This window comes from Pseudomonas sp. ASL7 (assembly GCF_056680375.1).
Window position 1 is genome coordinate 4,072,333 of the sequence record NZ_CM155279.1, and the last position, 57,671, is coordinate 4,130,003.

A 57,671-nucleotide genomic window follows, 5' to 3' on the forward strand; every position below is an offset into this window, starting at 1 on the left:
TCCATCGAGCTGCTGATCTGGCCCAAGCCGCGCAGATGGTGCGAGAGGCGATCACGATCTACAACCAGGAGCGACCGCTCCTGGCTTTGAAATACAAGACGCCCGATGCAGTGCATCGGGAGTTGGGGTGAGCCGAACGCGGCAAGCTGCCGTTCAAGCAGCATTACTCAGCGAAGCGGATGAAGCACTCATCGCTGTAGTCACCGAAGACGGCGGAATTATTGCGCAGGGATATTCTGCAGGACAAAACCCTTTGCCAAGAATCGAGTTAACAGATCACTGAGCCGATACCCGGTTACTTGCGCTTTCTCGGTGCCAACAACTCGGAACGGCCAATCTGCACTCGACTGCTTTCTGCCGCTCGCGGCTCTGAGAAACCCGCTTCTGTGATGGCGGTATCCAATCCTCGAAAATGCGGGGCCGCTCTTGGACTACGTAATGTTTCCATACCTTGGTTCCAGGCATGCACCATCTGTTTGGCCACATCACGCCAGGCGGGCTCATTCTTCGCCGCTTCAATCACTTCCTTTCCCACGGCGATGGCCGACTCGCACAGTTGCTCGACCATTGAGGCGTACTGACGTGGGGGAATTCCCAAAACACCGTTAAAAAAGACTTCAAGCGTGCGCCCCGGCGTCCAGCTCTGCCGACCACCAACGGATAAACCGGGCGGGTTCGAAGCGAAACGGGGGTAAGCCTGAGTGGTCACCAAGTCATAGATCGGCGTAAACGCGACGTCAGCTCGTGAGGTGTAATAGAGCGCGATGTTTTTGGCGTGACAATCGGCGTTACGCACCACGTAGTTCGCCAATATGTGCCAACCGAAGTGCTCACGCTGCTCACGCAGCCGGTCGCCGGGAATGTAAGGACGCGTGGCGTTCCACACACGTTCGGTGGTGGTTGCATATTTCTCGTGGGGCGGTAGACCCAACAGCCCGCAGGCATCTTCCAGCCCGCAGCGCGGCTCGCCGTTTTCATCCACGTCAAAACGATCTACGACCAAGACGCGACCATCTTCAGACATCCGGCAGGTGGCTACCGGTACGACCTGTAGCCGCTCCAGCACCTGCATGGTGTAAAACTCGTTGAAGCCCAGGTAGGGTGTCGTCTCGTCCGAACCTTTGATGATGTGAAAACCGGTACGCAGCGTGGGTTTTCCCAAAGGTAAATCGTCATGTTCGACATCGTTTGCAATGAACTTAGGAACGACACCGGAGACTGCGGCACGTGCGTAACGACGTACCAGCGTCGCAAAATGTTCGGTGGTGTTTTCAGCGCTCAGCAGTTGGCCTATCTCAAGTGGTTCCAGTTCGCCCCCCGGCATAACGCCTTCAGGTGTCACCGTCACCCGGCCAATCCCCGCGCCACCGATCACAGCGAGCAGCGATAAATCGGTGCCGTCAAGCAATGAACCAAACTCTTCGCGAATGACCCCAAGCAAGTATCCCTCGGGCAGGTTCTGACGAAAAAACGGGAAAAGATCTCGAGGCCAGCGCCACGGTTCTTCACGGACAGGCAACGCCAAACTGACGAAGTCTGTTACCGCCGTGCCGGGGAGATATTTCAAAACGTACTCATCGCGCTCTCGGTAGAGCTTGGCGACCATTTTCCCGCTGACGTGAACATCCAGGATCATGAGCCCGAAACTCCGGAACGCTGTTCTGCGAGGATGTCCTCAACCGTGCGCTCATGGCCGGCTCTCACCAGTTTCAAGTCATACCCGGCGGCCTCCAGTAGGCGAACTAAGGCCGAGACACTCATATCACCTTTGGCCATGGTTTCCATACGTGCCACCGTCGAACGTGAGACACCCGCGCGGCTGGCCAAGGCATCTTGGCTCAAGTGAGCCTCGCGTCGGGCTTGCTTCAGCATGTCAGCCACATCAAACAGGGTGGTCATTTGTAGCCCTCAAGCATCAAAAATCGTCAGCAAGACGATTAATGTAGCCTCAGAGACACAAGGTTAGCAATCGCTTCGGCGAAACCCATTTTGTAGCGTAAGAGCCACATATAAAGCTTAATTCATAAAAATTGTAGCCCCAAAGCATCAATGTGCAGGCATCCCGCTAATGACTCCGGTTAATCAAATGGGCAGCAGCCTGCTGCCCGATTGGCTCTCACGGATAACTAAACCCCTTAACCAACGTCAACTCCCCCACCGCCCTCATCGGCACCAGGAGCGTCTCGATCTTTTCGTTCGGCGTCCCTTCCTCCGTAATCACCGTCACCTGCGCTGTCGTCAACGGCTGAACGGCATCCTCCTGCCCCTCTTCATCACTGCGATACCCGCCGCCGAAGTAATTCACATACACCAGATACTGCCCCTTGATCGGCGCCGGCATGGAGAAGATCTCCGGGCCGTAACCCGTCGTCACATCAACATCCAGCGCCGCACCGTTGGGGGCAACTCGATCGCCGTACCAGATGTGCGCGCCATCGGGGGTGATCAGGTGCAGGTCCAGGTCTGTGTTGTCGCTGTCCCATGACAACAACACCCGCAATTTGGCTGGGGTGGCCCCGCCGCTGACGTTGAGGAACTGGGTGCGATGCCTTTGCTGGCCATCAGGGCGGCGAATTTCAACGCTGTTGCTGCCATTGGGAAACGAGTACGGCCGATCAAAGCGGCCAGCCGGGTCAATTTTCAGCGGCATGCTGACGCCGTTGACGATTAACCGGCCAGGGTCAGTGGACTTGGGCGTTGCTTTGATCTGGCCAGTGATGCGCGCGGTGTTGGCTTGCCCCATCGGGGTGTTCACTGAGGAGGCCGGGTAGTTGACGGTCTGACGGAAATTCTCGCCTTCACCCTCAATCGCACCCGTGCGCCAGCCCCCGACGGGGGTGTCGAGTTTGACGGCGCTATCCGCCGCAAAAAGCGGCGGCAACACGCCAAGGGAGCAAAGGAACAGGAAGACCTGTGGATAACTGACGTTCATGGCCTATTCCAGCAAGAGGTGGCGGGCGAGCCCTTCGATGTAGGTTTCATCCTGGCCGTTGGGGTGTGCGTCGAAGGCCAGGTGCAGGTATTCGTGGGTCAGGTCGAGACGGTCTTGCAGCGACAGCACGCCGCGCACGTAGATGCGCTGGCGTTCGCGGTCGACGTAGGGGGGGCCGAAAGAGAGCCGACAGACGGCGAAGGTGCTGACTTCGTTGTAACCGACTTCGCTTTCGAGGCGTTGGCGCCAGCCGCGACGTTGGTTTTGCAGCCAGTCTTGCGCGGCGGGCAGTGCTTCGCAGGCGGCGACGGGATTGTCCCAGCGGCTGAGGCTGGCGCGGGGGTAGGCGTGTAGCAGGATGGCGTCGTAGCGTTGGCCAGCGTTGGCTTGTTCGACGGCTTGCTGCCAGGAGAGCTTGTCCGGGCCGGGCTGGTCGGAGTGGTAGGTGACAGTGCTGCCGGCCAACACGAGGTCGCTGGTCCAGGCCGCAATGTGGCGGGACTCAAACGCGGCGGGACGTGGGGCGACGCGTTGCCGGCTGCTGCTGTCGTCGATGCTCAGACAATCGCCGTGGCGGGTGGCGTTTTGCAGCAGGTAGGTGCGGATGGCAATGGCCAGCGCTTTGGCGGCTTCGACGGGCTGGGGTTTGGCTTCTCGCTGCAGGACGCGGGCGACGTATTCTTCGCGGTCCAGGCGGGCGACGAGCTTGTCCTTGAGCAAAAACAGCTCGCCATCGCTGTGGATATCGAGTTGGTTACCGCTGATGAATTCGACGCGGTAGTCGCCTTGCAAGGGACCGGACTCTACAGCGCGATCACCGGACAGCACACGCCCAATCGGATAGTGCGAAAACAGGCCGACTTCGACGCAACGCCCCGCATCCGACGGCCAATCAACCGGCAACACAGAAGACAACGCCTCACCGTAATTGCGCAGAACCCTTTGACTGGTCCCGCGCCCACCGGCCCAGATCGGCATGCCATCCGCCGTCCAACCGGCGAAGCCGCCCTGGCGCGAAGACGGATCCTGATCCCCCAACCAGCTCCAGGTTTTCACCCGCAACCGACCACCGAGTTCGCCCACAACATTACCGTCAGCGGCGTTCAACACCACATCCAGCAACACCCGTCGCGCCTGATCCTGCGCTGGCATTACCGTCAAGACCTTAAGCAGTTCAGCGACGGGAACTCGCGTGGAAGGCTGCAACGACGGCAAGTTCAGCAACCACTCCGGCGCCTGCCGTGCCTGCCAATATTGACGCCAATCAGCCTCAGCAATGCCCAACCGCTGAGGCTCGAAATACAACCCGCACGATTTCACCAGCGCTTGATCGCGCTCAATCTTGCCACCCGCCGTGCAGCAATAAACTTCTTCTTTTGACTGCCCATGACACTCGTAAGCAGGCTCGCGCGCGCCGGTATCCACCAGCCAGCCGTAGACAAACAACTTCCACACACTGCCCAACGGCGTCTGCAAATCAGCAGGCAACGGCTCGCGCGCGATCACCTGAGTCCGGCTCAAGGAAATCAGTTCACCTTTGAAGCCCAGCCGCAGGGGCTCGTCCTGCGCTGTCGCGAGCGCAGGGATCAAACACATCAGCCACCAGACCAGAGGCCGCAGCATGTCAGTGGACCGTGACCTGACCAAGCGCCGGTTTCTGTTCCTGAGCCTGATGCTGTGGCGCATAGACCTGGGTGAAACGCACCGGCGGCAGGTTGAACTGGCCTTTCTGCGAGAAGCGCACCAGATGGCGCACACGCAACTCGCCACTCAAGGCGTCCACTGGAATGGCATAGGCCATCTGGCCCGGCTCGAAGCGCGCCTTCTCCAGTGCGGTCGGCTCGGCGCCGGACTTGCCCATGAGTTTGATGCCCCACGTCGTACGCTCGACATCGGCACCCGGTGGCAACGGCACTTCGACCATCGCGTAACGCAGCGGTCTGGCGGCTTTGCTGGTGATGATCACTTCGTCCAGGTACAGGCTGTCGCTGGATAACGGCTGAGTGCCGACCGCTTCCAGTTTGAAGGTGAACGCTGCGGCACCCGGCACCAGGCGCGACAGGCGACGGGTGATGGTCACGGCCATCGGATCAACCGGCGGTTGCTGGGTCTGGTAGCTCAGCGCGGCGCGAAGCGGACGTTCTTGCACCCCAGTCAGCGACAACACGGCGGGCACGGGCGGAGCACCCTGCCATGTCCAATACACCTCACCGGTATCACCGTGTCCTTTCTTCCAGCCGTCGCCCGGTGCCAGCGCGACGGTGGGTGAGGCCTGCTCGATGCTGCGCTGCAACCAGGTCAGCGCCAACGCACGTTCCAGGGTTGATTGTTGTGGCAACAGACGCTGCAAGAGCGCTTGCGCGTGTGCCTGATCGAAGGTTTGCAGCGACAGGTTCAACGCTTCGGCAAACGGCTGCGAACTGACGGCCAGGCGCTGTTGTGCGTCGGCCAGTTGTCGGTTGAAAGCATCCGGCAACGCCACCTTGGACTGACGCGCCAACGAAGCCGTCAGCGCACGCGCCGCAGCCAAACCCAGCGCCGAATCCGGATCGCTCATGACGATGCTGTCTTCACCGTCCTCCATCAAATTTGCCGCATTGCCCTCTCCCGCTTTCGACAAGTCGTCCATCAAACCACTGAGCAAGGTGTTCACCGGCAATTGCATTTGTTTGGCGAACGACAGAATCAGCGCGCGCTGCAACAGCGGTGTGTTTTTCGCCTGTTTGGCGTAGACCTCCAGCACCCGCTGCCAATGCTCCGGCGGCAGGCTCAGTTCCAGCGCTTTGCTGGCGTACCAGTCGGCGTAATAGGCGTACGCAGTGAGGAATGCGTCCGGCTCACCGTCCATGCCCCACCAGGTGAAACTCGCGGAAGGCCCGGCCATTTGCACCAGGCGCAGGCGGCTGTTTTGCATGATCAAACGCAAGCGATCGCGGATCTGCGGATTCGACGACAAGGTCGGATATGCGATGCTCAACGGCAGCAAACGACTGGCCGTTTGCTCGACGCCGCCGTACGGATAGCTCAGCAAATCATCGAGTGCCGAACGGAACAGCGCTTGCGGGCTGTCATCCAGACGCAGACGAATGTCCGTCGCGTCCGCAGGCAAGGTCAGCGGCGTATCACCGCTGGCCACGTCCAGACTCTGGCTTTGCGTGACCTGCCAACCTTCGCCGGTCGCGATCAGGCGCACGGCCAGTGCATCGGCGGTTTTGCCGTCCTGCACCAATTCAGCGGTCCACTCGCCACTGGCCAACGCGAACGCTGGCAACGCGATGTAGTTAATGCCGTTGTTCAGGGTCACCGGCACGCGTTGTTCAGTACCGGCGTAATGCGTCACCAACTCGGCCTTGACCGGTTGCTCGGCCTGGCTGAAGGCGAACACCCCGAGATCCGGTTTGTCGCCGGCGCGGAATTGGGTCGGGCCGCTCCATTTCAGGTACAGCGGTTTTTCCGAGCGCACGAACTGCTTCTTCTGCCCGACCTGACCGTCATCGGCGATGGCCCGGGCGGTGATGCGCCAGCGGGTCAGCGAGTCCGGCATCTGGAAGGTGAAACGGGTTTTACCGTTGGCATCGGTGATCAATTCCGGCTGCCACGCGGCGGTGTCGACGTCTTCACGACGCGGTCGTTCCAGCACCTTCACACCCCGTTCACTGCGGTTGGCTTTACCCGGCGCGCTTGGGCTGCCCGGCAACGCGACGTCGTAGCTGATGAACGACAGACTGGCGCTGGTGCGCACATTATTGCGGCGCGGGTGGTAGAAGAACTGGTCGATGGTCGGCGCCACTTCCGGTTGCAGCGCGTAGACCATTTCGTCGACCACGCTGACCGTCAGGTGCGCCGGAATCGGCTTGCCGGCGAACTGAGTGGTGAGGTCGACTGACACGGTATCACCCGGCTGATACGCCTCTTTGTCGGTGGCGATTGCCACGTCGATCTGCGGCGCTACCACCTTGATGCCGGCGTTCTGGAAGCTGTATTGACCGCCCTTGGTATAGAGAACGGAGAATGTCAGGTTCGGGGCGAAATGGTCCTTCACCGGGATGCGCGCGCGGTATTGGGTGTCGCTGAGTTTTTCCAACTTCAGCCAGTCGCCGCCCTTGGACAGCAACGCGGTGGCCTCGACCTTGTCACGCTCCAGCGATAACAGCGCATCGCTGACCGGTTCCGGAAAAGTGATCAACGCCAAGGCTTCATCACCGGCCTTGTATTCCGGTTTGTCGAGGATGATTTCTACGGTGCCCGGTACGGCTTTGACCCCATCGCCCGTGACCGAATGGCCGGTGGCGCCGACGACACGACCGTGATCATCCTTCAAGGTCAGGTTGTAAGTGCCCGGGCGGTCGAAGGCCAGGGTGAAGCCTTGATCGGTTGCAGCGAGTTTGCCTTCACCGGTGCTTTGGTCTTCCAGACGCACCCAGCTGTAGCTGCTGGGCGTAACGGCTTGGCTTTGCTCACTGCCCCCTTCGTTGGCGTAAGTGAACGCCACCTTGTCACCCACTGCACTGAACCGCTGTGGCGCGCGCAGGCTGAAACTCGCGGCACCCCGGTCGATGAGGATTTCCTTGGTGGTCTTGACCCGATACGCCGCGCCATCGCTGGCAAACACCGTGAGCATGTAACGGCTCGGCTTGTCGGCAGCCGGCAGGTCGAGGGTCGCGTTGCCTTTGGCGTCGGTGGTCAGTTCGGTGCTGGTCAACTCCACCGGGAATTGCCCGAGGTATTGCAGTTCGTTGTCGACCATTGACAGTTGCTGGGCACGCAAGCTCAGGCTCAGCTTGGCGTTGGCCACGGGTTTACCGTCGGGGTACAACAGCACCAGACTGCCCTTAACCGGTTCGCCAGTGCGGTAATCCTGCTTGGCCAGGTTCAGCGAAATTTCAAAGTGCGGCTTGATGTATTCCGCTACGCGGAAGGCGCTGCTGTAGGCCTGATCCTTGTAGCTGAAACGCAATTCATAACCGCCCGCCACCGCGTTGTCCGGCAACTGGAAACGGCCTTGAGTGCCGGCCTTGGAATCAAGCTTCAGCGCCAGCGATTGCAGCGCGGTGCCCGTGGCATCGAGTACGGTCACGTTGACATCGGCAGCGGTCGGCAATACCGAATCGCGGGCGTTCTTGAACTCGCGACCGACGATTTTCAGCGACACCCAATCCCCCGGCCGGTACAGCGGCCGGTCGGTAAACGCAAAGAGTTTGGTGTCGTAGATTTCGCTGTCGTAATAGAAGTTTTCGGAAACAAACACCCCGCCCTCTTCGTCCTCGCCGATCACGAATGAACGCTCGGGGCTGACGTGTTTCAGACGCAGCAAACCCTCGGCGTCAGTGGCACCGCTGCTCATCACGCCGAGGCCGTCGGTCCACAGCACATTCACCTTCGGCACCGAACTGCCTTCGTGTTTGCGCGCGGCCCACACCAGCAACTCATCACCGGCAATCTTGCTCACCGCCACGGTGTTGGAAACGAACACCATGGTGGTCGCGCGGTACTTGCCGATCAACGCCTCCACCAGGTACAGACCCGGCTTCAGATGGCCCAACGGAATGTAGACGTTGCCCGGTGCGACGCTGACAAACTCGCTGGAAGAACCGGCCAGGTTCACGCCTGCAGGCGGCTGGATCGGTTTGGCTTCCCACAGTGGATAACGAAACTGACTGATCAGCGGCAAGCCTGGAATCAATGCGAATTGCGGCCGAGCGTCGTAAGGCGTTGGCGCAGCGATCGCGGTGCCCATCTTCAGTTCCGGAACTTGCTCGGTGACCTGCTTACGCGACTCGTAGGAAAACGCCCGCTGCATCACGCGACGGGATTTGCGGTACCAGCTGTCCCACAAGTACGCGAGGGTGTTCGACAGGCCTTCGCCTTTGAACTGGCCGTCGCTGACCACGCGGTGCAGGTTCTTCTGTCGCTTGAGGAAATCCAGCGGTTTATCGATGCGATACACGCGAATGTCGGCGCCGCCGTAAGGCTCCATGCGAAATCGGCGGTAGTCGCGGCCCGGCGCTTCAAGGCGCACCATCGCCTGTTCGTCACTGGCGAAACTGCTGTCGGCCAGCAGGAAAAAGCTTTCTCCGGCCACCGGCATGTAGCCGCTCGGCTGGACGGTGTCTTCGGCGTTGACCGTGGCCAGAGGCGCCAGCAAGGCCAACAGCAACGGCAGTTTCGAGCACAGGCGCAGCATGCGGACACCGATCATTGAGAGAGAAAATTCAGTCGATAGACGCCGATGAAGTTGGGGTTGGCTGCATCGGGTATCCATCGGGTGTCCTTCCATGTCATGAGTTGCTGCAGGCTCGCGGACCGCATGCCGTTGTCAGTGGGGGTGTTGGTGCCGGTGTGATAGGCGATGTAGCGACCCATCCAGATCATCAGGTGCTGGTCGTCGCCCTGATCGAAAAACATCAGGTCGCCGGGCCGGGCTTGCGCCAGATCGCGGCCGACCAGATGACTGTTGAACTGGATCAGTTTGATGGCGTTGACGTAGGGTCCGACCTTGCCGCCGCCCTGTTGCCATTGCTGGGCGAGACCGCGTTGCGCCTCGCTCAATTGCAGCTCGGGTGGCAGATAGCGGTTGGACAGGCCGTTGCTGCGCAGCCATTTATCGTCATGGACCTTCAGCGCTTCGTTGGCGGCGAACCGCACCAGCCCGGCGCAGTCCTGCTGATACCAGCGCGGGCTCGGGCCTTGGATCAATTGCTCCTGGGCGATGCGTACGAACCAGGCGCGGAAGACCTGGGATTGCTGCGGATCCAGCGGCGCGGCGTCACTGGCAAATACGCGACTACCCAGCAACATCGCCAGCAGGCCAAGGCTTCGAATGAGTGCGGTCACAGGGCTTTCCATTCCAGCGGCAGCCATTGCCAGTGGCCGTCGGGCTCGCTGCCTTTTGGCAAGGTCAGCGCGTATTTGCCATAACCGCCGAGCGAGCGCAGTTTCGGGATCAGGTAGGTTTGCGCGGCGTTGTAGAACACCGGTTCCATGTCCTGCGGCAGGCTATCGAGGGTTTCCTGTTGCATCAGTTGCGCCATGGCATCCGGACCGAAGTAGACCGGCATCAGCAGGTCTTTCGGCACCACGTCGGCCATCGGCGGGAAGCGTTTGTCGAGGGTGCCGATGGCTTTGTCTACGAGCTTGTCGTCAAGGGAGAACAGCAGCGTTGAGCCGTGGCGCGCCAAGCTCACTTTCATGAACGCCTTGCCGGTGATCGCGTCCGCGTCTTCGGCCTCCTTGGCCGCATAAGGGCCGAAGTTGGAACTGACCTGACGCTGCCACTGGTGGGTTTCACCCTCCTGCTTCTCGACCACCGGGAACGCGTGTTCATCGACCTTGCTTTCGTAGGCGCCGACCATCGAGCCGAACAGTTTGCCCACATCGCCGTCGAGCCTGGCGCTGTCCTTGTCTTTCAGGCTCGCTACCAGTAGCGGCGTATACAGCCGCGAGTCGGCGTACCAACACAGCCCTGCTGCACCGGCCATGTGTTCGGTCAACGCCTGGGCCACATTGTCTTCGGCGCCGAGTTTCACCAGCAGCGGTTTTTGTTGTTCAGCGGCGAGCGGTAAAGCAACGCAAGCACTGGCGCCCATCGGCATGGCTTGCCAGATCGGTTTGAAATCGAAGTCCGGCTGATTCTCCAGCTCGTCCATGGCAAGGAAGCTGTGCCAGCCCTTGTCGTCCATATCAAAGCGCAGGCCGGCGAAGTTCGGGATAAAACGCTGATACCCCATGGCCAGAACGCTGGCGTTGACCGAGAGGCGTTGTTTCACTTCGGGCGCACGGGGCTGCAAGCCAAAAGCTTCGGGGAAGAGCTTGTCGCCGTTGAGCAACGCGGCGATGGCGCTGGTGGAAACGCGGCCCGGTTCTTCCGATGAGCCGCTGTGCGGATCGTAGAGTTTGGTCGGGTTGGACAGCACCACCAGTTTGTCGCCATGGGAGGCGAACAGCAGCGCCTTATTGGCGTTGTAGGTGAGTTGATAAAGCGCAACATCGTCGGCGCCGACTTTCACTTCGCCGATCTTGCTCAGCTGCGAATCATCCAGCGCCACTTTCGCCAGCGGCTCCAGCACCTTGGCCAGACCGCCGCGATCCATCACCAACAGGAAATCCTTGAGCCGACCATCCGCCCCGCGCCACAGCGCCACATCTGCCGGTTGATCGAACAGTTGCTCGATCAGGCTGTCCTGCAACTTCAGGTCATGTTCGTAAATGATCCGCCGCAGGCTGCCGATCAAGCCGAGGCGATCGACATGCGCTTCGTAATAGAAAACGAAATCTTCGGTCAGGGTTTCCTTGAGGAACGGCACCGCCAGCAAATCCTTGGGCAATTGGCTCAATGAGTGGGTTTCGAGCAGACCGTCCGGTCGGCTCATGCCCAGTTTGTCGCTGGCCAACTGCGCGGGTGGCGCTTTGGTTTTGTGCATGAACCACCCCAGCCCACCCGCCACGACCGCCACCAGGCACAGCCCGCCCAGCAGCGCCGGCCAGCGACGGGAGGGTTTGGCTGCAGAAGCGTCGGCGGCCGGGGGAACAATAGTGCTATCACTCATTTCACAAAACCCAATTCATCCGTGGTGCGGGATGTTCAATAGTTGAAAGTCTTGACCAGCAACAGGTCACCGATCGCGCGCAGCGGTACGATGAAGGTCTCGCGCTTTTCGTCAATGGTGTTTTCGTTGAGGACCAGGTTGATCTGCGAGGTGATCACCTCGTTCTGGTTACTGGCCTCATCGAAGTTATAGCCTTCGCTGCCGAAGTTGCCCCAATAGTTCACGTAAACCAGATAGGTGCCATGCAGCGGCGCGGTCATGGTGAACATTTCCGGGCCGGGGCCATCGACGCCGTCCGGGTCCAGACCGCCGCCATTGGTCAACGCCGTGTGGGCGAAAAACGCATGCTGGCCATCGGGCGTAATGATGTGCAGGTCGAGTTCGGCCTTCGGATCGTCCCAACCCAACACCACGCGAATCCGCACGGGCGTGCGCAGGTTGTTGGCTTCATAGAATTGAACGCGCTTGAGCGACTTGCCCTCGACACTGCGCACTTCGACACTGTTGGAGCCGGCACCGAAGGCATACGGCCGGGCGAACCGCCCTGCATCGTCGGTGTACAAATTCAGGGGATTGCCGTTGACCGCCAAGGTGTGCGGCCCGCGCTGAGTGCCGATGGCCTTGAGCTGGCCTTCGATCATCGTGCGATTGCGTTGTACGCCGCGGTCAATGGGCGGTGTGGGGTAGGCGACCTGAGGGTTTTCGCTGCGGTCCAGCAGGCCGTTATAGCGCCAGCCGCCGACCGGCTCCGACAGCTCAGCCGTCGGTTCGGCCCAGGCAGCGGTCGCGCAGGCGAGTCCCATCAGCACTAGAAAAAATGAACGCATGTGATGCCTCCTGCCATGCCTGACGAAACCCTGCACCTGATCCTAGGTGCGTTACAGATCGAAAAACTGCGTTTCGTCAGAAAGACCCGTGACTGTTGGGTCGTAGAAGGCACGAAGGGTAGCTATTCGATGGTTTATTAACAATCGGATCCATCATGATTTGCGGTAGCGATCACGGTGGTGGCTGGACGGTGAGCCGAATGAACGCTGATTTGAGCCCTCATACCTTTTGTAGCAGCTGCCGAAGGCTGCGTCCGGCTGCGCAGCAGTCGTAAATCCTGCTTCGCCAGCTGCTACAAGAATGCGTCGTAACCGAAAAGGTTGCTGCCAGTACAGAGGGCGGAACTGCCCCGCTTATTTGCCCATAACCCCCATGTCTGCTAGTGTCGCGCCGGTTTAACGTCAACCGGAAATAGCCGCCATGGCCCGCAAAAAAGCTGCACTGGATTTCGAACAATCTCTCGCTGACCTGCAAACGCTGGTAGAACGACTGGAGAACGGCGAACTGTCGCTGGAAGACTCGCTGACGGCTTTCGAGCAAGGCATCGGTCTGACCCGCGATTGCCAGGCGGCGCTGGCCCAGGCCGAGCAGAAGGTTCAGGTGCTGCTTGAGCGTGATGGCGAGCTGGCCGAGGAACCCTTCGACGCGGATCAGCCAGAATGATTGCAGCGTATTCAGCGACCAGCCAGGCCCGGGTCAACGCGGCCCTGGAAACCCTGTTCAACGCGCCGAGCCCTGAGCTGGCGCGGCTGTACGAAGCCATGCGCTACAGCGTAATGAACGGCGGTAAGCGTGTGCGCCCGCTGCTGGCGTACGCTGCGTGCGAAGCACTGGGTGGAGAGGCTGAACAAGCCAACGGCGCCGCCTGCGCGGTGGAGCTGATCCACGCTTATTCCCTGGTGCACGACGATTTGCCGGCAATGGACGACGACGATCTGCGTCGCGGCCAGCCGACAACGCACAAAAAATACGATGAAGCCTGCGCAATTCTGGCCGGTGACGGGTTGCAGAGCCTGGCCTTCAGCGCCCTCCTCGACCCGCGCTTCAGTTCGTCGGACGCTGAAATCCGTCTGCAGATGGTTAGCGCGCTGGCGTTGGCGGCGGGCCCGGCCGGTATGGTCGGCGGTCAAGCCATCGATCTTGGGTCGGTGGGACTGAAACTCGATCAGAAAGCCCTCGAAACCATGCATCGGCACAAGACCGGCGCGCTGATTGAAGTCAGCGTCAAACTCGGCGCATTGGCCAGCGGCCGTGCCGAGAAAGACGAGCTGAAGTCTTTGCAGACGTATGCACAGGCCATTGGTCTGGCGTTTCAGGTGCAAGACGACATTCTCGACGTTGAGAGCGATACCGAGACCCTCGGTAAGCGCCAGGGCGCCGATATCGCTCGCGACAAGCCGACTTACCCGGCCCTGCTCGGCCTCGACGCGGCCAAGGTGTATGCCCTGGAGCTGCGCGATCAGGCGCTGCATGCGCTGCGACCGTTTGACGCGGCGGCAGAGCCCTTGCGCGACCTGGCCCGTTATATCGTCGAGCGCCGTAGCTGACGGCGTATCAGCCAACTTAAAACCAACGCGTGGGCAGGGGGCGATGCATCAGGTAAACTGCCCCATCTTTTATACCTATAACGATTCGCCTGATGCCCACGACGTTTCATGAGATTCCCCGCAAGCGCCCGACCACGCCCCTGCTCGACCGTGCCAACACGCCGGACGGCCTGCGCCGGTTAGGAGAAGCCGAGCTGGAAACCCTGGCCGATGAGTTGCGCCTGGAATTGCTCTACACGGTCGGTCAGACCGGCGGGCATTTCGGTGCTGGCCTGGGCGTCATCGAGCTGACCATCGCGTTGCATTACGTCTTTGACACCCCGGACGACCGGCTGGTGTGGGACGTGGGTCATCAGGCCTATCCACACAAAATCCTCACCGGCCGTCGCGCGCGCATGGGCACCCTGCGCCAGAAGGACGGCGTTGCCGCCTTCCCGCGTCGTTCCGAGAGCGAGTACGACACCTTTGGCGTCGGCCATTCCAGCACATCGATCAGTGCCGCACTGGGCATGGCGATTGCCTCCCGCCTGCAGAACAGTGATCGCAAGGCCATCGCGGTGATTGGCGACGGCGCGCTGACCGCCGGCATGGCGTTCGAGGCGCTGAACCACGCGCCGGAAGTGAACGCCAACATGCTGGTGATCCTCAACGACAATGACATGTCGATCTCGCGCAACGTCGGCGGCCTGTCGAACTACCTGGCGAAAATCCTTTCCAGCCGCACCTATGCGAGCATGCGCGAAGGCAGCAAAAAGGTCCTGTCGCGCCTACCCGGCGCCTGGGAAATCGCCCGCCGCACCGAAGAATACGCAAAAGGCATGCTGGTTCCCGGCACGCTGTTCGAAGAATTGGGCTGGAATTACATCGGCCCGATCGATGGCCATGACTTGCCGACGCTGATCGCCACCCTGCGTAACATGCGCGATCTGAAAGGCCCGCAGTTCCTGCACATCGTCACCAAGAAAGGCAAAGGCTTCGCCCCGGCGGAAGTCGACCCGATCGGTTACCACGCCATCACCAAACTCGAACCGCTGGACGCTCCGGCCGCCGCGCCGAAGAAAGCCGGTGGGCCAAAGTATTCCGGTGTGTTCGGCGAATGGTTGTGCGACATGGCCGCCGCGGATCCGCGCCTGGTCGGGATCACTCCGGCGATGAAAGAAGGCTCCGATCTGGTGGCCTTCAGCGAGCGTTTCCCGTTGCGCTATTTCGACGTGGCGATTGCCGAGCAACACGCGGTGACCTTCGCTGCCGGCATGGCCTGCGAGGGCGCGAAACCGGTGGTGGCGATCTACTCGACGTTCCTGCAACGCGGTTATGACCAGCTTGTGCATGATGTGGCGGTGCAGAACCTCGACGTGCTGTTCGCCATCGACCGCGCAGGTTTAGTGGGCGAAGACGGCCCGACGCACGCGGGCAGCTTCGATCTGTCGTTCCTACGGTGCATTCCCGGCATGCTGGTGATGACCCCGAGCGACGAAAACGAACTGCGCAAGATGCTCACCACCGGCCATCTGTACAACGGCCCGGCGGCAGTGCGTTATCCGCGCGGCACCGGCCCGAACGCAACGATCGAGAAAGACCTGCAACCGATCGAAATCGGCAAAGGCGTGGTTCGCCGTCAGGGCAGCAAAGTCGCCTTGCTGGTGTTCGGCGTGCAATTGGCCGAGGCGCTGAAAGTCGCCGAGACGCTGGATGCCACCGTGGTCGACATGCGCTTCGTCAAACCGCTTGATGAAGCACTGGTTCGCGAAATCGCCAGCAGCCACGAGCTGCTCGTGACCATCGAAGAGAACGCAATCATGGGCGGCGCCGGTGGCGCGGTCAGCGAGTTCCTCGCCCGCGAGAACATCCTCAAGTCGGTGATGCACCTGGGCTTGCCGGATATTTACGTCGAGCACGCCAAGCCTGCGCAAATGCTCGCCGAGTGCGGACTGGACGAGGCCGGGATCGAGGCTTCGGTTCGCCAACGCCTGCAACTGCTGAACATCTAACCTACTAGCTACACGCAATAACCTGTGGGAGCGAGCTTGCTCGCGATAGCGGACTTTCAGTCAACATATTCTTTGACTGACACACCGTCATCGCGAGCAAGCTCGCTCCCACAGTAGTTTTTTGTGCCCTTCAAAATTTGTTCGCTTTAAAGCCCCAACGGACTGCCCCGATGAAACTCTCCCCTCTCGCCCTGACGCTGACCCTGCTGCCAGCCGGTCAGCTCCTGGCTGACACCTTCGAACGTGACCAGGCCCTGAAACTGCCCGACGTATTGATCAGCGCCAACCGCCAGGTCGAAGCACGCAATGACAGCAGCGCCGCCAACACCGTGTTCACCCGCGACGACATCGATCGCCTGCAGCCGAACAGCATCACGGATTTGCTGCGGCGTGTGCCGGGAGTGCAAGTCGCGCAGACCGGCGGGCGCGGCAGCCTGCCCGGGATTTATATTCGCGGCACTAATTCGGCCCAGAGTCTGGTGCTGGTGGACGGTCAACGGATCGGCAACTCGACCTCCGGCGACAGCAACCTGCAACACATCAATATCGAACAGGTCGAGCGCGTGGAAGTGCTGCGCGGCTCCCGCTCGGTGATCTATGGCAGTGATGCCATTGGCGGGGTGATCCAGATCTTCACCCGTCGTGGCGACGAGGCAGGCCTGCATTCGCGAATGCACGTGGGTTTTGGCAGCAATCAGACCTGGGAGCGCAGCCTTGGATTGTCCGGTGGCGACGATAAAACCCGCTTCAACCTCGGCACCAGCCTCGATGAAACGGCTGGCATCAATCGCACCCATGAGTCGTATCCGAGCGACGGCGATCACGACGAGTACCGCAACAAATCGCTGAGTTTCAGCCTGAGCCACGCCCTCACCGATGACGTCGAAATCGGCGCCAACCTACTGGATAACCGCGGCAAAAGCGCGTTCGACAATCCGTTCGGCCGCTTCGACCCGGACACGTTCGAGTCGGTCCAGCAACAGCCTTACAGCGAATTCGATGTGAGCAGCGTCAGCAGCTACGTCGATGCACGGGTGAATGACCTCTGGAAAGCCCGTGTCGAATTCGGCCACAGTGAAAACCTCGAAAAGACCCTCGACAAACTCAGCGACGAACGCAGCGTGTTCAACACATACCGCGACTCGGTGAACTGGCAGAACGACCTGACGCTCAACGCGCGCAACAGCCTGCTGCTTGGCGGCGATTGGTACGAAGACCGAATCAACAGCAGCACGCCGTTTGACGAGGACAGTCGCTGGAACCGCGCGGTGTTTGTTCAGCATCGCTACCAGGCGGACAGCTTCTCCACAGAACTGGGCCTGCGCCGCGACCAGAACCAGCAGTTCGGCGGCCAAAACAGCTGGAGCGGTACCTTTACGCTGCCGTTGAACCCGGACAACGATGTGTTGCTGACCTACAGCGAAGGCTTCCGAGCGCCGACTTTCAACGACCTGTACTACCCGGATTTCAGCAACCCGGACCTCAAGCCTGAAACCTCGAAAAGCTACGAGCTGCAATGGCGCAGTCAATTGACTGACAGCAGCCGACTGGAAGCGTCGCTGTATCGCACGAACCTGGAAGACGCGATTATTTTCGGCAGCAACTCTCGCCCGCAGAACGTGGCGTCGGCGCGGATCAATGGTTTCGAAGCGGCGTTGAAGCAGGAGTTGTTCGGCTGGCAGAGTGACCTCGGCATCGCGATCATCGACCCGCGCGATCTCGATACCGGCCATACCCTCGCCCGTCGTGCACGGCGGACACTGAGCCTGGATCTGGATCGACAATTTGATCGCCTGGGCCTGGGCGCCAGTTGGCAAGCAGTCAGCAGCAGTTATGACGACTTGAACAATCAACAGTCATTGGGTGGCTACGCCTTGTTGGGATTGCGCGGTAGCTGGGAACTCAACCGTGAAATCAAGCTTGAGCTGAAGCTCGATAACCTGCTGGATAAAGACTACAGCCGGGCGCTGTACAGCTATGACGGCAGTGAGTATGGGTATCGCGAGGAAGGTCGGGCGTGGTTGTTTGGGGTGACCTGGACGCCGGAGCTCTGACCAGAGATTTGTAGTGTTTGGGCGGGACTCTTCGCGAGCAGGCTCGCTCCCACAGGAGTATCCATTCCACCGTGGGAGTGAGCCTGCTCGCGAAGGCCGCACCTCGGTCTTAGCGATCCGGCGCGATGACGTGGCACAACGTGGCCGTGGCCTCGATCATCTGCCCACTCGGCCGCTCCAGGCCTTTGTCTGTCACCAACAGCAATTGCCCTTGCGCCACCGCCGCGACCTGCGGCCAGGCCTTCCAGGCATCAAGCTGCGCCTGATCACTGGCCAGGATGACCTCGGGGTTACGCTGCAGCACCGCCTCAACGCTGACCTGCGGCGCTGGCAATGTCAGGTCGGCAAACACATTGCGCGCGCCGCACACGTCGAGCGCGTCGCTGATGATCTGTCCGCCACCGACGGTGTACAGCGGCCGATCCCATACCTGATAAAACACCCGTACCGGCTCATCCCGACGATAGCGCTGGCGCAGTGATTCGAGTCGCTGCCGCAGCTTCGCTGCCAATGACACGCCACGTTCGGGTCGCCCGAGCTGCGTGGCAATGGCCTCAATCTGCGCAGTGAGTTGTTCGAGGTTGCCGGGGTCGGCGACATAGGTGGGAATGTTCAACCGCTTGAGCTGCTCACGTTGCGCCGGGCCAACGCTGCCGGGCCAGAGCAGCAGCAAATCGGGCTTCAAGCTGAGCAAGCGCTCCATGTCCAACTGACCGTAGCGGCCAACGGAAGGAAGGTCTTTGAGTTCGGCAGGACGCACACCGGCATCCAGCACGCCCACCAGCAGGTCGGCTGAACCCAGTTCGACAACGATTTCAGACAGAGACGGCGCGAGGCTGACCACACGTTCAATCGCCAAGACCGAGCCGCTGACGGCCAGCAGCAAACCCGCCAGCCAAACGGTGCGCATCAGCCGAGTTGACGCGGGATACGGTAGAGGTAGAACAGCACCGTGGTCGACAGCGCCAGCAGTACCAGCGGCACGGCTTCAAGACCGACAAAGACTGCCAATGCCCCGATCCAGGCTGGCAAGGCGGCAGCGAGGAACGCGGTGCGACGCTTGCCGGCCAGCGTGATCCATGCGGCGGGTTCTTCAGGGGTATCAAGCGCTTTTTGGGTGGCGATCAGCGCGTGCTTGTAGCCACCGAAAAATTTCAGGCTGACAAACATTGAGCCCACACCGGCGATGAACAACGGCATCGCCAACACCGGCAGAAACGCCTCGCTCTGGCCAAATAAGCCGTTGATCACAAACAGCGGCAACAAGGCCAGCGCCAGGTATTGCCACCAGTTGACCGACAGTCGTCGCCGCACCTGGCCGCGGGTCACGCCCGGTCTGCCTCGCCCTGGTGCTCGTTGCCCATCATGTGGTCGAGCTTGCTGGCCTTGGTCGCCAGATAGAGTTTGTTATGCGGATTGTGGCCGGTGTGCAGCGGCACGCGCTCGGCGACCACGATACCCATGTCGGTCAAGGCTTTGACCTTGCGTGGGTTGTTGGTCATCAGGCGCAGGGATTTCACGCCCAGATGCTCAAGCATCGGCAGGCACATGGCATAGTCGCGCTGATCGGCGGCAAAGCCCAGACGCTCGTTGGCTTCAACGGTGTCGGCGCCGCCGTCCTGCAATTCATAGGCGCGGATCTTGTTCAGCAGGCCAATGCCACGGCCTTCCTGACGCAAGTAGAGCAACACGCCACGACCTTCGCGGGCGATGGCCTGCAAGGCGGCCTCAAGTTGCGAGCCACAGTCGCAACGCTGACTGAACAAAGCGTCGCCGGTCAGGCATTCGGAATGCAACCGGCCGAGCACCGGAGCACCATCGTCGAACTCACCCAGGCTCAGTACAACGTGCTCACGCCCGTTTTCTTCATCGAGAAAGCCGTGCATGGTGAATTGCGCAAAAGGCGTTGGCAGCTTGGAAGCGGCGACGAAAACGACAGGCACCGGTGTGCTCCTGATCAATAAGTACTGGAGATTCGCAGACGCGGCATTGTAACAGCACGTTCCTACAGACGCTTAGGCTGAATTATGGGGCATAACGATCAAAAAGTTAGATCACTGATGCCCGCATTAAAACCTGTAGGAGCGAGCTTGCTCGCGATGGAGTGTCAGATACCTGAGTGTTGACTGACCCACCATCGCGAGCAAGCTCGCTCCTACAGTGGCTTTACCGTCGGTTTCAAGCGTTGTGTTCAGTTTGAATCAAACGGATACGGCTGCTTCCAGCGCTCGAAGATTGGTTTCAAATGACCGTTCTTCACCAATTTATCCATACGCTGATCGAACAATGCCATCAATGCGCGAGCCTTGGGGGTCTTGGCAAAACACAGGTACAGCGGCAATTCGGCGATGTGGGTGCGGCGCAACTGCGACGGATCCTTGGCCCGGCTGACAATGTAATCCACTTCGGTCAGCGCATCGATGTAGTAGTCGGCATGGTTGTGGGTCAGCATCGACAGAATTCCGGTACGCCGTACAACTTCGTTGTAGCGGTGCACGTTGGGCAGATAAGCCTGGTACTTGTAGCCGCGAACCCAGGCCAGTCGATAGATACCCAGGGTTTGCGGGGTCGGTGCCGGGTTAGTGGCCAGACCCAGGGCATAGATGTGATCGGTATCGTAATTCCAGCGCGGATACAGCAAGTCGCTGACTTCATCGCGATAGCCGCCGACACAGGCGTCCACTTCGCCACGTTGTGCCAGGCCAATGGCGCGCGTGTAGGGCTCGATACGAATATCCAGTTTGACGCCGGCAGGCTCGAACACTTCACGCAATACGTCCCAGCCCAGGCCATGGCCATCGGCGGCGGTGTAGTCTATCCATTCTTCGCTGGCCAGATGAATCACGGATGGCGTCGTCGGCGCTTCCTGCGCCTGCACGAGTGAGCAAAGCATCGCAAAAACCATCACCGCCAACCAGCGCCAAGCCATCCCTAGTCCTCTCTGCTTAGCCTCAGGCGAAGAGCCTCACCAGCCCTTGCATCGCCAACCACGCAAACACCCCGGCCAATACGTCATCGAGCATGATCCCGACGCCGCCATGCACATGTCGGTCGATCCAGCGAATCGGCCACGGCTTGAGAATGTCGAAGAAGCGGAACATCAGGAACCCCACCAGCAACCAGTACCACCCTTCCGGCACCAGCCACAGGGTGATCCACATCCCGACCATTTCATCCCAGACGATGCCTTCGTGATCGTGCACCCGCAAATCGTCAGCGACTTTGCCGCACAACCAGAAACCGAACAGCATGGTGATGCCGAGCATCAGCCAATAGCCCCAGTCGGGCAACATCTGCCACAACGGGATAAAGGGCAGCGCAACCAGCGACCCCCAGGTGCCGGGCGCTTTTGGCAAGGTGCCCGAGCCGAAGCCGAACGCCAGGAAATGCCATGGATTGCGCCAGACCGACGGCGGTACGAATTCCGCCGGAACCTGTTTGGGATGATCTGTCACGGTGTCTCCCGAAAATGTTGGTAGCCCCGGGTTTGCGGGGTGATGTCTTGTCCGGCGGTATCCAGTAGCACAACACCCTGCCCCGTCACCACACGACCGACCACATGGATCGGCCAGCCATCCGCCAGCAACCGGGGTAATTCGATGGGCGGCAAGGTGAAGGCCAGCACGTAATCGTCGCCACCGCTCAGGGCGGCGTCTTCGGCGCCTGCCTGACCGAGGAAGGCCACTAATGCCTGCGACATTGGTAGCTTACTCCGCTCGACCTGAATACCGACCTTCGACGCGAGCGCAATATGCCCGCAGTCGGCCAGTAGCCCGTCGGAAATATCGAGTGCTGAGGTGGCTTTGCCACGCAACGCCTGACCGAGGGCCAGTTGCGGTTGTGGCGACCAGTAATGGCGCAGCAGCGGATCGCCGATGGCGTCATCAGCGGTCCGTTGACCCAGTACCAGCGGCAAGGCGCCGGCAGCATTGCCCAGCTCACCACCAACACACAGCAAATCGCCCGGCTGAGCGCCACTTCGCGTCAATGCCTGACCGACCGGCACGCGCCCGAACACCGTCATTGTCAGGCTCAACGGCCCGCGGGTGGTGTCACCGCCGATCAGTGCCACGCCACAACTGCGCGCCATGACATTCAAACCACGGGCGTAGGCATCCAGCCAATCGGCGGTCACCGTCGGCAAGGTCAGGGCAAGGGTAAAGGCAACGGGGGTGGCGCCCATGGCAGCCAAATCGCTGACGGCCACGGCCAGCGAACGCTGACCGAGCAGAAACGGGTCGCAGGGATCTGCGAAATGCACACCGGCAACCAGGGTGTCGGTGGAAATTGCCAACTGCTCCCCGGGGGGAACAGCCAGCAAGGCGCAGTCGTCGCCGATTCCCAGGACAACGCCCTCGCCGCCCTGCGCACAAGGCGCGGCGGCGAAGAAATTGCGGATCAGCTCAAACTCGCCCATCAGGCAGCCGTTCAAGCGCCAATCAGCGCTTGAACGCCTTCACTTCAGCTTCACGCAGGCGCGGGGCCAGCTTGTCGAGTACACCGTTGACGAACTTGTGGCCATCGGTGGAACCGTAGACCTTGGCCAGTTCGATCCCTTCGTTGATCACAACGCGGTACGGTACATCGACACGCTTGATCAGCTCCCAGGTGGACAGGCGCAGAACGGCCAGTTCAACCGGATCGAGCTCATCAATGGTGATGTCCAGGCACGGAGCGAGCGCAGAATCGATCTCGGTCTTGTGCGCCGGTACACCGTGCAGGATGTCGTGGAAGTAGGCGGCATCGACATCACTGAAATCGTTATCGACCCGGAACTGCGCTTCGATCTCGTTCAGCGAAGTTTTGGCCATGTGCCATTGGTACAGCGCCTGAGTCGCGAGCTGACGGGCTTCGCGACGCTTGACGCTCTTGGATGGCTTGCCAGCGTCCGCAGGTTTCGGATCGCGCGGGTTGAAACGATCGCTATCGTCGCTAATCACTTGGCCTCCAACTGCGCCAGCAGGCTGACCATTTCCAGAGCGGACAGGGCAGCTTCAGCACCTTTGTTACCGGCCTTGGTGCCGGAACGTTCGATGGCTTGCTCGATGGAATCAACGGTCAGGACGCCGAAAGCGACCGGTACGCCGAACTCCATGGACACCTGGGCCAGGCCCTTGGTGCACTCGCCAGCCACGTATTCGAAGTGCGGAGTACCGCCACGAATGACCGCGCCCAACGCGATGATTGCCGCGTACTCGCCCTTCTGAGCGACTTTTTGCGCAACCAGCGGGATTTCGAAGGCGCCAGGCGCACGGATGATGGTGATGTCGCTTTCGCTCACGCCATGGCGAACCAGGGCATCAACAGCACCGCTGACCAGGCTTTCAACGACAAAGCTGTTGAAACGGCCTACTACCAAAGCGTAGCGGCCTTTAGGGGCGATGAAGGTACCTTCGATGGTCTTCAGGGTCATTCGTTAGATCTCTTAAAGAGCCGGGACGCATTTTCTACGCGTCCCTCAGTGATTTGTTAGCCGCGAATCAAGGACCGGAAATACCTGGGCCTTATTCGGAGGGCACGTATTCTACAACTTCCAGATCGAAACCGGATATCGCATTAAATTTCATTGGCGCACTCATCAAACGCATTTTGCGCACGCCCAGGTCCCGAAGGATCTGCGAACCGGCACCGACGATGCTGTAGGTGGTCGGTTTTTTCACGACGGCCTGGTCGGCGGTTTCACGGATGTGCGCCAGCAACACGTCGCCATCGAGTGGGTGACCGAGCAACAGCACCACACCGCTGCCGGCCTCGGCAACCGCGGCCATGGCGGCCCGCAGGCTCCAGCGACCCGGTTGCTTGACCATCAGCAGGTCACGCAGCGGGTCCATGTTATGCACCCGAACCAGGGTCGGTTCTTCGGCGCACACGGTGCCCAGGGTCAGGGCCATGTGCACGTCGCCTTCCACGGAGTCACGATAGGTCACCAGGTTGAATTGGCCCAGTTCGCTGTCCAATGGCTGCTCGGCAATCCGCTGAACGGTACGTTCATGGATCATCCGGTAGTGAATCAGGTCGGCGATGGTGCCGATCTTGATGTTGTGTTCGGCCGCGAAGGTTTCGAGTTCCGCCCGACGGGACATGGTGCCGTCGTCGTTCATCACTTCGCAGATCACGCCACTTGGCTCGAAACCGGCCATGCGCGCCAGGTCGCACGCCGCTTCGGTGTGGCCGGCCCGCGCCAGGGTGCCGCCAGCCTGTGCCATCAGCGGGAAGATGTGGCCGGGGCTGACGATGTCTTCAGCCTTGGCGTCTTTTGCCGCAGCCGCCTGCACGGTGCGCGCACGGTCGGCGGCAGAGATGCCGGTGGTCACGCCGGTGGCGGCTTCGATGGACACGGTGAACTTGGTGCCGAAACCGGAACCGTTACGTGGCGCCATCAATGGCAGCTTCAGCAGTTCGCAGCGCTCGCGGCTCATCGGCATGCAGATCAGGCCACGGGCATGCTTGGCCATGAAGTTGATGTGTTCAGGCTGGCAGCACTCGGCGGCCATGATCAGGTCGCCTTCGTTCTCGCGGTCTTCGTCATCCATGAGGATGACCATCTTGCCTTGGCGGATGTCTTCAACCAGTTCTTCGATGCTATTGAGCGCCACAAGGCACCCCCCTTCTTTCGAAATTTGAGCTTCAGGATTTGAGGTAGCCGTTTTGGGCCAGAAAGCTTTCGGTAATGGTGCTGCCGGTCGTGGACTCAGCCGCCTTGTCGCCCAGCAACAGGCGCTCCAGATAACGGGCCAGCAAGTCGACTTCCAGATTCACCCGGCGACCTGGCTGGTACGACGCCATGATGGTTTCGCTCAGGGTGTGCGGAATGATGGTCAACAGGAATTCGGCGCCATCGACGGCGTTCACGGTCAGGCTGGTGCCGTCGACGGTGATAGAGCCTTTATGGGCGATGTATTTGGCCAGCTCTTTCGGTGCGCGGATGCGGAACTCCACGGCACGCGCGTTTTCGGTACGGGCAACCACTTCGCCCACGCCGTCGACGTGACCGCTGACCAGATGCCCACCGAGACGAGTGGTCGGGGTCAGGGCTTTTTCCAGATTCACCGGGCTGCCGCTTTTGAGGTCATTCATCGCGGTGCAGTCGAGTGTTTCGCGACTGACGTCCGCTGCAAAGCCGTTGCCCGGCAGTTCAACCGCCGTCAGGCAGACGCCGTTGACCGCGATGCTGTCGCCCAGCTTGACGTCGCTCAAATCGAGCTTGCCGGTTTCTACGTGTACCCGCACATCTCCGCCTTTGGGGGTCAATGCACGAATACTGCCGATGGATTCGATGATGCCGGTAAACATGGAGTCCTCCTCGAGAACAAAGCCGTCGCTAGGCTGCGGCCAGGAATTATACGCTCGCTGATGGCACAGGAATGGCAATGACTCGCCAATCATCGCCAACCGCGCGAATTTCGATGATTTTGAGCTCGGGCGCATCCTTCATTTGCGCGAGCGGCCAGTCCAGCAGCGGCCGTGCCGTAGAACCGAGGAACTTGCCCGCGATGAAAATCTGGAATTCATCCACCAGACCTTGCTGGGCAAACGCTCCCGCCAGTCGCGGACCGGCCTCGACCAGCACTTCGTTGACCCCGCGATTGGCCAGTTCGACCAGCAACTTGCGCAGGTCAACCAAGCCGTCGTCGCCGGCCACGATCAGGCATTCCGGGCCGTTGGCGTATTGCTCTTCGATCGCCATGCAAGTGGCGACCAACGCCGGGCCAGCCTTGAAGAACGGCGCATCCAATGGCACTCGCAAGCGGCCATCGATCAGCACGCGCAGCGGCGGACGGCTCATGGCCAACGCCGTTTGCTCGGCATCCAGGCCAAGCTCATCGGCGCGCACGGTCAGCCGGGCATTGTCTGCCAACACCGTGTCGGCGCCCGTCAGCACCACGCTGGCCTGGGCGCGCAGGCGTTGTACCGCCGAGCGCGCGGCCGGGCCGGTGATCCATTGGCTCTCGCCGCTTTCCATCGCCGTGCGACCGTCAAGGCTCATGGCCAGCTTGACTCGCACGAACGGCAAGCCGTGTTCCATGCGTTTGAGGAAGCCTTCGTTCAACTTGCGCGCCTCGCCTTCCAGCACGCCGCTTTCAATGGCGATGCCGGCCTGGGCCAGACGCTGCATGCCACGACCGGCAACCGAAGGGTTCGGGTCCTGCATGGCGGCAACCACGCGTGCCACACCGGCATTCACCAGCGCATCGGCGCAAGGCGGCGTGCGGCCGTGGTGGCTGCAAGGTTCGAGGGTGACGTAAGCGGTGGCGCCCCGTGCCTTGTCGCCAGCGGCGCGCAGGGCATGGACTTCGGCGTGGGGTTCGCCGGTACGCACATGCCAGCCCTCGCCGACAATCTGACCGTCACGCACGATCACGCAGCCCACCCGAGGGTTGGGGTGCGTCGTGTAATGACCTTTGCGCGCCAGTTCCAGGGCGCGGGCCATGTAATGGGCGTCGAGGATTGCTTGTTCTGAGGACGTGGTCATTCTTTCACCGGTTCACGGGCCAGGCGATCGATCTCTTCGCGAAACTCATTGAGGTCCTGGAAGCGGCGATACACCGAAGCGAAGCGGATATAGGCGACTTCGTCGAGCTTTTGCAGCTCGGCCATCACCAGTTCACCGACCACGAGGGATTTGACCTCACGCTCGCCGGTGGCGCGCAGCTTGTGTTTGATGTGCACCAGCGACGACTCGAGGCGCTCGACACTCACCGGGCGTTTCTCCAGCGCACGCTGCATGCCGGCGCGGAGTTTTTCTTCGTCGAACGGCTGACGGCTGCCGTCGGTTTTGATCAGGCGCGGCAACACCAGTTCGGCAGTCTCGAACGTCGTGAAACGCTCGCCGCAGGCCAGGCATTCACGCCGGCGGCGCACCTGTTCGCCCTCGGCGACCAGACGCGAGTCAATGACCTTGGTGTCGTTGGCACCGCAGAAGGGACAGTGCATGGTGGCAGGCAACAAAAAAAGGGAGGGCCATGGTAGCGCATCCCGGTGGCAAGACAAGCCATAGGGTTTGCGGTATACAGACGCGCTATATTAAGCCTGATCATGGATTTCACCTCGCTGGAGCCGCAAATGTCCCTAAGACCGCTCGTTTTGCTCAGTGTTTTCAGCCTGCTGGTGGCCTGTGGCAGCGGTGCGCCCAAGCCCCAGCCGCCAGCGCCAGGCCCCGCGTCACAACAGGCGCAGAAGAAAGCCAGGGAGTCGGCCGACCTCGGTCCGCTGCCCGCCTATCAGCGTGAATTGAGCGGCACCCTGCAAGGCGTGCCGACCGACGCCGAAGTCGAGCTGGCGCTGCTGGTGATCGACGAAAAGGGTCGCCCGCAACAATTGCTGGCCAGTTCCAGCCTGATCGGCACCAATCAAATCCTGCCGTTCCATCTGCGCTTCAACCCGGATTCGTTCCCGGTAGGCAGCCGTGTTGAATTGCGTGGTCGCGCCAGCCAGTCCGGTCAGCTGATCTTGCATCTGCCGTCGCGAACCATCACCCAGCCAACCACGCAGGCGCTGGGCCAACTGCAATTCGTCAAAGCACCATGACGGCACCGCTCGACCTGCAACAGGCGTTAAGTGAACTGCTCGGTGATGCGCAGCTTGTCCCCGTCGCATTGCCGGATACCGACCTGAAGCTGTGGCTGATCGACGGCGACAATATGGATCGCGCGTTCAGTCCCGAGGAAACCCGGCGAATTCTGCATGAACCGCCGTACTGGAGTTTCTGCTGGGCCAGCGGTTTGGCGGTTGCTCGTTATCTGGCGGCATTTCCCGAGTGGGTCCAAGGCAAACGAGTGCTGGATTTCGGCGCCGGTTCCGGGGTCGCGGGGATTGCAGCGGTGAAGGCCGGGGCGCTGGAAGTGGTGGCCTGCGATCTGGACCCGCTGGCGATTGCCGCCTGTCAGGCAAATGCACAACTCAATGGCGTAGACCTCAGCTACTCGACGGATTTCTTTGCCGAAGCGGATCGGTTTGACCTGATTCTGGTGGCCGACGTGCTGTATGACCGGGCGAATCTGCCATTGCTCGATGAATTCTTGAGCCGCGGCCAAGAGGCGTTGGTGGCGGATTCACGGGTGAGGGATTTTCGCCATCCGTTGTATCAACGCATCGAGATGCTGGAAGCGATGACCTTGCCGGATCTGGCCGAACCCGAAGAGTTTCGGCATGTGAGTCTTTACCACGCTCGGCGCGGCTAAAAGCTTCGCGAGCAGGCTCGCTCCCACAGGGGGGCAATTCCACGCACAACCACTGTGGGAGCGAGCCTGCTCGCGATGACGGATTGTCTGGCAATGGAAGACTAGCGGTCACCCCCGCTTCCGGCCACACCCCGCCAAGCCGTATAGTTGCCCCATTCACGCTTTTACGAGATCTCCCATGAGTCAGGAAACGCCGTACATCTTCGACGCCACGACCGCCGATTTCGATCAGTCGGTGATCGAGAACTCTTTCCACAAACCGGTGCTGGTGGACTTCTGGGCCGAATGGTGTGCGCCGTGCAAAGTGCTGATGCCGATGCTGCAGACCATTGCCGAGAGCTATCAGGGCGAGTTGCTGCTGGCCAAGGTCAACTGCGATCTTGAACAAGACATCGTCGCCCGTTTTGGTATTCGCAGCCTGCCGACCGTGGTGCTGTTCAAAGACGGCCAGCCCGTCGATGGTTTTGCCGGTGCGCAACCGGAATCGGCCGTGCGCGCGCTGCTTGAGCCTCACGTACAAATGCCGCCACCAGCGGCGGCCGACCCGTTTGAGCAGGCCCAGGCGCTGTTCGACGACAGTCGTTTTGCCGACGCCGAAGCGGTGCTCAAAGTGCTGCTGGGCGAAGACAACACCAACGCCAAGGCATTAATCCTCTACGCCCGTTGCCTGACAGAGCGTGGCGAACTGGGTGAGGCGCAAACCGTGCTCGACGCGGTAAAAAGTGACGAGCACAAAGCTGCACTCGCCGGCGCCAAGGCGCAGATCCAGTTCCTCGGCCAGGCCAAGGACCTGCCGGATGCAGCGGACCTGAAAGCACGCCTGGCGAAAAATCCACAGGACGATGAGGCCGTATATCAACTGGCGATTCAGCAGTTGGCCCGCCAGCAGTACGAGGCGGCGCTGGATGCGTTGCTCAAGCTGTTCATCCGCAATCGCAGCTATAGCGAGGGCTTGCCGCACAAGACCTTGCTGCAGGTGTTCGAGTTGCTGGGCAACGATCACCCGCTGGTGACCACGTACCGTCGCAAGTTGTTCGCTGCGTTGTACTAATCGCCATCCTGTAGGAGCGAGCTCGCTCGCGAAAAACGTCAACGATAACGCGGTGTGTCTGAAAGACTGCGGTGCTCTGACGTCCATCGCGAGCAAGCTCGCTCCTACAGCCAGCGGTAGATCGGCGTATCTGCGCCACTTACCACTTTCACTTCAGCACAATGGCGCAGGCGCACCAACAGGCGTTTTCCTGACGTCGCGCTGCCGGTCAAACCTTCAAGCTGCTCCAGCAGATCCGGCCCACTCAATTGCCCGGCCTTGCGCAGCAAATCCTTTGCGATCTGCCACTGCGCATCATCCTGATTCAACGGTTTCGCCGACGCCGCACCGGCTTCGTCCTTTACCACCTGCAACTGTGCGCCGAGCCGTGCCCAGTCGCCGTCATCCATTTCCAGCGTCAAATCCACCGGCCAATCGCCGATACTTCCGCGTATACGCAACATGAGTCCGCTCCTGCACACTTCTGACTGACATGCTCCCATGCGACTTGCGCAACGCCAAGCAGACGGTCAAACTCCTCGCACTTACGTTATAAGATTACATAACAATTTCTTCATTTTACTTTCGGAGACTTGCCATGCGCCGTCTGCTTCTCGCCCTGCCGTTCGCCCTGTTGCCGCTGGCCATCGTCCACGCCGCCGATGAACATGATCATGAGCACGGCAGCCTCGGCGCCCACGAACATGGCGTCGGTCGCTTGAACGCAGCGCTGGACGGCCAGACCCTGGAGCTGGAACTGGAAAGCCCGGCAATGAACCTCGTCGGTTTCGAACACGCTGCCACCACTGACGCCGACAAAGCCAAGGTCGCCGCCGCCCGTGCCCAGCTGGAAAAACCACTGAACCTGTTCAATCTGCCCAAAGCCGCTGGTTGCGTTGTCGCCGCACAGGAACTGAATAGCCCGCTGTTCGGTGACAAGCCCGACGCCGATGATGACCATGACGAAGATGCCAAGGACGAAGGCGCCAAGGACGAACATCACCATGACCACAGCGAGATTCACGCGCATTACCAGTTCAACTGCTCGGCACCCGGCGCACTGAAAACCCTGGATCTGGCGACGATTTTCAATACCTTCCCGGCAACCCAGAAAATTCAGGTACAACTGATCAGCCCGAGCGGCCAGCAAGGCGTAGAAGTGACCGCCAAGGCTGCCGCCTTGAATTTCTGAATTCACCACGATCCCCCCTGTAGGAGCGAGCTTGCTCGCGATGGTGTGTCAGCCAAATTGATGTCGACTGACACACCATCGTCGGAACGCCGCCCGGAGCAAGCTCGCTCCTACAGAGGGTTCACCTATCATCTGACCGGTTTCACATGACCCAAGCACTCATCGAATTGTCCGACCTGAGCTTCAGCTGGCCCGGTCACCCACCGCTGCTGGACATCCCGGCGTTTCGCCTGGAACCGGGTGAAACCCTGTTCCTCAAAGGCCCCAGCGGCAGCGGCAAGACCACCCTGCTCGGCCTGCTCGGTGGCGTTCAGAAACCTGATCGCGGCAGCATTCGGCTGCTCGGCCAGGAACTGACCGAACTCGGCGCCGGTGCCCGCGACCGCTTCCGCGTCGACCACACCGGCTACATCTTCCAGCAGTTCAACTTGCTGCCGTTTCTTTCGGTGCGCGAAAACGTCGAGCTGCCCTGCCACTTCTCCAAATTGCGCGCTGAGCGGGCGATCCAGCGCCACGGCAGCGTCGATCAGGCGGCGGCGACCCTGCTCGCGCACCTGGGCTTGAAGGATGAAAGCATCCTCAGCCGTCGCGCCGACTCGCTGTCCATCGGCCAGCAGCAACGGGTGGCCGCCGCCCGCGCATTGATCGGACAGCCCGAACTGGTGATCGCCGACGAACCAACCTCGGCGCTTGATTACGACGCCCGCGAAAATTTCATTCGCTTGCTGTTCGCCGAATGCCGCGAAGCCGGATCGAGCCTATTGTTTGTCAGCCACGACCAGAGCCTCGCGCCGCTGTTCGATCGCAACCTGTCGCTGGCCGAACTCAATCGCGCCGCCACCCCGTCCGAGGTTTGAGATGTATTTGTTTCGACTAGCCCTGGCCAGCCTGGCTAACCGCCGCTTCACCGCGATCCTCACCGCGTTCGCCATCGCCCTGTCGGTCTGTCTGCTGCTGGCCGTTGAGCGAGTACGCACCGAAGCCAAAGCCAGTTTCGCCAGCACCATCAGCGGCACCGACCTGATCGTCGGCGCACGCTCCGGCTCGGTCAACCTGTTGCTGTACTCGGTATTCCGCATCGGCAACGCCACGAACAACATTCGCTGGGACAGCTTCGAACACTTTGCCAACAACCCGAAAGTGAAGTGGGCGATCCCGATGTCCCTCGGCGATTCACATCGCGGTTATCGAGTGATGGGCACCACTGAGGCGTACTTCGAGCACTATCAGTACGGACGCCAGCAACACCTGGAACTGGCCGACGGCCGTGCCTTCGCCACTGACCCGTTCGAAGTGGTACTCGGCGCAGAAGTGGCGGACGCGTTGCACTACAAGCTTGGCGACAAGTTGGTGCTGGCCCACGGCGTCGCGGCGATTAGCCTGGTCAAGCACGACGACAAACCGTTCACCGTGGTGGGCATTCTCAAACGTACCGGCACCCCGGTGGACCGCACGCTGCACATCAGCCTCGGCGGCATGGAAGCGATTCACACCGATTGGCACAACGGTGTGCCGGCCCGGGGCGAAGGTCGGATCAGTGCCGATCAGGCGCGCAACATGGACCTGACGCCGCAAGCGATCACGGCGTTCATGCTTGGCCTCAACAACAAGATTTCGACCTTCGCGGTGCAACGCGAGATCAACGAATTCCGTGGTGAGCCGATGCTGGCGATCCTGCCGGGCGTGGCGCTGCAAGAGCTGTGGAGTTTAATGAGCACGGCGGAAAAAGCCTTGTTTGTGGTGTCGCTATTCGTGGTGCTGACCGGGTTGATCGGTATGCTCACGGCGATTCTCACCAGCCTCAACGAACGACGCCGCGAGATGGCGATTCTGCGTTCGGTAGGTGCCCGGCCGTGGCACATTGCGACACTGCTGGTGCTGGAAGCATTTGCCCTGGCCTTGTCTGGCGTGATTGCCGGTGTGGGGTTGCTTTACTTGTGCATCGCCGCGGCACAGGGTTACGTACAGGCCAATTACGGCTTGTACTTGCCGTTGGCGTGGCCAAGTGAATATGAATGGACGCTGCTCGGCGGCATCCTGATCGCCGCGCTGTTGATGGGCAGCGTGCCGGCCTGGCGCGCCTATCGCCAATCCCTGGCCGATGGCCTGTCGATCCGACTATGAGGACGCTAATGATGCCCCGCGCTCTGCTTGCTCTGTTGATGCTGGTCGCCCTGCCCTTGTGGGCGGCCCAGCCAAAAGACCTGACCTGGCCGGAAATGATCCCGCCGGACGCACCGGCAGAAGTACCTAACATGACGCCGCTACACGACCTGTCGCAGATGAGCAACGCGCTGTCTGCAGAGTCGGCGCCAGCGGCCAAGCAAGCCCTGCCGAATGCGCCGGTGGTGAAAGCCCTCGACGGTCAGCACATTCGTTTGCCGGGCTACATCGTGCCGCTGGAAGTCAGCGAAGAGGGCCGCACCACCGACTTTTTGCTGGTGCCGTACTTCGGTGCCTGCATCCACGTACCGCCACCGCCGTCCAACCAGATCGTGCATGTGAAAAGCCAAGTCGGTGTGAAGCTGGATGAGCTGTATCAGCCGTACTGGGTCGAGGGTGCGCTGCAGGTCAAGGCGTCGACCAGCGAGTTGGCGGATGCCGGGTATCAGATGGAAGCGGACAAGATTTATGTGTATGAATTGCCGGAGTGAACCCGGTGGTTATGCAGTGTTTGATCGATAGTCTTCGCGAGCAGGCTCGCTCCCACAGTTGAAATGTGGCTCCCTGTGGGAGCGAGCCTGCTCGCGAAGAGTCCCCCCAAGGCCACCACAAAAACCAAGGCCAACACCCTTTCATTGAGCTGAGTCAAAAGGCCGTATCAGACGGTTCCGTACCATTGGACATCAAACATTTTTAACGTCCTTTTGGAGCCCTCATGCACAAGTCATTGCTCAGCGCTTCGCTGTTTGCCCTCGCGCTCGCAGCCCCGCTCGCACACGCCCACGACGCCGGCGACATCATCGTTCGGGCCGGTGCAATCACCGTCAACCCGAAAGCCGACAGCTCCAGCGTCAAGGTCGACCAAGGCCCGTTGGCGGGCACCAACCTGGGTGGCAAGGCCACCATGAGCAGCGATACCCAATTGGGGTTGAACTTCGCTTACATGCTCACCAACAACTGGGGGATCGAGCTGCTCGCAGCCACGCCCTTCGAGCATAACGTGAATCTCAAAGACACATCCCTGGCCGCGGCCAACGGCAGACTCGGCACCCTGAAACACCTGCCGCCAACCCTCAGCGTTGTGTACTACCCGCTCGACAATAAATCCTTGTTCCAGCCGTATGTCGGCGCCGGTATCAACTACACCTGGATCTACGACGAACAGCTCAGCAGCGAGGCCCAGTCCAACGGCTTCAGTAACTTCAAGGCCGATAACTCCTGGGGTATGGCATTTCAAGTCGGTGCCGACTACATGATCACCGACAACATCATGCTCAATGCCCAAGTGCGTTACATCGACATCAATACCACCGCTACCGTGGAAAACAATGCGGTAGCGCCAGGCACACGTGCCAAAGTCGATGTGGGCGTGGACCCGTTCGTCTACATGGTCGGCCTGGGTTACAAGTTTTAGGACCCCTTCGCGAGCAGGCTCGCTCCCACATTGGATTTGTGCACGACGCATATCCCCTGTGGGAGCGAGCCCGCTCGCGAAGACGTCAGCCCGAACAGAAGAAATCCAGAATAAAAAAAAGGCGCCTAAACAGGCGCCTTTTTCATTACGGTGATTCAGCGCCCTAACAACCGCGCCAGGCCGACATTCATCGATGTCTGCTGCGGACAGGTAAACCGCTCCAGCAAACGCCGGTTGTTGGCCCGGGAATGACGGATGTCCCCTGAACGTGCCGGGCCGTAGCTCACTGGCGGTAACGTGCCGATCACCATTTCAAGGGCTTCAAGCAGTTGCTTGAGCGTCGTGGCCTGGTTCCAGCCGACATTGACCGCACCGACGTCGACCTGCGGCTCTTCGATGCCTTGCACCAGCAGAGCGACCAGGTCCTCGACATACACAAAGTCGCGCGTCTGCTCGCCGTCGCCAAAGACAGTGATCGGCAGGCCTTTCTGTGCGCACTCGCTGAAAATGCTGATCACCCCGGAGTACGGCGAGGACGGATCCTGACGCGGGCCGAAGATGTTGAAGAAGCGGAAAATCACCGGTTCCAGCGCGTGCTGGCGACGGTAGAAATCGAAATAGTGCTCGCTGGCCAGCTTGTCTGCAGCATACGGCGTCAACGGTGCCTTGGGCGTGTCTTCGTCGATCGACTCACCTTCGCCATTGTTACCGTAGACCGCCGCGCTGGAGGCAAACAGCACACGTTTGACGCCAGACTGACGCATTGCCTCACAGACGTTCAACGAGCCGATGAAGTTGCTCTGGTGAGTCTTCACCGGATCGTCCACCGATGCCTGCACCGAAGCCACTGCCGCCAAATGCGCGACGGCGCTGCAACCGATCACAGCCCGTGCCACCAGAGCGGCATCGGCGACGTCGCCCACGATCAATTCGACCCGGGGATTGTCCAGCGGCAGGTTGCTGCGTTTGCCGGTGGAAAGGTCATCGAGAATGCGCACCGAATGGCCCTTGGCGAGCAGGGCATCGGTCAAGTGCGAGCCGATGAAACCCGCACCACCGGTGATTAAAACTGGACCGTCAACCATGGCGATAAAACCTATCCAATAAGGCCGGGAGTGCCGCGCGCCAGGCGCGGGGTTTAATGCCGAACGTGTGCAAGATTTTCTTGCAGGCCAGTACCGCGTGTTGCGGCTCCTCGGCGGCGTCCGGGCGCGTAGCATGAGCCTGGGCGGTCGGCGCTTCGATGGCCAGCGGATGCAGGCTACGGGCTTCGGTGAGAATAGCCTGTCCCAGCGCCAGCGGCGTGGTCGCCTCATGCCCGGCGTAATGGTAGGTGCCCCATAGCGGCGCCGAACAATCAAGTTGCTTGAGCACCGAGATGATCACCCGCGCCGCGTCGTCCACCGGCGTCGGATTGCCCCGACGGTCATCGGCCATCAGCAGCTCTTCAGGTTGTTCGGCCCGAGCGAGGAAACGCCCGAGGGTGCCGTCAGGGCTGTCATCGAGCAGCCAGCCGAAGCGCAGCAACACATGCTGCGGACAGGTAGCGCGCACGCTCTGCTCGATCCGCCACAATGCCTGACCGCGCAAGCCGAGCGGCACGGGTTCGTCCTTTTCGCTGTAGGCCGTTGCCCGCGAGCCGTCGAACACTCGATAACTCGAGGGTTGCAGCAGAATGATGTTGTGATGCTGGCACAGTTCGGCCAGACGCTCGATCGCGCGCTCTTGTCCGGCCAGACGCTGTTCGCTGACCGTCTCAGCCTGGAACCAGTCAAAGTAGTAGGCGAGGTTGATCAGCGCGTCCGGGCGCGTATCGTCGAGCAGTTGCGTCAGGCTCGCGGCATCCCAGCCGTCTTGCGGTGGGCGGGGGGCGAGGAAACCGATGTCTTCCTCCGCACCGAGGCGAATCAGCGCCTGCCCAAGGGCATTTCCGCCGCCCAGTAACATAAGGCGCATTCGCATAGAGTCAGCAGGCCCAGTCTGATTGGAACGATGGCTTTATCGACACTGCCCGCAGGCGATGCCGTTGATAATTGCCGGAATCGTTGCATTTTGCGGGTTTAGTGCGCAACCGTCATCCGCAAAGTATAGATGTCCGGGTTTTGTGGTGCGGCCTCTGGCCCCTTCGCGAGCAGGCTCGCTCCCACAATGGATTTGTGTACACCGGCCCACTGTGGGAGCGAGCCTGCTCGCGAAGAGGCACAAAGGTCTTGAGCGGTACTTGCATCTTCCCCACCCTGCCCGCATAAATTACCCCATGAATCTGCCCATCCCCACGGACGCGGCCCTGGCAGGCTTCCACCCCGCTGTCAGTGCCTGGTTCAGCAACACTTTCCCGACGGTTACCGCCGCCCAGGCCCGGGCGTGGCCGCTGATTCGCCAGCGCCGCTCGACCCTGATCGCCGCGCCCACCGGCTCCGGCAAAACCCTCACCGCGTTTCTGGCCGTCATCGACGACCTGGTCCACCAGGGATTGGCCAACGGCGGTCATTTACCCGACGAAACCCTGGTGGTCTACGTCTCGCCGCTTAAAGCCCTGTCCAACGACATTCAAATCAACCTGCAAGACCCGCTGGCCGGGATTACCGAGCAATTGCGGGGGATGGGCCTGCCGCAATTGCAGATCAACACCGCCGTGCGCACCGGCGATACACCGCAAAAGGACCGCTCGGCGATGCGCAAGAATGCGCCACACATTCTGGTGACTACCCCGGAATCACTTTACGTGTTGCTCGGCTCCGATTCCGGCCGGCAAATGCTTGGCACCGCGCGCACGGTGATCGTCGACGAAATCCACGCCATCGCCGCCAGCAAACGCGGCAGCCATCTCGCGCTAAGCCTCGAACGCTTGCAGGCGTTGTGCGCGCAACCGTTGATGCGCATCGGTCTGTCTGCCACGCAAAAGCCCATCGAAGCGGTGTCGCGTTTTCTGGTGGGCCGCGACCGCCCGTGTGAAATCATCGACATCGGTCACGCCCGCCCGCGAGATCTGGACATCGAAGTACCGCCAGTGCCGTTGTCGGCAGTGATGGCCAACGATGTCTGGGAGCTGGTCTACGACCGCCTCGCCGAACTCGCCCGCGAGCATCGGACCACGCTGGTTTTCGTCAACACCCGACGATTGGCCGAACGCTTGAGTCGGCATTTAAGCGAACGCCTTGGCAAGGACGCCGTGGCCGCCCACCACGGCAGCCTGGCCAAGGAATTTCGCCTCGACGCCGAACAACGGCTCAAGCGCGGCGAACTGCAGGTGCTGATCGCCACCGCGTCACTGGAACTGGGCATCGACATTGGCGACGTCGATCTCGTCTGCCAGATAGCCTCGCCGCGCTCGATTGCCGGTTTTCTGCAACGGGTCGGCCGCTCCGGGCACCAGGTCGGCGGCACGCCCAAAGGCCGGTTGTTCGCCACCACCCGCGACGACTTGATCGAATGCACCGCGCTCCTCGATTGCGTGCGCCGGGGTGAACTCGACACCTTGTTGATCCCGGTCGCTCCGCTGGACGTACTGGCCCAGCAAATCATCGCCGAGGTCAGTTGCCAGGAATGGCAGGAGCAGGCGCTGCTGGAGATGCTCCGCAGAGCCTCGCCCTATACCGAGCTCGACGAAGACCATTATCAGGCGCTGCTGCGCATGCTGTCCGAGGGTTACAACGGTCGCCAAGGCGTGCGCAGCGCTTACTTGCACCGCGACGCTGTGACGCGCACCTTGCGCGGTCGCCGAGGCGCCAAACTGACCGCCGTGACGAGCGGCGGGACGATTCCGGACAACGCCGATTACAGCGTGCTGCTGGAGCCTCAAGGGCTGAACATCGGCAGCGTCAACGAAGACTTTGCGGTGGAAAGCATCGCCGGGGACGTCTTTCAGTTGGGCAATACGTCCTACCGCATTTTGCGGGTCGAAACCGGCAAAGTCCGGGTTGAAGACGCTCAAGGCCAGCCGCCGACCATACCGTTCTGGCTCGGTGAAGCGCCAGGTCGCAGCGCTGAACTGTCATTTGCCGTAGCGCGCCTGCAAGCGCAACTCGATGAGCTGCTCGGCGCCACACCCGGTAACTTGCAACCCGCCCTCGACTGGCTGACCGATACCCTCGGCCTGAACCTCGCCAGTGCCGAACAACTGGTGGAATACCTGGCCCGCGCACGCCTGAGCCTCGGCGCCCTGCCCTCGCAGGACACGTTGCTGATGGAACGCTTTTTCGACGAGTCGGGCGGCACGCAATTGATCATTCACACGCCGTTCGGCAGCCGCATCAACCGCGCCTGGGGCCTGGCCCTGCGCAAACGCTTCTGCCGTACCTTCAACTTCGAATTGCAGGCCGCCGCCAGCGAGGATGCGATCGTGCTGTCGCTGTCCACCAGCCACAGCTTTGATCTTGATGACGTCTGGCGCTACGTGCACAGCAACACCGCCGAACACCTGCTGATTCAAGCGGTGCTCGAAGCGCCGCTGTTCGGCGTGCGCTGGCGCTGGAATGCCAGCGTCGCGCTGGCGTTGCCACGGTATGCAGGCGGGCGCAAAGTACCGCCGCAAATCCAGCGAATGAAAAGCGAAGACCTGATCGCCAGCGTGTTCCCCGACCAGATCGCCTGCGTGGAAAACCTCGCTGGCGAGCGCGAAATCCCCGAGCATCCGCTGGTGGAACAAACCCTCGACGATTGCCTGCATGAGGCAATGGACTGTGAGGGTTGGCGGGCGTTGTTGCGGCGCATGGAGCGCGGCGATGTGCGGCTGATCAGCCGCGACTTGCCGGCGCCCTCGCCGCTGGCTGCTGAAATTCTCAGCGCGCGGCCTTACACCTTTCTCGACGACGCTCCACTGGAAGAGCGCCGCACCCAGGCTGTGCTCAACCGGCGCTGGAGCGACCCGAAATCCACCGATGACCTCGGCGCACTGGACGCCGAGGCGATTCAAGCGGTGCGCGATGAAGCGTGGCCAATGCCGACCGGCGTCGATGAAATGCATGAAGCGCTGATGAGCCTTGCGTGCATCGCCGACACCGAGGCCCAGGCCAACCCGGATTGGCTCGACTGGCTGAACGCTCTGGCCGACAACGGCCGCGCCAGCTGTTTGCAGGTCAATGCCGGGCCGTCGCTGTGGTTCGCACGGGAGCGGCTGACCTGCTTGCGGGTGATGTATCCACAGGCGATTTTGCTGCCACCGCTGGAAGCGCTGCCGGGCTTCGATGACCTGTGGGAGCCGGACGATGCGCTGCTGGAAGTGATCCGCGCGCGGCTCAGTGCGTTTGGTCCATTGCCGCTGGAAGCGATTGCCGAACCGCTCGGGTTACCGGCGACACACGTCACTCAAGCGTTGGCACAACTGGAACGCGAGGGCTATGTGCTGCGCGGCCAATTTACGCCGGGGGCAACACAGCAAGAATGGTGCGAAAGGCATTTGCTCGCGCGGATTCATCGCTACACGGTCAAGCGTCTGCGCCGGGAAATCGAGCCGGTAGCGTTGCAGGATTTCATGCGTTTTCTGTTCGACTGGCAGCACCTTTCCGCCGCGACGCAGGGCCAGGGCAGCGCGGTGTTGCCAGCAATCATCGGCCAGTTCGAAGGCTACCCCGCCGCCGCATCTGCCTGGGACAGCGACCTCTTGCCGGCACGGCTCAAGGGTTATTCGCCGGGTTGGCTGGATGATCTGTGCCGCAGCGGCAAACTGGTCTGGACCCGCCTGACCGCACGCAACAAAAGCACCGGCACGGCCCTGCGCAGCACGCCGATTGTGTTGTTGCCGCGCAGCCAGGTCGGGGTGTGGAGCGGTTTGACCTTGCAGACGCCAGTCAGCGAACTGTCGCCCAAAACGCAAAAAGTCTTTGAGGCACTTAGCCAACACGGCGCGCTGTTTTTTGATGAGTTGATACATGAGGCGCATTTGCTGCGCTCGGAGCTGGAAACTGCTTTGCAGGAACTGGTCGGCGCCGGACTGGTAAATGCCGACAGTTTCGCCGGTCTGCGGGCGCTGATTACGCCCGCCAGCAAACGACAGAACCGCAGCAGCCGACGCGGGCGTGGAGCGTTTATTGGCGGGATGGACGATGCCGGGCGTTGGGCTTTGTTACGACGCGGCCCTGCCGCCCCCATTGTGGAAAACAAACGCCCGGTCCCCACACCGAGCGATACCCTGGAACACATCGCCATGACATTGCTGCGGCGCTATGGCGTGGTGTTCTGGCGTTTGCTGGAACGTGAGGCAGACTGGTTACCGAGCTGGCGTGAATTGTTGCGCACGTTTCATCGGCTGGAGGCCCGGGGCGAGATTCGCGGCGGACGGTTTGTCAGTGGCCTGGCCGGTGAACAGTTCGCGCTGCCGGAAGCGATTCCCTTACTGCGCGAAGTTCGTCGACGGCCACAGGACGGGAGTCTGATTGCGGTGTGCGGGGTTGATCCGCTGAACCTCGCCGGCACGCTTCTACCAGGCGCAAAAGTGCCGGCCTTGGCGAGCAATCGGCTGGTGTATCGCGATGGGTTGCCGGCGGCGGCCGAGATCGCGGGCAAGCAGGTTTTCTGGCTGGAGCTGGATCAGCCATCCACTGCCGAATTGCACAACAAGCTGATCCGGCATTGATGGTGTCTGGGCGGACGCCTTCGCGAGCAGGGGATGTGGGCCAACACAGATCAAATGTGGGAGCGAGCCTGCTCGCGATGAGGCCATCATCCCCCACACAAATCACTGAGTACGCGGCTGATCCGGCAACAACACCGATGAATGCTCCGGCGCCGGGGGCTCTTCTGTTGGCTCATCCACACGCCGCCGGGACGACAAAACCTGCTGTGGATAAGTCTGCGCGAAATGTACCCACGGGCTGTTATCCACAAGCTTTTTCAAGCGCTGGTTGAACGCCCGGCTCACCGCGTATTGCCCGCCCGATACGGTGCGGAATTGCGCCGTCAGCACTACGCCGTTCAAGTCCATCTTATCGACGCCGAACACATCCAGTGGCCCTTGCAAGTTGTACTTCAGGAACGGGTCGTCAGAGATGGAATGACCGGCCTCGCGGATCAGCTCGATGGCCTTGTCCACGTCGGTGTCATAGGTGACCTGCACCGAGAAGAACGCATAGGCGAATTGTCGCGATTGATTGGTTACCGCCTTGATCTGGCCGAACGGCACCGAGTGCACAAAACCCTTGCCGTCACGCAGGCGCAAGGTGCGGATGGTCAGGCCTTCAACCGTGCCGGCATGGCCGGAATCGAGGACCACCCAATCGCCAATCGACAAGGTGTCTTCAATGATGATGAACAATCCGGTGATCACGTCCTGCACCAATTGCTGGGAGCCGAAACCGATCGCCAGACCAACGACACCGGCACCGGCCAGAAAAGGCGCAACGTTGATCCCCAGATTGGCCATGGTAGTGATTGCACAGATCACCACCAGAATGATTTTTATCGCATTACGCAGCAGCGGCAGAATGGTTTTGACCCGAGTGCTGGGTTGGTGCGCCGAGCGTTTGCTAACGGGTGGTTTCAGGGTTTCCTGAATGGCGGTGTCCAACACGACCCAAACCATCCAGGTCACCAGAAAAATCAGACCGATGCGGCTCAGCGAATCACTGATCGCCCGACCGACCGAATTACTCACCGCAAACTCGAACAACGACACACCCCAGATCCGCCCCAGGACATCGATAAAAACCATGGCCATGGCGATCCGCAGCAGGGCGTCCGAAAGGCTGAGAAAGCGCTCTTTGTAGGCACCGCTACGGCGCACTGCCGTCTTATTGCGCGATTTGAACAGGTGGCGAAGCATGGTGCTGAGGAACACCGTCGCAATCAACAAAATCGTGGTGAACAGCGCACAGCGCAGCACTTTCTGGTTGTCATCGCCGATGCCGATCAGGTTGATCACCGACACCAGCACCATCAACAGAATCGGCCAGTGCCAAAGCCCGGAAAAAATCCACAGGCTTTGGCGCAATGCTGGCTGACTGAGGCGCTGGGCCAACGGCAGAATGCGGATCAGATCCGCGACCGGACGGCGCATGCGAAGCACCAAAAGGCCGAAGGTGATCGTCGCTGCCAGACCGGTGAACACCGCAATACTGCCGGTGAGATTACTGCCCAGTTGGCGGGCGATCTGCGGGCTGGTCAAGGCGTCGCTCAAGGCCACAAGGAAGCCAATCAAAAACAGGGGTTGTGGGCTGTGCTGAAGAATAATCCGCACCGCTCGGCGCTTGTGGCCGGCGTTGAACAACACCACCAGTGACAACATTAGCGAGGCGGCGAAAATGCCGCTGCTGGTGGCATAGGCCAAACACAACGCCAGCGCCCGGCCGGCGGATACTTGCAGGAATTGGCTGGCATACAGCGTCAGCGGCAGGCTGATCAATGCGGGAATCGTGTAGGGCAACACATAACCCAGCAAGGCCTGGCCACGCTCGCGATCGAGCAGCAGGCGGTGCTGGCACAGACGTTTGGCAAGCATTGCGCCGAGCAGCCAGAGCAGCGCGAAAACGCCTACCCACACGCCGGACAACAGCAGGAAATCCCTCGCCACGCTCCAGCTCGAACGCGCCGATGGATGATTGACCAGTTGATCCACCTCATCGGCGGCGCGGTCTGCACGCAGACGCCAGGCATCGAGCAGGTTCTGATTGAGATCGAGTTTTCCCTGAATCTCATCGATGCTTGAGCTGATGGCGCCCAGCAATCCGCCTTGTACCAGCGGTTCAGGATGTGCCGCTGGCGTTGCAGCGGCGGTGGCGGCGGCGGTGGCGGTGGCGGTGGCGGCGGGTAGACCCGGCAATGTCGCCGCTTGCAGTACATTGCTGCCTAGTATCAGCAACAACCCCAGTAGTATCGCGGTTTTGAACTTGAACAAAACGGGAAGCTCCTTGGGAAGGGTCTGTATGGAACTGATCCGGAAATGGCGAGATAACAGACTCAGCATATCTCACTGTGGGAGCGAGCCTGCTCGCGAAAGCGGCGGCATATCCAACATTGATGTATCTGGACCACCGCTTTCGCGAGCAGGCTCGCTCCCACACTAAACCGTGTCGCGCCATTGATATTTGACCTCCGCGCAAATATCAAATGCTCATCCCTCTATTTTTCCGCACAACTCAATCTCCGACACTGCGCTCCTGAAATCAATCCACCGGAGTTGCAGCCATGCCCATCGCCTTGCTCGCGCTGACCCTCAGCGCCTTCGCCATCGGGACGACCGAGTTCGTCATCGTCGGCTTGTTACCCACCATCGGCGCTGACCTCGGCGTCAGCCTGCCGTCCGCCGGGCTGCTGGTCAGCCTTTATGCGTTGGGCGTTGCCGTTGGTGCGCCAGTGCTGACCGCCCTCACCGGCAAAGTCCCGCGCAAATTACTGCTGTTGTCGCTGATGGTGTTGTTCACCCTCGGCAACTTACTGGCCTGGAAAGCGCCGAGCTACGAGTCGCTGGTCATTGCGCGAATCGTCACCGGTCTGGCCCACGGGGTGTTTTTCTCGATTGGCTCGACCATTGCCACCAGCCTTGTGCCGAAGGAAAAAGCCGCCAGCGCGATTGCGATCATGTTTACCGGTTTGACCGTGGCGCTGGTCACCGGCGTGCCGCTTGGGACGTTTATCGGTCAACATTTCGGCTGGCGTGAAACCTTCCTTGCCGTGTCGGCCTTGGGTGTGATCGCGTTCATCGGCAGCCTGCTCTACGTGCCGAAAAACATCACCCACAGCAAACCGGCATCGCTGTTGCAGCAACTGCAGGTGCTCAAACAACCACGTCTGTTGCTGGTGTATGCCATGACGGCGGTGGGTTACGGCGGCTCGTTCATTGCCTTCACGTTCCTCGCGCCGATTCTTCAGGACATCTCCGGTTTCAGCGCCAGCACGGTCAGCCTGGTGCTGTTGGTCTACGGCCTCTCAGTGGCCGTCGGTAACCTCTGGGGCGGCAAACTGGCGGACAACCACGGCCCGATCAGTGCCCTGAAAATCATCTTCGCCCTGCTCGCTGCGGTGCTGTTCGTGCTGACTTTCACCGCCGGAAATCCATGGCTGGCCTTGGCCACTGTGCTGGTCTGGGGCGCGGTCGCATTCGGCAACGTCCCGGGTTTGCAGGTGTACGTGGTGCGCCAGGCTGAACATCACACGCCGCATGCGGTGGACGTAGCGTCTGGCCTGAACATCGCCGCGTTCAACCTCGGCATCGCCGGTGGTGCGTGGGCCGGCGGGTTGATCGTCGCTCACCTGGGGTTGATTCATACCGCATGGATCGGTGGCCTGGTGGTGCTGGTGGCACTGGCACTCACGGCCTGGAGTGGTCGTCTTGATCGGTTGGGCCCGGTGTATGCAGCGCCGTCCGAAGGCTCGTCCCCCCTCATCGCCAGCCACTGACAAACTCTGTGGGAGCGGCAGTGTTTTGTTGAACATATGCCGTCCGTAGTCCCGTCGAAACTTTCTCGCGTGCCCGACAGTCATCAAAAAACGGGGCAACGCGAGGACCACTGGACGGGAGGCGAGACATGGCGGCGATTCACATTGGAATTTCAGGTTGGCGCTACACGCCTTGGAGGGGGGATTTCTACCCGAAGGGGCTGGCCCAGAAACGCGAATTGCAATTCGCCTCGCGGGCCGTCAACAGCATCGAAATCAATGGATCGTTTTACGCCCTGCAACGCCCCGAACGTTACGCCCAGTGGTACGCAGAAACCCCGGCGGATTTCGTCTTCAGCGTTAAAGCCCCACGCTTTATTACCCACATCCGACGCCTGCGAGACATTCATAAGCCACTGGCGAATTTCTTTGCCTCCGGGGTGCTGGAACTCAAGGAAAAACTCGGCCCGATCCTCTGGCAATTTCCGCCCAATTTCAAATTCGATGCCGAGCTATTCGAACGCTTTCTCGAACAATTGCCCCGCGACACCGAGCAGGCCGCCGCCCTCGCCCGTCAGCACGACTCACACCTGCACGGTCACGCCAGCATGAAGGCTTACAAGAAAAAGCCGCTGCGCCATGCCGTCGAAATCAGGAACGAGACGTTTGTCGACCCCGCATTCGTTCGGCTGCTCAAACGCTACAACGTGGCCCTGGTCATTGCTGACACCGCCGGAAAGTGGCCGTATCGCGAAGACCTGACCAGTGACTTCGTCTACCTGCGGTTACACGGTGCCGAAGAGCTCTACGCCAGCGGTTACACACCCCAAGCGCTGGATCGCTGGGCTGACCGGATCGACGCGTGGAATCACGGCAAGCAGCCTTCCGACCCGCAACTGATCGCCCCTCGGCAAAAACCCAAAACACGCAAGTCCCGCGAAATATTCTGCTATTTCGATAACGACATCAAAGTCCGCGCGCCCTTCGATGCCCGCCGCTTGCTCGAGCATTTTCACCTCGATAACGACCTGGCCACTGCCCCCGGCGAACCGGCTGCCGAAGGCGTGCTGCCATGAACACTTATGAGCCGTTCGACGCCGCCGACGAACAGCCACAAACCATCCCCGTCGTGCGCCGCTTTACCGTGCTGACCGTCAACACTCACAAGGGTTTTACCGCACTCAACCGGCGCTTCATCCTGCCCGAGTTGCGTGAAGCGGTGCGCAGTGTGTCCGCCGACGTCGTGTTTTTGCAGGAGGTCCACGGCAACCACGAGCATCATCCTCAGCGTTACAGCAACTGGCCGACGATGCCGCAATACGAATTCCTCGCCGACACCCTGTGGCCGCAGTTCGCCTATGGGCGCAACGCGGTCTACCCGGCAGGCGATCACGGCAATGCGCTGTTGTCGAAATTCCAGATCATTCGCCACGACAACCTCGACGTTTCCATCAGTGGCCAAGAGACCCGCGGCCTCTTGCATTGCGTACTGCGACTGCCCGGTGACGGGCCGCAAGTGCATGCGATTTGCGTCCATTTGGGAGAACGCCATCGCGAGCAAGCTCGCGAAGGATCGAAAGAACACCGCAAATCTCAGGTGGATTGAATAATGCTCAACCGCTCGCCAACCACCATTTCGGTGATCCAGTCCACCAGGATCGAGGTATACGCCTGTTGGGAAATCGGATCGCTCAACGCGTGGTCTGCGCCGTCGATGATGCGATGGGTCATTGAATGTGTCTGCTGACAGGCAGCGCGGTAACTCATGATGGTTGCATGGGGCACATAGTCGTCGATCTCGGACTGCACCAGCAGCACGTCCCCGGTAAATTGCGAACACGCGTGCAGCGCACGATTGCTCTCGGCGCGGACAAATGTGCTGCGGTAATCGCGTAAATCGGACTTGTCCAGGTCTCGCTTTGGCGTGTGCCATTGCTCATCGCGATACAGCGCCGGCACCCGCAGCGCCAGCCAGCGAACCGGGCGCAACGAGGTCAGGATCGAGGCCAGGTAACCGCCGTAACTGGTGCCGACCACCGCAATGGCGGACGTGTCGAGCGCCGGATGAGCGAGCAAGCGGTCATACGCCGCGAGCAGGTCGCGCAGGTTGTCTTCCCGGGTCACGCGAGACAGCGCAATACCTGTGCCGCCAGTGTGCCCGCGCAAGTCGAACGTCAGGCACACACAACCGAGGCCGGCAATGCCTTTGGCCCGCTCCAGGTCCCGCTCCTGGCTACCGCCCCAACCGTGCACGAACAGCACACCGGGAACTTTCGATTTGGGGCTGAGAAACGTCCCGATCATCTGTTCGTCGTCGATGTCGATCTGAATGGTTTCGCTTCTAGCCGTCATAGGATTTGACCATTACGTACTTGAGAAGAAAGTCACTGTTTTCCGCCGGCCCACGGTAGACCTCGATGGCGTCCGTCGGCAGCGATTGATCGATATAGGTTTCCACCGAAGACACGCGAATTGCGCGCATGCCCGAATCGTTGACGAAGCTTTGCAGCGCCGCCACTTCGGCGCTGCTGGCCCCGCCCATGCGCCACGACTGTTCGAGCACGCCGCTGCGCTGTTTGCCGTTGCTGTCCAGACCCTGGGCAATGTCGTAGTTGCGTCGCGAGGCGTAGAAACCGGGATAAGCCTCATCCGCGGCGCTGTCGAAGACCCGGGCCTGCCGGATGGCCAGCCGCACATCGTCCGGCAGATCCAGCGCCAGTAAATCATCGTACTGCCCCTGCACTACCAGCAGGTTCGAACCTCCATAAACCTGCTCGCCCTGACCATCTTCGGTCAAGTATTGATCACCGCAATAACTCAGCACCTTCTCACCGATAACACTCTGGCCGACGCTGTGGGTGATCACGTGGTCCAGATCCTGTTCCAGCACCACGCCGCCAGTGAAGAGTGTCTTGGCATCGGGTCTGGCGAGGATGGCATCGAACTGGTCGAGGCTTTGAATCACTTCCTGACCGCGACCGGCGCAGGCAAAAATCGGCTTCATGCGAATCGGGCCGCTATAGAGCAGGTGTTCTGCGGCAGGTCGCGCATCGTCCAGGGAGAACACACTCAGACCGTCCAGCACCACGTTGCGCACGCGTTCGGAAAACAGCGGTGACCAGCCTTCGGGGGCGAGCGCATTTTTGTTGCGTAAGCCGTGGCTGATGGCTTTGGTACAAATGAATTCATGCTCGACGTAGCCCCCCCACAAATCTTCCGGCCCTTTGACGCCCAATTGCCGAGCCGCAGCAACGCCGACCAGGGTCTGGGTTGGCAGCAGGTAAAGGTCTCGGCCATTGTGAAGTTCGGGGTCGTAACTGCCGCCGTATTGGAGCCCGACAATGTGTGCCAGCCAACGCGCCAGCGCTCGGTTGGTTTCGACTTCGTGCAGCGGAGCATCTGGGAACACTGAATGGGCAACCACCAGTTTCTTGCGGTTTGTTGGGGTCATGCATCCCCCTTCAATCTGCGCTTGATGAATGTAGTTGAAAGGGTGCAGAGATCAGGCCAAGGCGAGCTGAAGTGAAAGGCTTTTCAAATCAATCCTTTGTGAGCTTCGTGCTAGCACTACGCCTGTCTTATTCTGCACGACGGTCTCCCGAACTCCGGCATTTTGCACGACTCAAGTGCTACGCAAGACCAATGTGGGAGCGAGCCTGCTCGCGAATGCGGTGTGTCATTCAGCGTAAATGTTGAATGAGAAAATGCATTCGCGAGCAGGCTCGCTCCCACAGTATCGGCTGTGATGCTGGCTACCGAGCCATGGCAGCGGTCGACGTCACCCCAAACCGTGTCCGATAATCACTCGGCGCCAACCCGGTGATCTTCTTGAAGATCGCGCGAAACGCACTCGGGTCCTGGTAGCCGACGGTCCAGGCAATGTGATCGATCGTGCCGTTGGTGAACTCGAGCATTTCCCGGGCCTTGCCGACCCGCAGGTGTTGGCAGTATTCGGTGGGTTTGAGCCCGGTCGCCGCGCGGAATCGACGCAGGAAGGTGCGCTCCTCCAGCCCTGCCCGTTCGGCCATTGCCGTCAGCGACACATCGGTCGCCCCGGTGCTTTGCAACCAGTGTTGGACGTTGAGAATCGACGCGTCGCCATGGCTGAGAATCGGTGCAAAGTTGCTGCCGCATTCACTGGCACTGTCGCTGTGTTCCACCACCAGAAAACGCGCGGTGCCGGTAGCAATGCTCGGCCCCAGCAAACGATTGACCAAACGCAAGCCCAGCTCCGACCAGGCCATCAGCCCGGCCGTCGTGATCAGGTCGCCGTCATCGACAATGGGCGTATCGGCCTTGAGCTTGATCATCGGGTACCGCTCGGCGAAGGTTTTGGCCGATGTCCAGTGAGTGGTGGCGCTGCGACCGTCGAGCAGGCCGCTTTCGGCCAACAGTATCGAACCCACGCACACGCCGCCGAGGGTCGCGCCTTGTGCATGTTGCTGACGAATCCAGCGGAGCAAGCCTTGCGGCGCCTGGCCTTCAGAAAATCCGCCAATCGACGGCGGAATCAACACCGCCACTAATGCGCCGTCCGGGGCGGGATGACTGTCGTAAATGCGCTCAGGCACCTGATCACCATCGACCTGCCAATGACTGACCCGCAGCAACGGCAACTGCGAAGACTGATGCTCGGCAGCAATGCGGTTAGCCACTGCGAACAAATCCGTTAATCCATGCACCGCGGCCATCTGCGCGCCGGGATAAATCAACACACCCAGTTCGGCGACTGCCCTTTCTACACTCATTGTCAGTTTTCCCCCTTCTAATGTCGGTGCGGCCAATCCTCGGACGGCCTGTCAGACCCAATACTTCACGCCACCCCAACAAGCACTTCGAGGAAACAGTCATGGCCAAGCAAGCACTCATCCTAGTCGATATCCAAAACGACTACTTCCCCCAAGGCAAGTGGCCGCTGGTGGGCGCCGATGCCGCCGCCGACAACGCCGCCCGTCTGCTCACGGCCTTTCGTGATGCCGAAAAACCGGTGGTGCACATCCGCCACGAATTCACTTCCGACGCCGCGCCGTTCTTCACTCCTGGCTCTGAAGGCGCGAAGCTGCACCCCAAAGTCCTTAGCCGCGCCGACGAGCCGGTGGTGCTCAAGCACTTCGTCAACGCGTTCCGCGAAACCGAACTGAAATCGATCCTCGACGAACAAAGCATTAAGGAGTTGGTCCTTGTCGGCAGCATGAGCCACATGTGCATCGACGGCATCACCCGCGCCGCCGCTGACTTTGGCTACACCGTCACGGTGATTCACGATGCCTGTGCCTGCCGGGACCTGGAGTTCAACGGAGTCACCGTAGCGGCTGCTCACGTTCACGCTGCCTTCATGTCGGCCTTGGGGTTTGCTTATGCAAGCGTGGTGTCCACTGACGAGTACCTGGCGGCGCATCACTGATCAATGTCTGCGTCGGGTGCTGCAATCCGACGCGCCCGAAACAAGGAAGGCCAGTCGCGCGCGTACGTGACTGGCCTTTTTTCTGAGACTTACGGCCGAAAAGCCGGATAATGGCGACCAAATCGTCTAGCCCGTTATTCTGGTAATCCCCCATGGAAATCAAGGTCAACTTTCTCGACAACCTTCGGCTTGAAGCCAAGTTCGATGACTTCACGGTGGTGGCCGATCAACCTATCCGCTACAAAGGCGATGGCTCGGCACCGGGTCCGTTCGACTACTTCCTGGCGTCGTCGGCGTTGTGTGCCGCCTACTTTGTGAAGTTGTATTGCAGCACGCGCAATATCCCCACCGATAACATCCGCCTGTCGCAGAACAATATTGTTGACCCGGAGAACCGTTACAACCAGATTTTCAAGATCCAGGTCGAGTTGCCGGCGGACATCTCCGACAAGGACCGCCAGGGCATCCTGCGCTCCATCGACCGTTGCACCGTGAAAAAAGTGGTGCAAGCCGGGCCTGAGTTTGTGATCGAAGAGGTGGAAAACCTCGACGCCGATGCCCAGGCGTTGTTGATGCCTGCTTCTAACTCAGAGGCGAGCACTTATATCGCCGGCAAGGATCTGCCACTGGAGCAAACCATCGCCAATATGTCGGCCATTCTGGCGGACCTGGGTATGAAGATTGAAATCGCCTCGTGGCGCAATATCGTGCCCAATGTGTGGTCGCTGCATATCCGCGATGCCCACTCGCCGATGTGCTTCACCAACGGCAAGGGCGCGACCAAGGAAGGCGCGTTAGCGTCGGCGTTGGGCGAGTTTATCGAGCGACTCAACTGCAACTTCTTCTATAACGATCAGTTCTGGGGCGAGGACATCGCCAACGCGGCGTTTGTGCATTACCCGGACGAGCGCTGGTTCAAGCCTGGCCGCAAAGACGCGCTGCCGACTGAAGTTCTCGACGAATACTGCCTGAAGATTTACAACCGCGACGGCGAACTGCGCGGCTCCCATCTGATCGATACCAACTCGGGCAATGAAGAGCGCGGCATCTGCTCGCTGCCCTACGTGCGCCAGTCGGACGGCGAGGTGGTGTATTTCCCGTCCAACCTGATTGAAAACCTGTACCTGAGCAATGGCATGAGTGCCGGTAACACACTGGCCGAAGCCCAGGTGCAGTGCCTGTCGGAGATCTTCGAGCGCGCGGTAAAACGCGAAATCATCGAAGGTGAATTTGCACTGCCGGATGTGCCGGCCAGCGTGCTGGCAAAGTACCCCGGGATACTGGCCGGGATTCAGGCGCTGGAAGAGCAAGGGTTCCCCGTGTTGGTGAAGGATGCGTCCCTGGGGGGTGAATTCCCGGTGATGTGCGTCACGTTGATGAACCCGCGTACTGGCGGTGTGTTCGCCTCGTTCGGTGCGCACCCGAGCCTGGAAGTGGCGCTGGAACGCAGCCTGACCGAATTGTTGCAAGGCCGCAGCTTCGAAGGCCTCAACGACTTGCCCCAGCCGACCTTTGAAGGTCATGCAGTGACCGAGCCGAATAACTTCGTTGAGCACTTTATCGACTCCAGTGGCGTGGTGTCGTGGCGCTTCTTCAGTGCCAAGTCGGATTACGAGTTCGTGGAGTGGGACTTCTCCGGCCAGGGTGAAAACTCGAATGCCGAGGAAGCAGCGACCTTGTTCGGCATTCTCAAAGGCATGGGCAAGGAGGTGTACATGGCGGTCTACGAGCATATCGGCGCAACTGCCTGCCGCATTTTGGTGCCGGACTATTCGGAAATTTATCCAGTAGACGATCTGATCTGGGATAACACCAACAAAGCGCTGTTCTTCCGCGCCGATATCCTGAACCTGCACCGCCTGGACGAAGAGGAACTGCAAGCGCTGGTTGAGCGTCTGGTGGAAAGTGAGCTGGACGACTACACCGACATCACCTCCTTGATCGGCATCGAATTTGACGACAATACGGCCTGGGGTCAGCTGACGATCCTGGAGTTGAAGCTGCTGATTTATCTCGCCTTGCAGCAATTTGAAGAGGCGAAAGAGGCAGTGGAAATGTTCCTGCAGTACAACGACAACACGGTTGAGCGTGGCTTGTTCTACCAGGCCGTCAATGTGGTGCTGGAGATGAAGCTGGACGAAGACCTGGAACTGGAAGACTTCGAGGCCAATTTCCGCCGGATGTTTGGCAACGAGCGGATGGATGCGGCGATCGGATCGGTGGACGGCAGCGTGCGCTTCCATGGCTTGACGCCGACCAGCATCAAACTGGAGGGGCTCGACCGGCACCTTCGGTTGATCGAGAGCTACAAGAAACTGCACTCGGCAAGGGCCAATGTGAGCACTTTGTCCCGTTAACAGCACCAACAAAAAAGCGAAGCCAGATCAATGGCTTCGCTTTTTTTGTTTACAGTTCTGAAAAAAGCTGCAGATCAGAACGGGATATCGTCATCAAAGCTGTCGAAATCCGGAGCCGGTTGCGGAGCTGCCTGCTGTGGAGGCGGAGCCTGACGCGACTGTTGCGGTGCCGACTGTTGAGGGCGCGGAGCCTGCTGGCGTGGAGCCGGGGCGGACTGCTGGTAGTTATTGCCCCCGCCTTGCTGGTCGCCCTGTTGTGGACGGCCGCCCAGCAGTTGCATGGTGCCTTGCATGTCGACCACGATTTCAGTGGTGTAACGCTTGATACCGTCTTTTTCCCACTCGCGGGTCTGCAGCTTGCCTTCGATGTAGACCTGCGAACCTTTACGCAGGTATTCGCCGGCGATTTCTGCAACCTTGCCGAACATCGACACACGGTGCCATTCGGTCTTCTCGACCTTCTGGCCGGTTTGCTTGTCGGTCCATTGTTCACTGGTCGCCAGACTCAGGTTGGTCACGGCGTTACCGTTAGGCAGGTAGCGAACTTCGGGATCCTGGCCGCAAGTGCCGACCAATATGACTTTGTTAACCCCACGGGCCATAACGTTCTCCTAGGCTTCGCACGCAGCTGAGGCCGGGTTGTTCACCAGGCGCTCGAGGGTGGTGCGATCCAATAGTTCTGTGTCCAATTTGATGTAAATGGCCGCTTCATCAGCGACTATCACTGCATCTGTTACCCCTACGAGGGCCTTCAGGCGCTCGACCAGACCCGCTTCGCGGATCGCCTCGGGCGACAACGGCAAGCGCAGGCTCGTCACGTAGGGAGGTTCGCGCATGGTAACAGCAAAGGCCAACCAGAGGGCAGCCAGCCCGGCACATCCAAGGAACACAACCGACAAACCGCCATGCTGGAACATCCAGCCGCCGAGGATCCCGCCCAGGGCCGAACCGAGGAATTGGCTGGTGGAATACACCCCCATTGCCGTGCCCTTGCCACCTGCCGGTGAAACTTTGCTGATCAGCGATGGCAACGAAGCTTCCAGCAGATTGAACGCGGTAAAGAACACCACCGTCCCGATCACCAGAGCCCGCAAGCTATCGCCGAACTGCCAGAAGAATAGCTCAGTGAGCATCAGCGTCAGCACGGCGCCCAATAAAACTCGTTTCATTTTGCGTTTCTTCTCGCCGTAGATGATGAACGGGATCATGGCGAAGAAAGAAATCAGCAGCGCAGTCAGGTACACCCACCAGTGCTGCTCTTTAGGCAGCCCGGCTTTTTCGACCAGCGCCAGCGGCAAAGCAACGAAGCTCGACATCAACATCGCGTGCAACACAAAAATACCCAGGTCCAGGCGCAGCAGGTCCGGATGCTTGAGTGTCGGTATCAGCGCCTGGCGCGCGACGCCGGATTCTCGATGCTGCAATGGCCCGGTGGCGCGCGGGACCATGAACATCACGATCACAATGCCAAACAACGCCATGCCGCCGGTGGCGAGGAACAGCCCGGACAGGCCGAAAGCGCGAGTCAGCAGCGGTCCGACAACCATGGCGATAGCGAACGACAGACCAATCGTCATGCCGATCATGGCCATGGCTTTCGTCCGGTGCTGTTCCCGGGTCAGGTCTGACAGCAACGCCATGACCGCCGCGGAAATTGCCCCGGCACCTTGCAGGACTCGTCCGGCAATGACGCCCCAGATCGAATCGGCATTGGCCGCCAGCAAACTACCGAGGGCAAAGACGACCAGCCCCAGATAGATCACCGGACGGCGACCGATACGGTCGGAAATGAAGCCAAAAGGAATTTGAAAGATCGCCTGGGTCAGGCCGTAAGCGCCAATCGCCAGCCCGATGAGGGCCGGGGTCGCTCCTGCCAGATCCATCCCATAGGTTGCCAGTACCGGCAATACCATGAACATGCCAAGCATACGGAAGGCGAACACAAGGGCTAGACCGCTTGCTGCGCGGGTCTCACTGCCACTCATGCGTTCGCTGTGGGGATCGTGCATGGAAAAACCTCATGTGAACCGGCGGCGATTCTACCAGTCCCATCGATTGACGGGGTATATCGCGACGCTTTGCCGCGCTCTGCTGACAGACTCTTCATGAAAGACAATAACCCGCTTATTCGACAGTGTGCATCCATCCAGTATTTGGCCGTATACTCCTACGTTTTCGACGCCCGCCAAGCGAGGCCACTTTGGACAAGATCCTGATTCGTGGGGCCCGAACCCACAACCTGAAGAACATCGACCTGACCCTGCCACGGGACAAACTGATCGTCATCACCGGCTTGTCCGGATCTGGCAAGTCATCCCTGGCTTTCGATACGCTGTACGCCGAAGGCCAGCGCCGCTACGTCGAATCGCTGTCGGCCTATGCCCGGCAGTTCCTGTCGATGATGGAAAAGCCGGATGTCGACACCATCGAAGGACTGTCGCCAGCGATCTCTATCGAACAGAAGTCGACCTCGCACAACCCGCGCTCGACCGTTGGCACCATCACCGAAATCTACGACTACCTGCGCTTGCTTTACGCCCGCGTCGGCATTCCGCGCTGCCCGGATCACGATATTCCGCTGGAAGCCCAGACTGTCAGCCAGATGGTCGACCTGGTTCTCGCGCAACCGGAGGGCAGCAAACTCATGCTGCTGGCCCCGGTGATCCGCGAGCGCAAAGGCGAACACCTTTCGGTCTTCGAAGAGTTACGCGCCCAGGGTTTTGTGCGGGCACGGGTCAACGGCAGGCTCTGCGAGCTTGACGAGTTGCCGAAGCTGGACAAACAGAAGAAGCATTCGATCGACGTCGTGGTCGACCGCTTCAAAGTCCGCGCCGATTTGCAGCAGCGCCTGGCCGAGTCGTTTGAAACCGCATTGAAGCTGGCGGATGGCATTGCGCTGGTTGCGCCGATGGACGACGAGCCTGGCGAAGAGATCATCTTCTCCGCGCGCTTCGCCTGCCCGATCTGCGGCCATGCCATCAGCGAACTGGAACCCAAGCTGTTCTCCTTCAACAACCCGGCCGGTGCCTGCCCGACATGCGATGGCTTGGGTGTTAAGCAGTTCTTTGATATCAAGCGGCTGGTGAACGGTGAACTGACGTTGGCCGAAGGCGCGATTCGCGGCTGGGACAGGCGTAACGTCTATTACTTCCAGATGCTCGGGTCGCTCGCCTCCCACTACAAGTTCAGCCTGGAAGTGCCGTTCAATGAGCTGCCGGCCGATCAGCAGAAGTTCATCCTGCACGGCAGCGGCTCGCAAAACGTCGACTTCAAATACCTGAACGACCGCGGCGACATCGTCAAGCGCTCGCACCCGTTCGAAGGCATCGTGCCGAACCTGGAGCGTCGCTACCGCGAAACCGAATCCGCTTCGGTGCGTGAAGAGCTGGCCAAATTCCTCAGCACTCAGCCTTGTCCGGATTGCCGCGGCACCCGTTTGCGTCGCGAGGCCCGGCACGTGTGGGTTGGCGAGAAGACCTTGCCCGCGGTGACCAATCTGCCAATCGGCGATGCTTGCGAGTACTTCGGTGTTCTGAAGCTGACTGGCCGTCGCGGCGAAATTGCCGACAAGATTCTCAAGGAAATCCGCGAGCGCCTGCAGTTCCTGGTCAACGTTGGCCTCGACTATCTGTCGCTGGATCGCAGTGCGGACACGTTGTCCGGCGGTGAGGCACAGCGTATTCGCCTGGCCAGTCAGATCGGTGCTGGCCTGGTTGGCGTTCTGTACATCCTAGATGAGCCGTCGATTGGCTTGCATCAGCGCGATAACGATCGCCTGCTCGGCACGCTCAAGCACCTGCGGGACATCGGCAACACGGTGATCGTGGTCGAGCACGACGAAGACGCAATCCGGCTGGCAGATTACGTGGTGGATATTGGCCCGGGCGCGGGTATACACGGTGGACATATCGTCGCCGAAGGCACGCCAGCCGAGGTCATGGCTCACCCTGACTCGTTGACGGGCAAGTACCTGTCGGGCCGAGTGAAGATTGCCGTTCCAGCCGAGCGCACGCCGCGTAACAAGAAGTTGTCGCTGTCGCTCAAGGGCGCTCGTGGCAATAACTTGCGCAACGTCGATCTGGACATTCCGATCGGCCTGCTGACCTGCGTCACCGGCGTGTCCGGTTCGGGCAAGTCGACGCTGATCAACAACACCCTGTTTCCTTTGAGCGCCACGGCACTCAACGGTGCAACGACCCTGGAAGCTGCCGCTCACGACAGCATCAAGGGCCTGGAGCATCTGGACAAGGTTGTAGATATCGACCAGAGCCCGATCGGTCGCACGCCGCGCTCCAACCCGGCGACCTACACTGGGTTGTTCACACCGATTCGCGAACTGTTCGCCGGTGTGCCGGAATCCCGTTCACGCGGTTACGGTCCGGGGCGCTTCTCCTTCAACGTGAAGGGCGGGCGCTGCGAAGCGTGCCAGGGCGATGGCCTGATCAAGGTGGAAATGCACTTCCTGCCGGACATTTATGTTCCGTGCGACGTCTGCAAGAGCAAGCGCTACAACCGCGAAACCCTGGAAATCAAGTACAAGGGCAAGAGCATCCACGAGACGCTCGAGATGACCATCGAGGAAGCTCGGGTGTTCTTCGACGCGGTTCCGGCGCTGGCGCGCAAACTTCAGACGCTGATGGATGTGGGCCTGTCATACATCAAGCTGGGTCAATCGGCGACGACGCTGTCGGGTGGTGAAGCCCAGCGGGTGAAACTGTCCCGCGAACTGTCCAAGCGCGATACCGGCAAGACGCTGTACATCCTTGATGAGCCGACCACTGGCCTGCACTTCGCGGATATTCAGCAACTGCTCGACGTGTTGCATCGCCTGCGCGACCATGGCAACACTGTAGTGGTGATCGAGCACAACCTGGACGTGATCAAGACGGCCGACTGGCTGGTGGACCTGGGGCCGGAAGGCGGCTCCAAGGGCGGACAGATCATTGCCGTCGGTACACCGGAGGAAGTGTCCGAGATGAAGCAATCGCATACCGGCTTCTATCTCAAGCCGTTGCTGGAGCGCGACAGGGCCTGAATCAGGCCCATGAAAAAGCCCCTGTCACTTTGTTGGTGACAGGGGCTTTTTGTATCGCCGCCTGTAGGAGCGAGCTTGCTCGCGATGGAGGTTAACGATAACGCGTGATCCATGAATATACGCGGCGTTCTGTAGTCCATCGCGAGCAAGCTCGCTCCTACAGGCGATCTGAGGTTCAGAACTGCGATTGCAGATAATTCTCCAGACCGATCAACTTGATCAGACCCAGCTGCTTCTCAAGCCAGTAGGTGTGGTCTTCTTCGGTGTCGTTCAGCTGAATACGCAGCATCTCACGGCTCACGTAATCCTTGTGCAGCTCGCAAAGCTCGATGCCCTTGCAGAGTGCGGCGCGGACTTTGTATTCCAGTCGCAAATCGGCAGCGAGCATGTCCGGCACAGTGGTGCCAACATCCAGATCGTCCGGACGCATGCGCGGGGTGCCTTCGAGCATCAGAATTCGGCGCATCAGGGCGTCAGCGTGCTGCGCCTCTTCTTCCATTTCGTGATTGATGCGTTCGTAGAGCTCGGTGAAACCCCAGTCCTCGTACATCCGCGAATGGATGAAATATTGATCACGCGCCGCCAGCTCGCCGGTCAGCAACGTGTTGAGGTAATCGATTACGTCTGGGTGGCCTTGCATCGCCCTACATCTCCCTGCATGAAAGTGTGTAGTTTGAACCAGGACC

At 60.3% G+C, this 57,671-nt stretch carries 48 protein-coding genes and 2 pseudogenes (1 of these 50 running past the window's edge); 20 read left to right on the forward strand and 30 right to left on the reverse strand.

Features of this window, described 5'->3' with window-relative positions:
- A pseudogene (locus AC1MDT_RS18835) lies at window positions 1–131 on the forward strand (integrase core domain-containing protein); its annotated part reaches 51 nt to the left of the window's first position; the annotation flags it as partial.
- Window positions 132–295: 164 nt separating this feature from the next.
- On the opposite strand, the gene AC1MDT_RS18840 reads toward AC1MDT_RS18835, so the two are convergent.
- The 8 genes from AC1MDT_RS18840 to AC1MDT_RS18875 form a co-directional block, all read right to left on the reverse strand.
- The gene (locus AC1MDT_RS18840; RefSeq protein ID WP_480418466.1) at window positions 296–1,636 is read right to left on the reverse strand and encodes a type II toxin-antitoxin system HipA family toxin; all 1,341 of its coding nucleotides are present in this window, start codon (window positions 1,634–1,636) and stop codon (window positions 296–298) included.
- The gene (locus AC1MDT_RS18845; RefSeq protein WP_480418467.1) at window positions 1,633–1,899 is read right to left on the reverse strand and encodes a helix-turn-helix domain-containing protein; all 267 of its coding nucleotides are present in this window, start codon (window positions 1,897–1,899) and stop codon (window positions 1,633–1,635) included. The genes AC1MDT_RS18840 and AC1MDT_RS18845 overlap by 4 nt, the downstream gene beginning before the upstream one ends.
- 217 nt (window positions 1,900–2,116) lie before the next feature.
- Window positions 2,117–2,932, reverse strand: coding sequence for a YfaP family protein (locus AC1MDT_RS18850; protein ID WP_480418468.1), 816 nt, complete (start codon window positions 2,930–2,932; stop codon window positions 2,117–2,119).
- A 3-nt stretch (window positions 2,933–2,935) separates the two neighbouring features.
- Window positions 2,936–4,555, reverse strand: coding sequence for a DUF2300 domain-containing protein (locus tag AC1MDT_RS18855; RefSeq protein ID WP_480418469.1), 1,620 nt, complete (start codon window positions 4,553–4,555; stop codon window positions 2,936–2,938).
- Between the two features lies 1 nt (window position 4,556).
- Window positions 4,557–9,131, reverse strand: coding sequence for an alpha-2-macroglobulin family protein (locus AC1MDT_RS18860; RefSeq protein ID WP_480418470.1), 4,575 nt, complete (start codon window positions 9,129–9,131; stop codon window positions 4,557–4,559).
- A complete protein-coding gene (locus AC1MDT_RS18865; protein ID WP_480422829.1) occupies window positions 9,128–9,778 on the reverse strand; it encodes a DUF1175 domain-containing protein in 651 nt (216 codons plus the stop codon). Before AC1MDT_RS18865 ends, AC1MDT_RS18860 begins: the two co-directional genes overlap by 4 nt.
- Window positions 9,763–11,478, reverse strand: coding sequence for a DUF2138 domain-containing protein (locus AC1MDT_RS18870; RefSeq protein ID WP_480418471.1), 1,716 nt, complete (start codon window positions 11,476–11,478; stop codon window positions 9,763–9,765). Before AC1MDT_RS18870 ends, AC1MDT_RS18865 begins: the two co-directional genes overlap by 16 nt.
- 35 nt (window positions 11,479–11,513) lie before the next feature.
- Window positions 11,514–12,305, reverse strand: coding sequence for a YfaP family protein (locus AC1MDT_RS18875; protein WP_480418472.1), 792 nt, complete (start codon window positions 12,303–12,305; stop codon window positions 11,514–11,516).
- Between the two features lie 421 nt (window positions 12,306–12,726).
- Here AC1MDT_RS18875 and AC1MDT_RS18880 point away from each other — a divergent pair, with 421 nt between their 5' ends.
- The 4 genes from AC1MDT_RS18880 (at window position 12,727) to AC1MDT_RS18895 (ending at window position 17,898) form a co-directional block, all read left to right on the forward strand.
- Entirely contained in the window at window positions 12,727–12,969 is a 243-nt protein-coding gene (locus tag AC1MDT_RS18880; RefSeq protein WP_007894317.1) for an exodeoxyribonuclease VII small subunit, read from the forward strand.
- Window positions 12,966–13,853, forward strand: coding sequence for a (2E,6E)-farnesyl diphosphate synthase (ispA, locus tag AC1MDT_RS18885; protein WP_480418473.1), 888 nt, complete (start codon window positions 12,966–12,968; stop codon window positions 13,851–13,853). The genes AC1MDT_RS18880 and ispA overlap by 4 nt, the downstream gene beginning before the upstream one ends.
- 92 nt (window positions 13,854–13,945) lie before the next feature.
- A complete protein-coding gene (gene dxs / locus AC1MDT_RS18890; RefSeq protein WP_480418474.1) occupies window positions 13,946–15,844 on the forward strand; it encodes a 1-deoxy-D-xylulose-5-phosphate synthase in 1,899 nt (632 codons plus the stop codon).
- Between the two features lie 170 nt (window positions 15,845–16,014).
- Complete coding sequence (locus tag AC1MDT_RS18895) at window positions 16,015–17,898, forward strand: TonB-dependent receptor domain-containing protein (RefSeq protein ID WP_480418475.1); 1,884 nt, start codon at window positions 16,015–16,017, stop codon at window positions 17,896–17,898.
- A 109-nt stretch (window positions 17,899–18,007) separates the two neighbouring features.
- Here AC1MDT_RS18895 and AC1MDT_RS18900 read toward each other — a convergent pair whose 3' ends face one another.
- The 12 genes from AC1MDT_RS18900 to nrdR form a co-directional block, all read right to left on the reverse strand.
- Window positions 18,008–18,808 carry a cobalamin-binding protein gene (locus AC1MDT_RS18900; protein ID WP_480418476.1) on the reverse strand — a complete coding sequence of 267 codons (801 nt, stop codon included), beginning with the start codon at window positions 18,806–18,808 and terminating at the stop codon, window positions 18,008–18,010.
- Window positions 18,808–19,227, reverse strand: coding sequence for an MFS transporter (locus tag AC1MDT_RS18905; protein WP_480418477.1), 420 nt, complete (start codon window positions 19,225–19,227; stop codon window positions 18,808–18,810). The genes AC1MDT_RS18900 and AC1MDT_RS18905 overlap by 1 nt, the downstream gene beginning before the upstream one ends.
- Window positions 19,224–19,841 carry a GTP cyclohydrolase II gene (gene ribA / locus AC1MDT_RS18910; RefSeq protein ID WP_045057501.1) on the reverse strand — a complete coding sequence of 206 codons (618 nt, stop codon included), beginning with the start codon at window positions 19,839–19,841 and terminating at the stop codon, window positions 19,224–19,226. The genes AC1MDT_RS18905 and ribA overlap by 4 nt, the downstream gene beginning before the upstream one ends.
- Before the next feature lie 248 nt (window positions 19,842–20,089).
- Entirely contained in the window at window positions 20,090–20,827 is a 738-nt protein-coding gene (locus tag AC1MDT_RS18915; protein WP_480418478.1) for a substrate-binding periplasmic protein, read from the reverse strand.
- 22 nt (window positions 20,828–20,849) lie between these two features.
- Window positions 20,850–21,353, reverse strand: a complete 504-nt coding sequence (locus tag AC1MDT_RS18920; RefSeq protein WP_480418479.1) for a phosphatidylglycerophosphatase A family protein — start codon at window positions 21,351–21,353, stop codon at window positions 20,850–20,852.
- Window positions 21,350–22,315 carry a thiamine-phosphate kinase gene (gene thiL, locus AC1MDT_RS18925; protein ID WP_480418480.1) on the reverse strand — a complete coding sequence of 322 codons (966 nt, stop codon included), beginning with the start codon at window positions 22,313–22,315 and terminating at the stop codon, window positions 21,350–21,352. Before thiL ends, AC1MDT_RS18920 begins: the two co-directional genes overlap by 4 nt.
- A 22-nt stretch (window positions 22,316–22,337) precedes the next feature.
- Window positions 22,338–22,838 carry a transcription antitermination factor NusB gene (gene nusB, locus AC1MDT_RS18930; protein ID WP_480418481.1) on the reverse strand — a complete coding sequence of 167 codons (501 nt, stop codon included), beginning with the start codon at window positions 22,836–22,838 and terminating at the stop codon, window positions 22,338–22,340.
- Complete coding sequence (gene ribH, locus AC1MDT_RS18935) at window positions 22,835–23,311, reverse strand: 6,7-dimethyl-8-ribityllumazine synthase (protein ID WP_003185938.1); 477 nt, start codon at window positions 23,309–23,311, stop codon at window positions 22,835–22,837. Before ribH ends, nusB begins: the two co-directional genes overlap by 4 nt.
- Window positions 23,312–23,402: 91 nt before the next feature.
- Window positions 23,403–24,494 carry a bifunctional 3,4-dihydroxy-2-butanone-4-phosphate synthase/GTP cyclohydrolase II gene (gene ribBA / locus AC1MDT_RS18940; RefSeq protein ID WP_201116080.1) on the reverse strand — a complete coding sequence of 364 codons (1,092 nt, stop codon included), beginning with the start codon at window positions 24,492–24,494 and terminating at the stop codon, window positions 23,403–23,405.
- Between the two features lie 31 nt (window positions 24,495–24,525).
- Window positions 24,526–25,191 carry a riboflavin synthase gene (locus AC1MDT_RS18945; RefSeq protein WP_480418482.1) on the reverse strand — a complete coding sequence of 222 codons (666 nt, stop codon included), beginning with the start codon at window positions 25,189–25,191 and terminating at the stop codon, window positions 24,526–24,528.
- Between the two features lie 46 nt (window positions 25,192–25,237).
- A complete protein-coding gene (ribD, locus tag AC1MDT_RS18950; protein WP_480418483.1) occupies window positions 25,238–26,371 on the reverse strand; it encodes a bifunctional diaminohydroxyphosphoribosylaminopyrimidine deaminase/5-amino-6-(5-phosphoribosylamino)uracil reductase RibD in 1,134 nt (377 codons plus the stop codon).
- Entirely contained in the window at window positions 26,368–26,832 is a 465-nt protein-coding gene (gene nrdR / locus AC1MDT_RS18955) for a transcriptional regulator NrdR (protein WP_003228656.1), read from the reverse strand. Before nrdR ends, ribD begins: the two co-directional genes overlap by 4 nt.
- 129 nt (window positions 26,833–26,961) lie before the next feature.
- Between nrdR and AC1MDT_RS18960 the strand changes: the two genes are divergently transcribed.
- The 3 genes from AC1MDT_RS18960 (at window position 26,962) to trxA (ending at window position 29,130) form a co-directional block, all read left to right on the forward strand.
- Complete coding sequence (locus tag AC1MDT_RS18960) at window positions 26,962–27,426, forward strand: hypothetical protein (protein ID WP_480418484.1); 465 nt, start codon at window positions 26,962–26,964, stop codon at window positions 27,424–27,426.
- Complete coding sequence (locus tag AC1MDT_RS18965) at window positions 27,423–28,079, forward strand: class I SAM-dependent methyltransferase (RefSeq protein WP_480418485.1); 657 nt, start codon at window positions 27,423–27,425, stop codon at window positions 28,077–28,079. The genes AC1MDT_RS18960 and AC1MDT_RS18965 overlap by 4 nt, the downstream gene beginning before the upstream one ends.
- A 178-nt stretch (window positions 28,080–28,257) precedes the next feature.
- Window positions 28,258–29,130 (forward strand): thioredoxin, encoded by an 873-nt coding sequence (gene trxA / locus AC1MDT_RS18970; protein WP_480418486.1) that lies wholly within the window; start codon window positions 28,258–28,260, stop codon window positions 29,128–29,130.
- A gap of 104 nt (window positions 29,131–29,234) precedes the next feature.
- On the opposite strand, the gene AC1MDT_RS18975 is transcribed toward trxA, so the two are convergent.
- Entirely contained in the window at window positions 29,235–29,573 is a 339-nt protein-coding gene (locus tag AC1MDT_RS18975) for a hypothetical protein (RefSeq protein ID WP_480418487.1), read from the reverse strand.
- Window positions 29,574–29,707: 134 nt separating this feature from the next.
- On the opposite strand from AC1MDT_RS18975, the gene AC1MDT_RS18980 reads away from it, so the two are divergent.
- The 5 genes from AC1MDT_RS18980 to AC1MDT_RS19000 all read left to right on the forward strand — a co-directional run bounded on the left by AC1MDT_RS18980 (window position 29,708) and on the right by AC1MDT_RS19000 (window position 33,878).
- The gene (locus tag AC1MDT_RS18980) at window positions 29,708–30,301 is read left to right on the forward strand and encodes a DUF2796 domain-containing protein (RefSeq protein WP_480418488.1); all 594 of its coding nucleotides are present in this window, start codon (window positions 29,708–29,710) and stop codon (window positions 30,299–30,301) included.
- Window positions 30,302–30,447: 146 nt separating this feature from the next.
- The gene (locus AC1MDT_RS18985; RefSeq protein ID WP_480418489.1) at window positions 30,448–31,158 is read left to right on the forward strand and encodes an ABC transporter ATP-binding protein; all 711 of its coding nucleotides are present in this window, start codon (window positions 30,448–30,450) and stop codon (window positions 31,156–31,158) included.
- A 1-nt stretch (window position 31,159) separates the two neighbouring features.
- A complete protein-coding gene (locus AC1MDT_RS18990) occupies window positions 31,160–32,425 on the forward strand; it encodes an ABC transporter permease (protein WP_480418490.1) in 1,266 nt (421 codons plus the stop codon).
- A gap of 11 nt (window positions 32,426–32,436) precedes the next feature.
- Entirely contained in the window at window positions 32,437–32,955 is a 519-nt protein-coding gene (locus AC1MDT_RS18995; RefSeq protein WP_480418491.1) for a DUF3299 domain-containing protein, read from the forward strand.
- Window positions 32,956–33,179: 224 nt separating this feature from the next.
- Window positions 33,180–33,878, forward strand: coding sequence for an OmpW/AlkL family protein (locus AC1MDT_RS19000; protein WP_480418492.1), 699 nt, complete (start codon window positions 33,180–33,182; stop codon window positions 33,876–33,878).
- A 155-nt stretch (window positions 33,879–34,033) separates the two neighbouring features.
- On the opposite strand, the gene AC1MDT_RS19005 is transcribed toward AC1MDT_RS19000, so the two are convergent.
- On the reverse strand, window positions 34,034–34,963 hold the full coding sequence (locus AC1MDT_RS19005; RefSeq protein ID WP_480418493.1) for an NAD-dependent epimerase/dehydratase family protein: 930 nt from the start codon (window positions 34,961–34,963) through the stop codon (window positions 34,034–34,036).
- Window positions 34,956–35,840, reverse strand: a complete 885-nt coding sequence (locus AC1MDT_RS19010) for a sugar nucleotide-binding protein (protein ID WP_480418494.1) — start codon at window positions 35,838–35,840, stop codon at window positions 34,956–34,958. Before AC1MDT_RS19010 ends, AC1MDT_RS19005 begins: the two co-directional genes overlap by 8 nt.
- A 295-nt stretch (window positions 35,841–36,135) precedes the next feature.
- Between AC1MDT_RS19010 and AC1MDT_RS19015 the strand changes: the two genes are divergently transcribed.
- Window positions 36,136–40,452: a DEAD/DEAH box helicase gene (locus AC1MDT_RS19015; protein WP_480418495.1), complete on the forward strand. Its 4,317-nt coding sequence runs from the start codon at window positions 36,136–36,138 to the stop codon at window positions 40,450–40,452.
- Window positions 40,453–40,554: 102 nt separating this feature from the next.
- Here the strand turns inward: AC1MDT_RS19015 and AC1MDT_RS19020 are convergent, their stop codons facing one another.
- Window positions 40,555–42,708 (reverse strand): mechanosensitive ion channel family protein, encoded by a 2,154-nt coding sequence (locus AC1MDT_RS19020; RefSeq protein ID WP_480418496.1) that lies wholly within the window; start codon window positions 42,706–42,708, stop codon window positions 40,555–40,557.
- A 290-nt stretch (window positions 42,709–42,998) separates the two neighbouring features.
- Here AC1MDT_RS19020 and AC1MDT_RS19025 point away from each other — a divergent pair, with 290 nt between their 5' ends.
- From AC1MDT_RS19025 to AC1MDT_RS19035, 3 genes and pseudogenes are all read left to right on the forward strand, one after another.
- Window positions 42,999–44,210, forward strand: coding sequence for an MFS transporter (locus AC1MDT_RS19025; RefSeq protein ID WP_480418497.1), 1,212 nt, complete (start codon window positions 42,999–43,001; stop codon window positions 44,208–44,210).
- A 128-nt stretch (window positions 44,211–44,338) separates the two neighbouring features.
- Window positions 44,339–45,265, forward strand: coding sequence for a DUF72 domain-containing protein (locus AC1MDT_RS19030; protein ID WP_480418498.1), 927 nt, complete (start codon window positions 44,339–44,341; stop codon window positions 45,263–45,265).
- Window positions 45,262–45,744: pseudogene (locus AC1MDT_RS19035) on the forward strand (endonuclease/exonuclease/phosphatase family protein); the annotation flags it as partial. The gene AC1MDT_RS19030 and the pseudogene AC1MDT_RS19035, both read left to right, overlap by 4 nt.
- A gap of 38 nt (window positions 45,745–45,782) precedes the next feature.
- Here AC1MDT_RS19035 and AC1MDT_RS19040 read toward each other — a convergent pair.
- The 3 genes from AC1MDT_RS19040 to AC1MDT_RS19050 all read right to left on the reverse strand — a co-directional run bounded on the left by AC1MDT_RS19040 (window position 45,783) and on the right by AC1MDT_RS19050 (window position 48,937).
- Entirely contained in the window at window positions 45,783–46,541 is a 759-nt protein-coding gene (locus AC1MDT_RS19040; protein ID WP_480418499.1) for an alpha/beta hydrolase family protein, read from the reverse strand.
- Window positions 46,531–47,640 carry a DUF3182 family protein gene (locus AC1MDT_RS19045; protein WP_480418500.1) on the reverse strand — a complete coding sequence of 370 codons (1,110 nt, stop codon included), beginning with the start codon at window positions 47,638–47,640 and terminating at the stop codon, window positions 46,531–46,533. Before AC1MDT_RS19045 ends, AC1MDT_RS19040 begins: the two co-directional genes overlap by 11 nt.
- 301 nt (window positions 47,641–47,941) lie before the next feature.
- Window positions 47,942–48,937 carry a GlxA family transcriptional regulator gene (locus tag AC1MDT_RS19050; RefSeq protein ID WP_480418501.1) on the reverse strand — a complete coding sequence of 332 codons (996 nt, stop codon included), beginning with the start codon at window positions 48,935–48,937 and terminating at the stop codon, window positions 47,942–47,944.
- 101 nt (window positions 48,938–49,038) lie between these two features.
- Between AC1MDT_RS19050 and AC1MDT_RS19055 the strand changes: the two genes are divergently transcribed.
- Entirely contained in the window at window positions 49,039–49,593 is a 555-nt protein-coding gene (locus AC1MDT_RS19055; protein WP_480418502.1) for a cysteine hydrolase family protein, read from the forward strand.
- A 152-nt stretch (window positions 49,594–49,745) separates the two neighbouring features.
- Window positions 49,746–51,950, forward strand: a complete 2,205-nt coding sequence (locus AC1MDT_RS19060) for an OsmC domain/YcaO domain-containing protein (RefSeq protein WP_480418503.1) — start codon at window positions 49,746–49,748, stop codon at window positions 51,948–51,950.
- 74 nt (window positions 51,951–52,024) lie between these two features.
- Here AC1MDT_RS19060 and AC1MDT_RS19065 read toward each other — a convergent pair whose 3' ends face one another.
- Window positions 52,025–52,552 carry a single-stranded DNA-binding protein gene (locus tag AC1MDT_RS19065; RefSeq protein ID WP_010467282.1) on the reverse strand — a complete coding sequence of 176 codons (528 nt, stop codon included), beginning with the start codon at window positions 52,550–52,552 and terminating at the stop codon, window positions 52,025–52,027.
- A 9-nt stretch (window positions 52,553–52,561) separates the two neighbouring features.
- Complete coding sequence (locus tag AC1MDT_RS19070; RefSeq protein WP_480418504.1) at window positions 52,562–53,959, reverse strand: MFS transporter; 1,398 nt, start codon at window positions 53,957–53,959, stop codon at window positions 52,562–52,564.
- Window positions 53,960–54,150: 191 nt separating this feature from the next.
- Between AC1MDT_RS19070 and uvrA the strand changes: the two genes are divergently transcribed.
- Complete coding sequence (gene uvrA, locus AC1MDT_RS19075) at window positions 54,151–56,985, forward strand: excinuclease ABC subunit UvrA (protein WP_480418505.1); 2,835 nt, start codon at window positions 54,151–54,153, stop codon at window positions 56,983–56,985.
- 175 nt (window positions 56,986–57,160) lie between these two features.
- On the opposite strand, the gene bfr is transcribed toward uvrA, so the two are convergent.
- On the reverse strand, window positions 57,161–57,625 hold the full coding sequence (gene bfr, locus AC1MDT_RS19080; RefSeq protein ID WP_123365585.1) for a bacterioferritin: 465 nt from the start codon (window positions 57,623–57,625) through the stop codon (window positions 57,161–57,163).
- Between the last annotated feature and the right edge of the window lie 46 nt (window positions 57,626–57,671).

Excerpts from the sequence above, each read along its gene's own strand:
- AC1MDT_RS19015 (WP_480418495.1), top strand. The coding sequence starts at position 36,136 with ATGAATCTGCCCATCCCCACGGACGCGGCCCTGGCAGGCTTCCACCCC.
- trxA (WP_480418486.1), top strand. The coding sequence starts at position 28,258 with ATGAGTCAGGAAACGCCGTACATCTTCGACGCCACGACCGCCGATTTC.
- AC1MDT_RS18985 (WP_480418489.1), top strand. The coding sequence starts at position 30,448 with ATGACCCAAGCACTCATCGAATTGTCCGACCTGAGCTTCAGCTGGCCC.
- ribD (WP_480418483.1), bottom strand. The coding sequence starts at position 26,371 with ATGACCACGTCCTCAGAACAAGCAATCCTCGACGCCCATTACATGGCC.
- AC1MDT_RS18945 (WP_480418482.1), bottom strand. The coding sequence starts at position 25,191 with ATGTTTACCGGCATCATCGAATCCATCGGCAGTATTCGTGCATTGACC.
- nrdR (WP_003228656.1), bottom strand. The coding sequence starts at position 26,832 with ATGCACTGTCCCTTCTGCGGTGCCAACGACACCAAGGTCATTGACTCG.
- AC1MDT_RS19070 (WP_480418504.1), bottom strand. The coding sequence starts at position 53,959 with ATGCACGATCCCCACAGCGAACGCATGAGTGGCAGTGAGACCCGCGCA.
- AC1MDT_RS18965 (WP_480418485.1), top strand. The coding sequence starts at position 27,423 with ATGACGGCACCGCTCGACCTGCAACAGGCGTTAAGTGAACTGCTCGGT.
- AC1MDT_RS18850 (WP_480418468.1), bottom strand. The coding sequence starts at position 2,932 with ATGAACGTCAGTTATCCACAGGTCTTCCTGTTCCTTTGCTCCCTTGGC.
- bfr (WP_123365585.1), bottom strand. The coding sequence starts at position 57,625 with ATGCAAGGCCACCCAGACGTAATCGATTACCTCAACACGTTGCTGACC.
- AC1MDT_RS18895 (WP_480418475.1), top strand. The coding sequence starts at position 16,015 with ATGAAACTCTCCCCTCTCGCCCTGACGCTGACCCTGCTGCCAGCCGGT.
- AC1MDT_RS18845 (WP_480418467.1), bottom strand. The coding sequence starts at position 1,899 with ATGACCACCCTGTTTGATGTGGCTGACATGCTGAAGCAAGCCCGACGC.
- AC1MDT_RS19055 (WP_480418502.1), top strand. The coding sequence starts at position 49,039 with ATGGCCAAGCAAGCACTCATCCTAGTCGATATCCAAAACGACTACTTC.
- AC1MDT_RS18990 (WP_480418490.1), top strand. The coding sequence starts at position 31,160 with ATGTATTTGTTTCGACTAGCCCTGGCCAGCCTGGCTAACCGCCGCTTC.
- AC1MDT_RS18975 (WP_480418487.1), bottom strand. The coding sequence starts at position 29,573 with ATGTTGCGTATACGCGGAAGTATCGGCGATTGGCCGGTGGATTTGACG.
- AC1MDT_RS18860 (WP_480418470.1), bottom strand. The coding sequence starts at position 9,131 with ATGATCGGTGTCCGCATGCTGCGCCTGTGCTCGAAACTGCCGTTGCTG.
- AC1MDT_RS18875 (WP_480418472.1), bottom strand. The coding sequence starts at position 12,305 with ATGCGTTCATTTTTTCTAGTGCTGATGGGACTCGCCTGCGCGACCGCT.
- AC1MDT_RS18865 (WP_480422829.1), bottom strand. The coding sequence starts at position 9,778 with ATGGAAAGCCCTGTGACCGCACTCATTCGAAGCCTTGGCCTGCTGGCG.
- AC1MDT_RS18840 (WP_480418466.1), bottom strand. The coding sequence starts at position 1,636 with ATGATCCTGGATGTTCACGTCAGCGGGAAAATGGTCGCCAAGCTCTAC.
- AC1MDT_RS18915 (WP_480418478.1), bottom strand. The coding sequence starts at position 20,827 with ATGGCTTGGCGCTGGTTGGCGGTGATGGTTTTTGCGATGCTTTGCTCA.
- AC1MDT_RS18960 (WP_480418484.1), top strand. The coding sequence starts at position 26,962 with ATGTCCCTAAGACCGCTCGTTTTGCTCAGTGTTTTCAGCCTGCTGGTG.
- AC1MDT_RS18995 (WP_480418491.1), top strand. The coding sequence starts at position 32,437 with ATGCCCCGCGCTCTGCTTGCTCTGTTGATGCTGGTCGCCCTGCCCTTG.
- AC1MDT_RS19040 (WP_480418499.1), bottom strand. The coding sequence starts at position 46,541 with ATGACGGCTAGAAGCGAAACCATTCAGATCGACATCGACGACGAACAG.
- AC1MDT_RS18855 (WP_480418469.1), bottom strand. The coding sequence starts at position 4,555 with ATGCTGCGGCCTCTGGTCTGGTGGCTGATGTGTTTGATCCCTGCGCTC.
- AC1MDT_RS19030 (WP_480418498.1), top strand. The coding sequence starts at position 44,339 with ATGGCGGCGATTCACATTGGAATTTCAGGTTGGCGCTACACGCCTTGG.
- AC1MDT_RS19045 (WP_480418500.1), bottom strand. The coding sequence starts at position 47,640 with ATGACCCCAACAAACCGCAAGAAACTGGTGGTTGCCCATTCAGTGTTC.
- ribH (WP_003185938.1), bottom strand. The coding sequence starts at position 23,311 with ATGACCCTGAAGACCATCGAAGGTACCTTCATCGCCCCTAAAGGCCGC.
- AC1MDT_RS18980 (WP_480418488.1), top strand. The coding sequence starts at position 29,708 with ATGCGCCGTCTGCTTCTCGCCCTGCCGTTCGCCCTGTTGCCGCTGGCC.
- AC1MDT_RS19065 (WP_010467282.1), bottom strand. The coding sequence starts at position 52,552 with ATGGCCCGTGGGGTTAACAAAGTCATATTGGTCGGCACTTGCGGCCAG.
- AC1MDT_RS19005 (WP_480418493.1), bottom strand. The coding sequence starts at position 34,963 with ATGGTTGACGGTCCAGTTTTAATCACCGGTGGTGCGGGTTTCATCGGC.
- AC1MDT_RS19025 (WP_480418497.1), top strand. The coding sequence starts at position 42,999 with ATGCCCATCGCCTTGCTCGCGCTGACCCTCAGCGCCTTCGCCATCGGG.
- dxs (WP_480418474.1), top strand. The coding sequence starts at position 13,946 with ATGCCCACGACGTTTCATGAGATTCCCCGCAAGCGCCCGACCACGCCC.
- AC1MDT_RS18880 (WP_007894317.1), top strand. The coding sequence starts at position 12,727 with ATGGCCCGCAAAAAAGCTGCACTGGATTTCGAACAATCTCTCGCTGAC.
- ispA (WP_480418473.1), top strand. The coding sequence starts at position 12,966 with ATGATTGCAGCGTATTCAGCGACCAGCCAGGCCCGGGTCAACGCGGCC.
- AC1MDT_RS18900 (WP_480418476.1), bottom strand. The coding sequence starts at position 18,808 with ATGCGCACCGTTTGGCTGGCGGGTTTGCTGCTGGCCGTCAGCGGCTCG.
- AC1MDT_RS19010 (WP_480418494.1), bottom strand. The coding sequence starts at position 35,840 with ATGCGAATGCGCCTTATGTTACTGGGCGGCGGAAATGCCCTTGGGCAG.
- thiL (WP_480418480.1), bottom strand. The coding sequence starts at position 22,315 with ATGGGCGAGTTTGAGCTGATCCGCAATTTCTTCGCCGCCGCGCCTTGT.
- AC1MDT_RS19050 (WP_480418501.1), bottom strand. The coding sequence starts at position 48,937 with ATGAGTGTAGAAAGGGCAGTCGCCGAACTGGGTGTGTTGATTTATCCC.
- AC1MDT_RS19060 (WP_480418503.1), top strand. The coding sequence starts at position 49,746 with ATGGAAATCAAGGTCAACTTTCTCGACAACCTTCGGCTTGAAGCCAAG.
- AC1MDT_RS19000 (WP_480418492.1), top strand. The coding sequence starts at position 33,180 with ATGCACAAGTCATTGCTCAGCGCTTCGCTGTTTGCCCTCGCGCTCGCA.
- AC1MDT_RS18870 (WP_480418471.1), bottom strand. The coding sequence starts at position 11,478 with ATGAGTGATAGCACTATTGTTCCCCCGGCCGCCGACGCTTCTGCAGCC.